A 57,671-nucleotide genomic window follows, 5' to 3' on the forward strand; every position below is an offset into this window, starting at 1 on the left:
TCGGCTGCGATCGACGGCGTTCCTTTCGCGGATATTCGTTTGCTGCCTCGAATACTCTCCGCCAACACGCGAAATGCCTCAGGCTGCAGGCGCCTGGCCGGATCGGTCATCACAACCGATGAATGGTCCTCGATCTGCAGAACGGCCTCGATGTCCTCACTCCAGCCGCACAACACGATTTCCATCTGCGAGAAGCCGCCACTGTCGGCAGCGAAAGCCGTAGCGGCAGCCTCGATCGATCCACGGACATCGGTCGCACTGGCCTGAAGCGTGTCGCGGACAACGACGGTGACGAGGCCGCTGCGTCCGGCAGGGTTCCTGATGATGAGATGGGCTTCGGGGGCTTGCGGTCGGTGGAAGCGCCGACCGGTGTGGAGCGTTGCTGCGTGGAGGGAAAGCTCGTCTTCCCCGTGATCAGATAGCGTGCCGGCGAGGATCACAGCGCGATCGCGCTGTCCGCTCGCGTTCGGCTGGCCATATGACTCCGGCAGCCATGTCGTCGTCACCTGTCGCTGTGCGCAGGTCATTGTCCATGCCTGGTCGAGAAGGATGTGATCCGGCAGATCCGGATAAGCATTGACCAGGCGATGCCAGATGTCGAGCAGATCGCTTGCTTCCTCGGTCTGATGAAAGAACACGCTCTCCGTTGTCATTGCACCGTCGCGTCCGCAACGGACTGCGAAGTCGCAGTCTGTCGCTTGCGGCAACAATGGATGTGCAAGGACGCGTGCATGTGGGTCGATCCAGAACACCGGCCGGCATGATGTTGACCAGTGCTGAAGGATGATATCGACCTTGGATGCGGCGGTGAGGCGCCGCCCTGATCGCGGCGTCGGCACCACGGCGTGATCGAGTCCGAGCCGCTGAAGATCGTGACCTAACAGTGCCGCATGATCGGCGCTCACGTCATCGTCATAGGCCGAGATAAAGAGCGTGTCCTGCTTTCGGTAGAGTCCTGTCGGTACGGTCGGCGGCTTCGGACTTCCCCACCAGATCTGATGCGGTGCGTCGACGCCGTCGGCGCCGAGCGAGCCGTGTGCATGCAGACGCGACTTGAGCGTATCGAAAGCCGCATTGCCGCTGCCAAAGACGATGACAATGGAATTTTCGTGGAGTGCGCCGATCAACATCTCGATGCGTGCAGCGGGCGCAGCATTGACGATCATCACGGCCACGGCAATGTCGGGAACGGTGCTGACGCCATCCCAGCAGATCACAGCGTTGCAGCGATCGACGAGCTTGCGAAGAAAATGGCGCTGCCGTTCGCCCACACGCAGCGACGGACCATTCTGCTGCAGAAACTCATCCAGTGTTGCATCCATCGCCCGCTCCCGCATCAAAACTCGATAGTGATACGAGCGAGATCGTGCATTCAGGCGGTGCGGTGTCGCGGATCGTGCATGCAGTGGCCCAAGCGCGCTGCGCAGTTCGCAGTGGAGTACTCAGAATAAGTCTGAATATTTCTGTGAGATGGATTTGATGTCTGTTTGTTGCTGCATCAACGCGCATGACAAGCCGTTTACGCAGAGAAACAAAAAAGACGCGCTGCAGAGGTGATGTGCGCCGTTGACGCGGCGCTTTCGCTTTTTCAGCGCGGTGAAATTCGTTAGTTTTTCAAGGCATCGATTCGTACAGAAGAACGCGACGTGCACTCACTCCGTTTCCTCGCACGGCGTTGCTTTGACGTCGTGCATTCATCACGCTTTACACGCGTCGTGCCTGCGTAGCGTTGCTCCACGTTTTTCGTCATCGCGTCGCAATTTGCGCGTGCCCAGAGAATTCATCATCTATGTTTTCAATCCGTCATCCATCTCTTGCGAGATATTGCAGAACCAGCGGCACACGGGGCATTTTTTGCCTAGGTCTAGGCAGAAAATTCCGGCTAACTATCTGCAAAAAAAGAAGAAAATCGCCGCCCGAACTTTCGCTGCCGTCCGTTCAAGCTACATCGATCGGCGAGACCCGTGGTCTGCCGGCATAGGATGTGTGGGAGAAGGGCATGGCGTTCGCGATCCAGCTTGCAGACACCGTCGACGTCGCGCCATTGGCGCTCGACGCGCGGACCGAAGCGTTAGAGGTCGCATCGATGTCGATCGCCCCTCTGTCGGATGCGCTCAATTACGAGGATGACAGCGACGAAGCCTTGCTCGATCGCATGGCGGCCGATGATGAGGTCGCATTCCGTCGCCTCGTGGAGCGTCATATCGATCGCGCCTTCGGCGTCGCGCTTCGCCTGCTCGGCAGCCGCGCCGATGCGGAGGATGTCGTGCAAGACACCATGCTCAAGATCTGGACGCATCGCGGCCAGTGGGAGCAGGGCCGCGCGAAGTTTTCCACCTGGCTCTACCGCGTCGTCACCAATCGCTGCATCGATCTGCATCGTCGGCCGCGTACCGACAATGTCGATGCGGTGCCGGAGCCGGCGGATGCCAAGCCGGACGCGTTCAGCGCCATGCAGCGCAACGAGGTGACGTCACTGCTTGAGACCGCGATCCAGCGTCTTCCGGAGCAGCAGCGCGTCGCGGTCATCCTGTCCTATCATGAGGACATGAGTAACGGCGACATCGCCGAAGTGATGAACACCACGGTCTCGGCAGTGGAGTCACTGCTCAAGCGCGGGCGCCAGCAATTGCGTGAGATCCTGCGCCAGCACAAGCCGGACATCATCACTGCGTTAAGCGATTGCTAACCATAAAAATCCGGTCCCCGAAAATTCTGCGCCTGAATTCGACGTCTCATTCCGTTTAGCGGGTGGACGGGGGCTGGCCTGCGTCCGGTCGTCCCCCGGTCGGACCGCTTGAGCGGTCCCTCATGCAAGGAGCAATTCAATGCCCGTTATTTCCACGAACACCGCCGCGAATTCCGCGGTCCGCTACCTGAATATCAACTCGGCGCAGATGTCGAGCTCGCTATCGAAGCTGTCCAGCGGCTCCAAGATCACGCAGGCATCCGACGACGCCGCCGGTCTCGCAATCTCGACGCGCATCTCGTCGGACATCACCACGCTGCAGCAGGCCGCGACCAACGCCTCGCAGGCAACGTCGATCCTGCAGACCGCCGACGGTGGCGCATCGAACATCAGCGATATCCTTTCGCGCATGAAGTCGCTGGCCTCGCAGTCGTCGTCGGGCACGGTCACCGACAGCAGCCGCGCCTATCTGAACTCGGAATTTACGGCGCTGTCGGACCAGATCGACAGCATCGCGACCGGTACGCGCTATAGCGGCCAGAGCCTGCTCGATGGCACCAGCGCCTTTGCTTCCGGTGCAGCGGTTCTGGTCGGCTCCACCTCGGCAGATACGATCACGGTCACGCTCAGCGACCTCCAGTCGTCAACGCTGGGCGTCTCGACCCTCGACATCAGCACGCAGACCGGTGCGACCTCAGCCATCGACGCGCTCGATACCGCGATCGACACGGTGTCGGCGGCGCGCGCCACCATCGGTGCGCAGGAATCGCGCTTCAATTTCAGCGCAAGTTCGATCTCGACCCAGTCGCAGAATCTCCAGGCGGCCAATTCGGCGATCACCGACGTCGATATCGCTGCGGAACAGGCGAAGCTATCGTCGGCACAGGTCAAGGTGCAGGCGGCGGTTGCGGCAGAATCGTCGGCAAACCAGATGCCGCAATATCTGCTGAAGCTGCTCGGCTAATTCGCAGACGCGCGGGTCGGCGTGAGCGCCGGCCCGCATTCTCTGGCTGGATGAGGCAGCATGGCGACGGTGACGAGTTCGACTTCAGCGGCAGCCACGGCAGCGCTGGCGACGACCACATCGGGTACCAAGACCACGACGAGCGTGGATTGGGACGCATTGATCGAAACCATGGTTGCCACCAAGACCCAGGCCGCAACCACGATCGAGACCAGCATCACCGCCAACGAGGCGAAGATCGCTGCCTATCAGCAATTGCAGACCTTGCTGGCGACGGTGGCGACCGACACGACGTCGCTTGCCAAGTCGATCGTCAACTCGCTGTCATCCAGCGCCTATGGCGCACGCGCCGCCACCATCTCGTCAACCGGAGACGTTAGTGCCAGCTCCGCTGTGTCGATGGCGATCAGCAATGGCGCCGCGACAGGCGATCATACGCTGACGGTGACGCAGATCGCGACTGCTCACAAGGTGATCGGCACCTCGGTGGCGAGCAAAGCCGCCGACCTTGGCGTAACCGGCACGTTTACGCTCGGTCTCGAAGGTGGCACCAGCGCGGATATCTCGATCACCAGCGGCATGACGCTGGAGGACCTGGTCGATACGATCAATGCACAGAGCTCGACGACCAATGTGCAGGCCTCGATCATCCAGATCTCGAGCAATCAGTACGAGATGATCCTGACGGCAACCAAGGACAATGCCAGTATCGCGACCAGTGTCGTTTCGGGAGATGACGTGTTGACGTCACTCGGCGTCACCGACAGTACGGGCGCCTTTACCGACGTTCTGCAGGCGCCGCAGCCCGCCATCTTCTCCGTCGATGGCATTTCCCTGACCCGCGACACCAACAATATTACCGACGTGCTGAGCGGGGTCTCATTCAGCCTGCTTCAGAGTACGCCGACCGGATCGACGGTCGATATCAGCATCGAGGTCGACACCAGCTCGATCCAGTCGGTGCTGCAGCAATTCGTGACGTCGTATAACGCTGTGCGGGACTACGTCACCAGCCAGCAGACGCTGACATCGAGTGGAACGGCAGATACCAGCTCGGTCCTGTTCGGCGATGGAACGATGCGCAATGTGATGACGGAGATGGAGCAGGTGCTGAATTCGATCATCGGCGGCATGTCGATGAGCGATCTGGGCCTGTCATTTTCCAGTACCAACGATCTCGTGCTGGACACCAGCACGCTGGCAACAACGCTGGCCGACAATCTCGACGGGGTCATCTCGCTGCTCGCGACCAAGACCTCGACATCGTCGAGCTCGCTTGCCGTGGTCAATACGAGTTCGTCGCCGCCGGCGTCTTTCGTCATGGATATCAGCGTCGATGAGTCCGGCGCGTTGTCGGCTTCGGTGAATGGCGACAGTTCGATGTTCACGGTGTCGGGGCGGACGATCATCGGTGCCGCCGGCACGATCTATTCGGGCATGGCCTTTACCTATAGCGGCTCGTCGTCCAAGTCGGTCACGGTGACATCGACCACCGGAATCGCCGCGCAGATCAATGCGATCGCCACTGCTGCGTCCAACAAAAGTTCTGGATCGCTGCAGGATCTGATCACCAACCTGCAATCGCAGGACGATCGCATGCAGCAGCAGATCGACGACATCAATGAGCGCGCTGCGATCTATCGCGCGATGCTGGTGACGCAATATGCGAAATACCAATCGGCGATCTCAACGGCAAACTCAACTCTGGATTACCTGTCCGCCCTTCTTAACGCGTCGAGTGATTAAACCATGCAGCATCAAATGAACTTTCAGGCAGCTCAGGCTTATCGGCAAACGGCGGTGGCGGTGCCGCCGATGCGCGCCGTGGTGATGCTGATCGACGGCGCAGTCACCTTCCTGCAGAAATCCGTGGCGGCCGCGGAACAGAACAAATTCGAGGAAAGCCATGATCTGATGATCAAGGCCACAGCGATCCTGCGCGGATTGAGCCATCATCTCAATTTCGAGCGGGGTGGCGAGGTCGCTGAAAATCTGCACGCGACCTATCACGCCCTTATCATGGCCTGCCTGCGCTCGTTTGGTCGGCCCGATGCACCGGAATGCTATCGCCGGATTGTGGGCAGCCTGACGGAGCTACGCGATGCCTGGCTGGCGGTGTCGCAAAGCACCGCGCGGCTGGCTTGAGGCAAACCGAGGCGCAAGTAGAAATTTTACCAATATTGGATGTATTTTTAAGTTGATGGCAGCTGGTGGCATTGCCACCTGCCGCGGTGTGTCTTACGAGGCTGCCACGCCGATCCTGAAGGGACGGCATCGAGTGCATTGTTGCGCGCCGGGCGAGTTTCCAGAATGGACATTCCGGAGTTTGAGGACCTGTTGGGGCGACACGGCGAAGACGTGTCGAGCTGGCCGGAACATCGTAGAGTCGAGGCGCTGGCGCTGCTGCGCGAGTCGGATCAGGCGCGCGCGCTCCTGACCGAAGCCGGGCTGCTGCGCAAAGCCCTTCGTCCCGAACCCGTCCGTGCCCCTGACGGGCTTGTCGATCGGATCATGCGCAAGGTCGCATCGAGCGATCCCGCTGGCAAAGGCCAGGCGAAAAAACCGACCGATAAATCCTGACGACGAAGCGATGCACATGCGCGTCGCCAAACGGCAATTTTTGCCGCGCAGCCCGACGGCGGCTCCACTCACGTTCTCCCCCATAAGCAACTGAAATCATGACGTGATCTGCGTTCGACTGCGTCCGCGCGGCGCAGATCCGCATGCGCAAAAATTCTTTGCCTGAATGGCTGTGACGGCCCGTTTCATCTGGGAACGGACTTCAAGAGCACCTCACCACAGCCATTCCGCGATGCTCTGCGCGCGGAAATCGCCGGAGCACGCCATGACTGTCGCTGCCACCACTGCAGCCACCACGACGACCGCGACGACGACGAGCTCGGCATCGTCGTCCTCGGGCCTGACCTCGACCCAGTTTCTCAGCTTGCTCGTGACTGAACTGCAGAATCAGAACCCGCTCGATCCGACGAACTCCACCGATTTCGTCAACCAGCTCACCTCCTATGCGAACTTCGAGCAGCAGCAGACGCTCAACAGCAATATGAGCACGCTGGTGTCGTCGCTCAACAGCCTGCTCACGCTGAACTCGTCGAACTATATCGGCCAGACGGTGACCGCCAAGGCCGACACCGGCACGCTGCAGTCCGGCCAGATCGCATTCGGCTATTCGCTGGATTCCGCGGCGAGTGACGTCACGCTGTCGGTGAAGGACTCGTCCGGCAATACGGTCTGGAGCGGCAGCGGCACGACAACGTCCGGGACCAACAGTTTTACCTGGGACGGCACGACGACCGACGGCACGCAGCTCAGCGACGGCGGTCAGTACACACTCAATGTCAGCGCGACCGATAGCACCGGCCAGTCCGTCTACGGCTACACGACCGTCACCGGCAAGGTGACCTCGATCGATAATTCGAGCGGAACGCCGATGCTCAATATCGGCAACACCTCAATCAGCACGAACAACGTCATCGGCGTTTCAGCCTGACATTAGTTGGAGTTTTCGTCATGAGCCTTTCCGGTGCATTGTCTTCTGCTATTTCCGCGCTGAACGCGCAAAGCTCAGCGCTTGCGATGATTTCCGACAACATCGCCAATTCCTCGACGGTTGGTTACAAGACCACGTCGGCTTCGTTTGAATCTTTGGTGACGAGCTCGTCGGGCGCTTCGTCCTATTCGTCGGGTGGCGTCACCACCCTGTCGAAATCGAACATCACCACGCAAGGCCTGCTGTCGACGACCTCGACATCGACCAACATCGCCATCCAGGGCAATGGCTTCTTTCCAGTCACGTCGTCGCTGACGGGGGGAACGACCTATTACACGCGCAACGGTGCGTTCACGACGGATTCCGATGGCTATCTCGTCAATAATGGCTCCTATCTTCTCGGCTGGCGCACCGATGCCTCGGGCAATGTGATCGGCAGCGCGAGCAGCGGCAATCTCGAGGCGATCAATACCAGCGTCGCGCAGACCAGTGGCAGCGCGACAACCACGACGTCGTTCTCGGCCAACCTGCCTGCGGACGCCGTGACCGGCGACACCTTCACGACCGCGATGTCCGTCTACGACTCGCTGGGCACGTCGAGCTCCCTCCAGGTCACATGGACCAAGACAGCCGACAATACCTGGAGCGGGAGTTTCGGTCAGCCGACACTCTCCTCGGACTCATCGGTCACCACGGCGGCGACGCCGACCAGCACGGTGACCGTGTCGTTCAATAGCGACGGCTCGCTTGCCAGCACCAATCCGAGCCCGGCAACGCTCGCCATCAGCGGCTGGACTACCGGCGCAGCTGATAGCTCGATCACGCTCGATCTCGGCACGGTCGGTGGGACCGATGGATTGACGCAATATGCCTCAGGATTGTCGACGCCCGCGGTCAATATCACGCGGATCGAGTCCGACGGGTTGTCGTTCGGAAAGCTGAGCAACATCTCGGTTGGCGACAATGGCATCGTCAACGCCACCTATTCCAATGGCCAGACGATGGCGATCTACAAGATCCCCGTTGCGACCTTCGCGGCGCCTGACGAGCTCGAGGCGCATAGCAATGGTCTGTATTCGGTGACCGCCGCGTCCGGCACGGCTGCGCTGCAGGAGTCTGGCGTGAATGGCGCCGGCACGGTCTATGGCAGCCAGCTGGAATCCAGCACGACAGATACGAACGAGCAGTTCAGCAGCATGATCTCCGCGCAGCAGGCCTATTCCGCGGCTTCGCAGGTCATCACTGCCGTGAACAAGATGTTCGATACGCTGATTTCGAGCATGCGGTGACGGCGATGTTGCAGCACGGTGAGGACGATGCGTTGCTCGATTATCTTGAGCGCCTGTTGATCACGGCACGCACGAGCAAGCGTCGTGACCGGCGCTGGATCCTGGGCCTCCAAGGCGATCTGCGCGCCACTCTGGCCAAGATGCAGCAGCGTCGCGATGAAATTGCCCGCAATCTCAACATCGCTGGCGCGCGCAGTCGGGCGGTCAATGCTTATTCACGCACAGCACGGAGTGGCGCATGACACCGCGCGCGAACAACGATCATCGATCACGGAGTGACCACATGATGACCCCGAGTCCATCTCTGCAGCCCGAAATGGGCCACGGTGGCGGCCAGATCCAGGATCTGGCCGAGCTGATCGAGCGACTGATCGATGTGGTGACCGAGGAGAACATCGCTTTGGCGATGGGGATCCCGGCCTCGCAGTCGCGCCACACGTCGCAGAAGCTCGAACTGTCCGAAGCATTCGAGATCTGGGTGAGGCAAGCGGATCGCAAGAATGTGCTGCTCGACACGCCAGACCGCAAATTGCAGACACGGATCCTCGGCAGGCTTGAGGCACTACGCGTTGCGATGGATGAAAACATGACCCGGTTGCGCGCTGCGATCGAGGCGAGCCAGCGTCGCATCGATGCCGTGATGGCGGCGATCCGCGAGCAGGTTGCGGACAACTCGCCCTATGGTGCCAATGGCCGGCTCAGCGCGCCATCCACGTCCTATGCGCGCAACCTGCGCATCTGATCGCAGCTGAACGAGGTCGCCGCCGTGTCGCTGGAGATTGCACGCCATATCGCCGTCAGCAGCCTGATGGCGAGTCAGGTTCAGATCACCGTGTCGTCGTCGAATATTTCGAACGCCGATACCACGGGCTATACGGTCAAGACGGCAACCCAGGTGGCGACCACAAGCGGCGGTGCAGGTACCGGCGTTTCCATCACCGGCATCACCAGCAATGTGGACAAGCTGCTGTTCAAGTCGCTGATATCAGCGACGTCGGAGCTCGGCGCGGCCGAGGCCAATACCACCTATCTCGATCGTCTGCAGGCGCTCTATGGCAGCACGACCGGGGCGGAAGAGACCGGCACATCGATCGCCAATACGCTGGCCTCGCTGGAGACAGCCATCTCTTCGCTGGCCGGCACGACCAGCAGTGCATCGCTCCAGGCGAATGTGGTGAGTTCGCTCGACGACCTGGCGTCGCAATTGCGCGAGACCTCGTCGGGCATCCAGCAATTGCGAAGCTCTGCTGATGCCGCGATCGCGTCCGATGTGGACGAGATCAATGCGAGCCTGAAGACAATTGCGAGCCTCAACGTCCAGATCAAGCAGGCCGCGGCAGCTGGGCAGCCGACCGGCGACCTCGAAGACCAGCGCAATGTCGCGCTGCAGACCGTCGCCGACAAGATGAATATCAGCTACTTCATCTCCTCGACGGGCGACATGCAGGTCTATACGCCATCCGGTCAGACGCTGGTGGACAGCGCCGCGCATCTGCTCAGCTTTACGGCCGCGTCGTCGGTGACCGCGTCATCGAGCTACGTTGCTGGTGCGACGTCGGGTCTGAGCGGCGTCAGCGTCAATGGTGTCGATATCACCGCGCAGATTACGTCGGGCGATCTGGGGGCGCTGATCAGCATGCGGGACAGCGTGTTGCCGGCGGCGCAATCGCAGCTCGACCAGCTTGCCAATACGCTGGCGGACGTGCTGAACGCCGCGAGCAATCAGGGCACGTCGGTGCCGCCACCCACGACGCTCACCGGCACCACGACCGTGTCGGCCACTTCGGCGCTGGATGCGACGGGAACGGTGCGGATTGCGACCGCCGATCAGTCCGGCAATCTCGTATCCTATGCGGATCTCGATCTGTCGAGCTTTGCCACGGTCGGCGATCTCGTCGATGCCATCAACGGCATTTCAGGCCTCAGCGCATCGATCAACGCCAGCGGCAAGCTGGTGATCACGAGCACGACCAGCAGCAATGGCGTGGCCATCGCTAGCATGAGCAGCGCGGTCGGCAGCAGCAATCTCGGCCTGTCCGACTATTTCGGACTGAACGATCTCGTCACCGGCAGCGGTGCCTCAAATTTCGCGGTGCGCAGCGATATTCTCGCCAATTCCGGCCTGTTCCCGGTTGCCACTCTCGACAGCTCGGCGAGTCCGGCCACCGGCAGCAAGGTGCTGAGCTCCGGCGGGACGACGGTGGTGAACGCGCTCTACGCGGCGCTGACGGATTCACGGACCTTTTCCGCAACGGGAGGGCTCGGTTCTTCGACGGGATCATTTGCCGACTATGCAGCCGACATCATCGGCAATGTTGCGTCCAAGGCGACGCTCGCGGCCAGTGCCTATACGTCGAAATCGACGGCGCATGCGTCCTATGTCAGCGCCATGGCATCGCAATCCGGCGTCAACCTCGACGAGGAAACCGCGAAGATCAGTTCGCTGCAAAATCAATACACGGCCGCCTCGCAGCTGATCCAGGCGATCAACGAGATGTTCTCGTCGCTGATCAGCGCAGTCCAGAGCGCAAACTGATGAGGTCCGTGTGATGCAAATGCGTGTTGCCACGTTTGCGATGAACGACCAGATGATCGCCTCGGCGCTGCGCACGCAGAGCACCATGGCGAACCAGCAGATCCAGGAGGCGTCGGGCCTGATCTCGTCCGACTTCGGTGGATTGGGCTCGTCGGCGCAGCAGGTCCTGAACCTGCAGGTCTCGGTGACGCGGTCGCAGTCCTATATCGACGCGGCGACGCTGACCAACAGCAAGATCCAGGTGATGTATTCCGCGGTCAATTCGGTCTCCGACCTCGTGACCCAGTTCCGCACGCTGCTCACGAGTGCATCGAGCGCATCCAGCACGGACGCGGCCAGCGTCACCGAGTCTGCCCGCAACATGCTCGACCAGATGGCGTCGCTGCTCAACACCCAGTACAATGGCAGCTACCTGTTTGGCGGCTCCGACACCAAAAATGCGCCGGTCGATATTTCGAGCACGACCTTTGCCGCGGCGACGTCGCCGTCGAGCACCGATACCGGCTATTATCAGGGCGACGATCAGATCGCGTCGGTCCGCGTGTCGGACAACCAGACTGTGTCGTATGGCGTGACCGCCGACAATGCAGCCTTCGAGCAGATCATGCGCGCCATCAATCTGGTGGCCAGCAACTCGCCGCTCTCGACAGAGACGCTCAACGAGGCGCTCGACCTCGCGGTGGATTCCATCGACAAGCTGGGCGTTGTGCAGACCCGGATCTCCAACGCCTCGGCATCGATCGAGAAGGCGAGCGCCTATCAGGCCGAGTATCAATCCTATGCGCAGACGCTCGGCAGCGATCTGACCAGTGTCGATGTCGCCGCCGTCACCGCCAAGCTGTCGACCTACCAGGCGCAGCTCACCGCATCCTATGCAGCGATTGCCAAGGTGCAGAGCCTGACGCTCGCGAGCTATTTGCGGTAAGTCATGGTCGTGACCAACGCTCTCTTCGCTGGTTTGCTTGCAAGTTGCGGAAAATGCTCGGCTTTCCTAAGCCGGACACGGCGCGACCACGGTCCGTCCGCTTGTGCGAGACGACAGGCGGAAGTGGTGCTATCTGCGCAGTCCTGATTGGGGATCGCGTATTCACAAATGGCCCATGTCGTCCTGAGCTTCGATGAGATTGTCGATCATGCGCGGCTTCCGGAGCTCATCCGTCGGCAATCGGGTGCGTTGATCGGCGCATTCGAGTCCGATCCGCGGCCGACATCGGTCTTCGCGACACAGCAGCGCTGGCTGATGGCGCATGCAGCATTCGGGCTTTATTTCCGAAGCCAGCACAACCGCATTGTGCCCAGCGACTTCCTCAATCTGGTGGAGCACCACAAGGTTGCAAGCCGCAATACGGCCGACGCGTTCATCAAGGAAATGGTGCAATACGGGTTGGCGCGGCCGGTGGAGGATGCGCACGACAAACGCACGCGGCCCATCGTCCCGAGCCATGAGAGCCTGCAGCAGATTAGCGGCTGGCTGATGCTGCATCTGGCCACGCTTGACGGTCTCGACGGCGGCACGCGGATGCAGATGCTGCATGCGGGCGCCGATATCCTGCCACGCACTCAGCCGCTGATCGCCGATGCCTTGCTGACGACACCGTCGATCCGTGAGCCCGTGCAGACGTTCGCGCTGTTCACCTGGCTAAACGGGGGCGGCATCGTGATGGATCGCATCATGACCAGCATCCCGCAGATCGACCCGGCCGCCGATTGCATTCCGACCGGGATCTCGTCGGTGGATTCGTTGATCGGCGGGTTGGTACTGTCGCGCTCGCATCTGGTGCGCAAGCTGCGCGAGGCTGAGGCGCTGGGCAGTCTCGGCTGGGAAGGGCGACCGGACCGCTCGACACTCTGGATCTCGCACGGTTTCTGGCGGGAATATGCGACGGCCCAGGCCGTGAAGCTCGCGATCGTCGATCGGGCGTTTGCGGCGGCCGCTGCTCGCTGATCAGCCCGCGAGTGCTTCTTTCTGCCGTTCGACGGCAAAGGCCTGCAGGATAGCGAAGCGGGCAAGTTCAATCGACACCGCGCCTTCGGCTGCTTCAATCAGCAGATGCGTCGCGGTGCGCCACGCGTCCGTCTTGTATTCGGAATTGGGAAGCCGGGCGATATAGGCGCCCGCATCGCGGAGCGTCGCAAGCCTGTCACCATTCGGGATCTCGATAGGGTCGGTAAAACGGTCGGACCAGGCCATCACACTGCAATCTTATACGCGCTCAGCCCACAAGAACGGTGAAGGGCGCGAGATGTTCCCTGAAACGAGGCGTGCAATATTACCGCAGGCATCGAGCTTTCAGCAGGCCGCAGGTCCGGTGTCGGTTCATTTTCGCCTGAAATACGGCGTCGCCGTTGTAATCCGGGCTGTGGAGCCTTATTCCACGGCGCATGAACAACCTCGCTGTCGCCGAAAAACCCCTGATGGCCTGGTCGGGCCAGACGCTGCTGCGCAAGCCGGCGCCGTTCCTGCCCATGAGCCGTGCCGAGATGGACGAGCTTGGCTGGGATGCCTGCGACATCGTGCTCGTCACCGGCGACGCCTATGTAGACCATCCCTCCTTCGGCATGGCGATCATCGGCCGCCTGCTGGAAGCGCAGGGGTTTCGTGTCGGCATCATCTCGCAGCCGGACTGGCATTCGGCCGAGCCGTTCAAGGCGCTGGGCCGGCCGCTGGTGTTCTTCGGTGTCACCGGCGGCAACATGGATTCCATGGTGAACCGCTACACCGCGGATCGCCGCATCCGCAGCGATGACGCCTACACACCGAATGGCGAGGGCGGCAAGCGACCGGACCGCTGCACCGTGGTCTATGCACAGCGCTGCCGTGAGGCATTCAAGGACGTGCCGATCATTCTCGGCGGCATCGAGGCCTCGCTCCGCCGCATCGCGCATTACGATTACTGGTCGGAGAAAGTGCGTCGCTCGATTCTCGCCGACGCGAAGGCTGATCTGCTGCTGTACGGCAATGCCGAGCGCGCCGTGGTTGAAGTCGCCCATAGGCTGGCCGATGGTGAATCGCCGCGCGATCTCGACGATATCCGCGGCGTCGCGCTGTTCCGCCGCGTGCCGGAGAATTACACCGAACTGCCGGCGGACGATATCGACTCCGCCGATGAAGGCGCCACGCGCCGCAGCGGCGATACGGTTGTGCGATTGCCGTCCTGCGAGCAGGTCGAGCAGGACAAGGAAGCCTATGCCCGCGCCTCGCGTGTGCTGCATCGGGAAGCCAATCCGGGCAATGCGCGCGCGCTGGTGCAGCGTCATGGCGATCGCGATCTCTGGCTCAATCCGCCGCCGATCCCGCTGACATCGGACGAGATGGATTCGGTCTACGACCTGCCTTACGCGCGCGCGCCGCATCCGTCCTATGGCGATGCCAAGATTCCTGCCTGGGACATGATCAAGTTCTCGGTGACGATCATGCGCGGCTGCTTCGGCGGCTGCACCTTCTGCTCGATCACCGAGCATGAAGGCCGCATCATCCAGAACCGCTCCGAAGGCTCGATCCTGCAGGAGATCGAGAAGATCCGCGACAAGACGCCGGGCTTTACGGGCGTCATCTCCGATATCGGCGGCCCGACGGCCAATATGTATCGGATGGCGTGCAAGGATCCGAAGGTCGAGAAGGCCTGCCGCTTGCCGTCCTGCGTCTTCCCCGAGATCTGCCCGAACCTGAACACGTCGCATGACGACCTGATCCGGCTGTATCGCAAGGTGCGCGAGACCAAGGGCATCAAGAAGGTGATGGTCGCGTCCGGCGTGCGTTACGATCTGGCGGTGGAGAGCCCGAAATATATCGAGGAGCTCGTCACCCATCACGTCGGCGGTTATCTCAAGATCGCGCCGGAGCACACCGAGCGCGGGCCGCTCGACAAGATGATGAAGCCGGGCATCAGCACCTATAACCGCTTCAAGAAGATGTTCGATGCCGCTGTGCAGAAGGCCGGCAAGAAGTACTTCCTGATCCCGTATTTCATCGCGGCGCATCCCGGCACGACCGACGAGGACATGATGAACCTCGCTCTGTGGCTGAAGAAGAACCGCTACCGCGCCGACCAGGTGCAGACCTTCCTGCCATCTCCGATGGCAACGGCCACCGCGATGTATCACACCGGCCTCAATCCGCTGCGCGGCATCCGCCGCGGCGCCAGCGAGAAGGTCGATGCGATCAAGGGCCTGCGCCAGCGCCGGCTGCACAAGGCGTTCCTGCGCTATCACGATCCCGATAACTGGCCGGTGCTGCGCGATGCGCTGCGAGCGATGGGCCGCGCCGATCTGATCGGCCCGCGTCCGGAGCAGCTTGTGCCGGCACATCAGCCGCCGGGTACGGGCAAGGCGGCAGGTACACAGCGACCGGTGCGTCCGGGCGGTGCCCGGATGGGCAAATTCACCACCAAGGGCATCCCGATCCGCAAGTAATCGGTTCAGCTCGCGGCCATCCTTCGAGACGCCGCTGCGCGGCTCCTCAGGATGAGGGTGGAGTTTGTCGCTACAGACGTCCCTCATGGTGAGGAGCCCGCGAAGCGGGCGTCTCGTACCATGCAGGCCGAGCACTATCCTTATGTGCACACGCCAACCGAATTGCCACATGTGTGGCGCGGCCGAGTTCCCTCAAGTTCCTTGCGGGTTCCCCATGAATAGCTGTTCCGCGCAGCTGTCGAAGTTCCCGTTTGCGGCGTTGTTTCGGCATGACCGAACGCATCGCAGAGGAATTCCGAGATCTTGCCCGTATCGCGTTGCGGAAGGCACGCGCCTTGCCGCCGGGCCCCGAACGCAATGAGCTGCGCCAGGTGGCGCTGGCCCTGAAGACGCTGGCCGAGAACAACGCCTGGCTCGCAGGGCAGCGGCGCAACCGCTAGCGCTTCGCCTGCGCGATCACGTCATGCGGCATCATCACATGGATGCCCTTTTCGAGATTGACGAGCTGGGTGACGCGCACATCTGCCGCAAGGCTGCAGAGCATGTAGGCGTCCTCGGGCGACAGCGTGGTGCGTGCAGCGACCATCGCGATCATCCGGCGCAGCGCAATCCGTGCAGCCTCATCCAGGTCGGGATCGAAGGCCATGGTGATGAGATGGTCCTTCGTCTCGGCATAGGGCGCTTCGAGCTGGGCATTCTTCACGAGATCGATCTTGAACGTGCCGGTGAGGCCTGTTTCGACGGCGGTGACGCAGACTTCGCCGTCGCCCTGCACGGCATGGCCGTCGCCGCAGGAGAACAGGCCGCCTGCGGTCCAGACCGGCAGATACAGCACGCTGCCGGCGCAGAGCTCCTTATTGTCGATATTGCCGCCGAAATGCGACGGCATGGTCGATGAGGCGCGCCCGACTTCGGGTTTGGGCGCGGTGCCCATCACGCCGAAGAATGGCTGTGCCTGCAGCGTGATGCCCCACGGCGTCTTGACGATCTTGTTGGTGCGATCGAGCCCGATATGGATGCGGCGGAAATAGTCGAAATCGTCGGGCAATGTGCCCATGCCGGGGCGGAACAGCATGTAGCCCCAGTCGTCGGCGAGCTGGACGTCCTGGATCTCGACGCGCAGCGCATCGCCCGGCTCGGCGCCGCGGACGGCCACGGGGCCGGTGAGGATATGCGGCCCGAGATCGGGCGTGACGGCGTCGATGATGGCGAGTAGTTCCGGACGCGGCGTCATGCCGGAATCTGTCGGCAGGTGGTCGCGGGTGCCGCTGACACTGGTCATGATGACGGTTTCGCCCGGCTCGATCGTGGCGATCGGCTTCTGCTTGGCGTCGAAATAGCCCCAATGGACGGTGGCGGGCGTCGGCTGGATGGTCTGCGTCATTGGTGGCCCCTGATTTCCGATTCTGCGGCACAGCTTACCGGCTGAACCTGCGTTTGCAGCGCAAAATATCCTTTCGCGGGCCGGTGCGATGCCTTATTGCGAGGCCTTCCTTATTGCCCGCGAGTCCCGCCGCCCATGATCCGCCTCGACAATATCAGCAAGCAGAACGGTCATCAGATCGTCTTCATCGAAGCCGCCGGCGCGCTGCTGAAGGGCGAGAAGATCGGCCTTGTCGGCCCCAACGGGTCCGGCAAGACGACGCTGTTCCGCCTGGTCACCGGCCGCGAGCAGCCGGATGAAGGCCAGGTGGTGGTCGAGCGCGGCGTCACGATCGGCTATTTCAGCCAGGATGTCGGCGAAATGTCGGGCCGCAGCGCGACCGCCGAAGTGATGGAGGGCGCGGGCCCCGTCAGCGTGGTGGGCACCGAGCTGAAGGAGCTGGAAGCGGCGATGGCCGATCCGGACCAGGCCGACAGGATGGACGAGATCATCACCCGCTATGGCGAGGTGCAGGCGCGGTTCGAGGAGCTCGACGGCTATGCACTCGAAGGCCGCGCGCGCGAGGTTCTGGCCGGCCTGTCGTTCTCGCAGGAGATGATGGACGGCGATGTCGGCAAGCTCTCGGGCGGCTGGAAGATGCGCGTGGCGCTGGCCCGCATTCTGCTGATGCGCCCGGACGTGATGCTGCTCGACGAACCATCGAACCATCTCGATCTGGAAAGCCTGATCTGGCTCGAGGGATTCTTGAAGGGCTATGAGGGCGCGCTGCTCATGACCTCGCATGACCGCGAATTCATGAACCGCATCGTGACCAAGATCATGGAGATCGATGGCGGCTCGCTGAATTCCTATTCCGGCGATTACGAGTTCTACGAGGCGCAGCGCGCCATGAACGAGAAGCAGCAGCAGGCGCAGTTCGAGCGCCAGCAGGCGATGCTCGCCAAGGAAATCAAGTTCATCGAGCGCTTCAAGGCGCGCGCCTCCCATGCGGCGCAGGTGCAGAGCCGCGTCAAGAAGCTCGACAAGATCGAGCGCGTCGAGCCACCGAAGCGCCGTGAAGTCGTGTCGTTCGATTTTCTTCCGGCACCGCGTTCGGGTGAAGACGTCGCCAGCCTGAAGGGCATCCACAAGGCCTATGGCAGCAAGGTGATCTATGAAGGGTTCGACTTCATGGTTCGCCGCAAGGAGCGCTGGGCCATCATGGGCATCAACGGCGCCGGCAAGTCGACGCTGCTGAAGCTGGTGGCTGGCGCATCCGAGCCGGACACCGGCAGCGTGACCATCGGTGGCAGCGTGAAGATGGGCTATTTCGCCCAGCATGCGATGGATCTGCTCGATGGCGAGCGCACCATCTTCCAGAATCTCGAAGACACCTTTCCGCAGGCAGGGCAGGGCACGCTGCGCGCGCTGGCCGGCTGCTTCGGCTTCTCCGGCGACGACGTCGAGAAGCGCTGTCGCGTGCTGTCAGGCGGCGAGAAGGCGCGTCTGGTGATGGCCAAGATGCTGTTCGATCCGCCGAATTTTCTGGTGCTGGACGAGCCGACCAACCATCTCGACATGGCCACCAAGGAAATGCTGATCAAGGCGCTGGCGGATTTCGAGGGCACCATGCTGTTCGTGTCGCATGACCGCCACTTCCTGGCGGCGCTGTCGAACCGCGTGCTGGAGCTGACGCCGGACGGCATCCATCAATATGGCGGCGGCTATAACGAATATGTCGAGCGCACCGGCCAGGAAGCGCCGGGGCTGCATAGCTAAACTCAATCCCTCATGGTGAGGAGGCGCGCAGCGCCGTCTCGAACCATGAGCTGGCCTGGCTCCTGAGCTCCGCAGCCATCCTTCGAGACGCGCGCTTTGCGCGCTCCTCAGGATGAGGGTGAGCGTGTGGTGCGCATCACCCCTTCAGCGCCGACAGCGACACACCGCGCTTCACCACCGTCCGCATCGCAAAACTCGAATGCAGACGCGACACACCCGGCATGCGCGACAGATGCTGTTTGTGGATGCGCTCATAGTCCGGCATGTCGCGCGCCTGGACATGGACGAGATAGTCGTCATTGCCGGACATCAGATAGCAGGACACCACGTCCGGGCATTGCGCGATGGCACGCTCGAAGGCGGAGAGGGCATCCTCGCTCTGCTTGTCCAGCGTGATGTGGACATGCACGGTCATCATGTAGCCGAGCTCGGCTGCTTCGATCTCGGCGGCATAACCGCGGACGATCCCCTTCTTCTCTAGAGCGCCCAGCCGCCGCGTGCAGGCAGTGGGTGACAGGCCGACCTTCTCAGCCAGCGCCATCTGGCTGATGCGGGCATCCTGCACGATCTCGCGCAGGATCTTTCGGTCGATGGAATCGAGGTCGGCAGGCATGGTTCCCTCGGATCGCAGAAATTCGCTAATATATCGGCCATATTCGCCGGAATCCGGCGTCTTAGATGTTAGCAGTGGCCTAAATCGCCGTAAAGCGTCGTGAATGGGGTGAGATAGTGACTCGTTGGTCCTCGAATGGAGGTGGCGGTCATGCTGGCGCGGGTGGATGTGAACGACAGTGCGCAGCACGCAGGCGCGGTGCTGACCATCGATCTGGCTGGGATCGGCCGGAATTACCGGCTGCTCGCCAGCAAAGTGGGGCCCAACGTCACGTGTGCAGGTGTGGTCAAGGCGGATGCCTACGGGCTCGGCGCTGATCGCGTGGCTCCGGCGCTCTATCAGGCCGGGTGCCGGTCGTTCTTCGTCGCGCATCTCGATGAAGGGCTCGATCTGCGCCGTCATCTGCCGCGCGATGTGACCATCCATGTGCTCAACGGCCTGCCGCTTGGCGGCGAGGGTGACTGTGCGGCAGCGGGCCTCGTGCCGGTGCTGAATTCGCTCGATCAGGCGCAGGCGTGGTCACAGCAGGCGTTGGAGCGCGGGCGAAAGCTGGTTGCGGTGGTGCAGGTCGATAGCGGCATGTCGCGGCTTGGCATGTCGTCGCGTGAAATCGCGCAATTTGTCGACGCTCCGCTCCCCGGCATCGATGTCACGCTGGTGATGAGCCATCTGGCTTGCGCCGATGAAGCCTTGCATCCGGCCAATGCGTATCAGCACGCGGCATTCGCAGCGCTCGCGGCACGCTTCCCCGGCATCCGCAGATCGCTCGCAAATTCCTCCGGCATTTTCATCGACGGCAGCTATCACCACGATCTGGTGCGGCCCGGTGCTGCCCTTTATGGCATCAATCCATTGCCCGGGCAGGTCAATCCGATGCTGCCGGTGATCCGGCTCACCGCGCAGGTCGTGCAGGTGCGCGATGTCGAGGCCGGTGCGCATGTCGGTTATGGCTGGACCTTGCAGACGGCGCGGCCGACGCGGCTTGCGACTCTCTCGATCGGCTATGCCGACGGCCTGCAGCGCGCATTTGGCGCAAGTGGCGCAGTCTATTTTCGCGGCAAACGACTGCCGTTGGCCGGACGTGTCTCCATGGACTCGCTCATCGTGGATTGTAGTGAGCTGCCCGAGGGGGCGTTGGCACGCGGTTCGCAAGTGGAGATCATCGGCGGGCATCAGACCATCGACGATCTCGCATCTGCTGCCGGGACCATCGGTTACGAGATGCTGACATCGCTCGGTCGCCGCTACGAACGGATCTATGCTGAGGAAATCGACACGCGCTGGCGCGGTCGTGCTGGGAAGATTGCACTATGAAGGTTCTCGTTCTCGGCGCCGGCGTCATCGGCGTCACCACGTCCTACTATCTCGCCAAGGCCGGCCATGAGGTGACGGTGATCGACCGTCAGCCCGGCCCGGCGCTGGAGACGAGCTTTGGCAATGCCGGCGAAGTTTCGCCGGGCTATGCCTCGCCCTGGGCGGGGCCGGGCGTGCCGAAAAAGGCGCTGGGCTGGATCATGGACAAATATGGTCCGCTGGTGGTGCGTCCGCAGGCCGATCCGTATCAGTGGCGCTGGATGCTGCAGATGCTGCGCAACTGCACCAGCGAGCGTTACGCACTCAACAAATCGCGCATGGTCGGCATTGCCGAATATAGCCGCGACCAGCTCCGCGCGTTGCGCGCCGAGACCGGCATCGCCTATGACGAGCGCAGCCAGGGCACGCTGCAGCTGTTCCGCAAGCAGTCGCAGCTCGACGGCGCCGGCAGCGATATCGAGATTCTCAAGCAGTACGGCGTGCCTTACCAGGTGCTCGATAAAGCCGGCTGCGTGCAATATGAGCCGGGTCTGGCCGGCGTGCAGGATCTGTTCATCGGCGGGCTTCGCCTGCCCGATGACGAAACCGGCGACTGCCATCTGTTCACTCAGGCGCTGGAGAAGGTCGCCGCCGGTCTCGGCGTGAAGTTCATCTATGAGACGAGCATCAAGTCGGTGGATGTCACGGGTGGCCGCGTCGCGCAGGTGACAACGAACAAGGGTGTCTTCACCGCCGATCAATATGTGATGGCGCTCGGCAGTTTCTCGCCGCTGCTGCTGCGTCCGCTCGGCATCGATGCGCCGGTCTATCCGGTGAAGGGCTATTCGCTCACAGTGCCGATCACCGATGCGACGGTGGCTCCGGAATCCACGGTGATGGACGAGACCTACAAGGTGGCGATCACCCGCCTCGGCGATCGCATCCGCGTGGGTGGCACGGCGGAGGTCGGCAATTACACGCCGCAGCCGACCGCGCCGCGCCGTCTGCCGCTCGACAAGTCGCTCACGGATCTGTTCCCGAAAGCGGGCGATCTCGCGCAATCGACCTTCTGGAGCGGCTTGCGGCCGATGACGCCGGATGGTCCGCCGATCGTCGGCCCGACCAAGTTCGGCAACCTGCATCTCAATACGGGCCATGGCACGCTGGGCTGGACCATGGCCTGTGGCACCGCGCGGGTGCTGTCCGACCAGATCTCCGGCAAGGCGCCGGAGCTGGATGTGACCGCATTGGCGATGGCGCGATATAGCTGATCGAAGCGCAGACGCGTAGGATGGGTTGAGCGCAGCGATACCCATCACGGCAGGCGCGTGTGGTGATGGGTATCGCTGCGCTCAACCCATCCTACAGCCATGGCGGGCACAGCGCATGCCCGCCATGCGCTCATTTCGTCCCATTTACATCCCTCCCGTTTCCGTTTTCAGTTGCTGAAAACCATGCGGGGAAACATGAGCGGATCATCTGCGTCGACGCGCGCGCCGGCGAATGCCATCGAGGCTGACTACGTCATCGTCGGTGCCGGCTCTGCCGGTTGCGTACTCGCCAATCGGCTGTCGGCGTCCGGAAAATACTCGGTGCTGCTGCTCGAAGCCGGCCCGCAGGATCGCAATATCTGGATCCATGTTCCGCTCGGCTACGGAAAGCTGTTCAAGGAAAAATCCGTCAACTGGATGTATGAGACCGAGCCCGAGCCCGGCCTCAACGACCGCAAGGTGTTTCAGCCGCGTGGCAAGGTGCTCGGCGGCTCCAGCTCCATCAATGGCCTGCTTTATGTGCGCGGCCAGCATGAGGATTACGATCGCTGGCGTCAGCTCGGCAATGCCGGCTGGGGTTATGACGACGTGTTGCCCTATTTCAAGAAAGCCGAGGACCAGACGCGCGGGCCGGACGATTATCACGGCACCGGAGGTCCGCTGCCGGTGTCGGATTCGCGTTGCCCCGATCCGCTGTCGGAAGCCTTCATTGCGGCGGCGGCGCAGACCGGTCTTCCCGTCAACAATGATTTCAACGGCGCGAGCCAGGAAGGCGCCGGCTGGTTTCAGACCACCACGAAAGGCGGCCGCCGTGCCTCGACGGCGCGGGTCTATCTGCGTCCGGCGCTGAAGAACGGTCATGGCAATCTGCGCGTCGAGACCGAAGCGCCGGCGCAGCGCCTCGTGTTCGAAGGCAAGCGTGCGGTGGGCGTGCAGTTCAAGCAGCACGGCAAGATCAAGACGGCCTTCGCGCGCAAGGAAGTGCTGGTGGCGAGCGGCGCCTATAACTCGCCGCAGCTGCTGCAGCTCTCGGGCATCGGCCCGGCGGATCTGCTGAAGGAGCATGGCATCGACGTGCTGCTCGATGCGCCCGGCGTTGGCGCGGATTTGCAGGACCACATGCAGGTGCGCATGGTGATGGAGTGTCCGCAAAAGATCACGCTCAACGATTTCGTCAATCATCCCCTGCGCAAGGTGATGATGGGCCTGCAATATGCAGCCTTCCGCAAGGGGCCGCTGACTTACGCGGCGGGCACCACCGGCGCCTTCTTCAAGACCGATCCGCGGATGGCGTCGCCGGATATCCAGATTCACTTCCTGCCGTTCTCCACCGACAAAATGGGCGAGAAGCTGCACACATTTTCCGGCTATTCGGCCTCGGTGTGCCAGTTGCGGCCCGAGAGCCGCGGCTCGCTGCGGATCAAGAGCGCCGATCCATCCGTGCCGCCGGCGATCCGCATCAATTATCTGGCGACGGAAACCGATCGCACCGCGAATGTGGAAGGATTGAAGATCCTGCGCAACATTCTCAATGCGCCGGCGATGAAGCCATTCGTCACGCGAGAGGTGGAGCCGGGCCCCGGCACCGTGACTGATGAGCAATGGCTCGCTTACTGTCGCCAGCGCGGCAGCACGGTCTATCATCCCACATCCACCTGCCGCATGGGCAATGATGCGCGTGCGGTGGTGGATCAGCGCCTGCGTGTGCGCGGCATCGAAGGCCTGCGGGTGATCGATGCGTCGATCATGCCGGACCTGATGTCGGGGAACACCAATGCGCCGGTGATCATGATCGCGGAAAAGGCGTCGGATATGATTTTGGAGGATGCGCGGTAGGCGCCGGTTATCCCTCGCTTGTCATCACCCGCGAAAGCGGGTGATCCAGTAGACATCGGTGGGTGTGTTTCATCACCGAGGTCGGTGTTCACGCGATCGCCCGGTCAAGCCGGGCGACGACAGTCTGGGAGGCTTTTAGCTTACGCCTTCTTCACCCACACCTTGTTGTCATGAAACGCAGCGCCGCCATAGGGCGCGACGGCCTCGCCGCCTGTCAGCATATTGATGCCGCGGCCGCCGATATGGGATTTGTTCGGAAAGATCGATTCAGCGATCAGCACGCCGCGACGAAGCCCGTCGAAAATACGCGCGGTCAGCGTCGTCTCGCCGCGCATATTGCCGAGCACCACTGCATCGCCATCGGCGATGCCGAGCCCTGCCGCATCCGCCGGATGGATCATCACCGTCGGCGCGCCCTCGCGGGCCTGCGATGATGGCGTCTCGTTGAAGCTCGTATTGAGGAAGCTGCGCGACGGGCTGGTGGCGAGACGGAACGGATGCGCGTCATCGGCCTGTTCGATCACCGCCCAGTGGTCGGGAAAGGACGGCATCTCGTCCCACGCGCCCATCAGGCCGGCATTGGGCACCGGCACTTTCGACCAATCCGCCTTGAAGTGGAATTTGCCGTCGGCATGGGCGAACCCATCGAGATAATGCGAAGCGCGAAAGTCGGGTTGGATGTCGCGCCAGATATCGGCTTCGAGTTCATCGACGCCACCGCGGCCGCTTGCCTTCAGCGTCTCATCGATGATCTCGCGCGGCGTCATGTCGAAGGCACGATGCCTGGCATCGAGCCGTTCGGCGATGCCCTGCAGCACGTCGTGATTGGAGCGGCATTCTTCCGGCGCGTCGATCAGTTTGGTGCCGACCGAGATGTGCTGCTGGCCGCCGCCATAATAGAGATCGTCATGTTCCATGAACATGGTGGCCGGCAGTACGATGTCGGCCATCATGGCGGTTTCGGTCAGGAACTGCTCATGCACGACAACGAACAGGTCGTCGCGCGCAAAGCCCTGACGTACCAGTGCCTGTTCCGGTGCCACCGTCATCGGATTGGTATTCTGGATCAGCATCGCCTTCACCGGCGGGCCGCTCTGCAGTGCTTCGGTGTCTCCGGTGAGGATGCGACCGATCTTCGACTGATCCAGCCGCCGTGTCGTGGGATCGATGGCATCGAGACCCTCGATCAGCGTCTTGTCGAATTTCCAGATCGCCATGTTGTTGTAGAAGGCGCCTCCGCCTTCATGCTGCCAGGCGCCTGTGACCGTCGGCACGCACAGGGCCGCATGCATCTGCACGGCGCCGTTGCGCTGGCGGGTGAAGCCGTAGCCGAGACGGAAGAAGCTGCGCTTGGTCTCGCCGACGAGATGCGCAAAGGCCTCGATCTCTTCCGCAGGAACGCCGCAGATCTGCGATGCCCATTCCGGCGTACGGGTCGCCAGATGTGCTTCAAGCTCCGGAGAGGCGTCGGTATATTTCGCCAGATAGTCGCGATCGGCGAGGCCGTCGCGGAACAGCACATGCATCACGCCGGCGGCAAAGGCGCCATCGGTGCCCGGCTTGAGCAGGATCTTGATGTCGGCCTGCTTCATGGTGTCGTTGTCGTAGATATCGACGACAGCGAGCTTGGCGCCGCGCTCCTTGCGCGCGCGGGAAACGTGGGTCATCACATTGACCTGGGTCGAGACCGGATTGGTGCCCCAGATCACGATCAGGTCGGACTTCACCATCTCGCGCGGATCCACGCCCGCCACCTTGCCGGTGCCGGCGGCGAATCCGGCCCAGGCAATGCTGGCGCAGATGGTGCTGTAGAAGCGCGAATAGCGCTTCACATTGGCGAGGCGGTTGATGCCGTCGCGCATCACCAGGCCCATGGTGCCCGCATAATAATAGGGCCAGACAGATTCCGCGCCAAAATCGCGTTCGGCCGCGTCGAACTTCGCCGCGATCTCGTCGAGTGCTTCATCCCAGGTGATGCGCGAAAAGTGGCCGGAGCCTTTCGGTCCGGTGCGGCGCATCGGATACATCAGCCGGTCGGGATGATGAACGCGCTCGGCATAGCGCGCGACCTTGGCGCAGACGACACCGGCGGTATAGGTCTGCTGCTTGGAGCCACGGACCCGGCCGATCGACTTGCCGTCGATCACCTCGATATCGAGCGCGCAGGCCGATGGGCAGTCATGCGGGCAGGTGGAGTTCTTGATTGCGATCTTGGCTTGCACGTTCATGGCGCCACGCTAGCCAAAAGTTTACTGGAGGAAAAGCCGTGGTTTTATGCAGGGCGGCCTGTCCGTCAGGCAGGCCGCCTTGAATGCCACGTTTTCGCAGCTATTTGTGCAGCGCGTCGCGCTGGGCGACCAGCCGGTCCAATTCCTCGTTCTGGCTGGCCAGACGGTCGGCGGCGCGTTCCTCGTTGCCGTCGCCTGCAGCCCCAGCAGCTTGTTCGATCAACTGGCGGATATTGTCGCGGACAATGGCGATGCGATCGTCAAGTTCGGCGGCGGATAGGGGAACGCTCATGGTGATCTCCGTGGCCCGCAACGGGCTGTCCATAATACTTAGTGGGTCCGGAGCCGGTTTCCATTGAACGATCGTCAGCTCGCAGCCGAATGGACCGGATAATCGGTATATCCCTTCTCCTCGCCGCCATAGAAGGTGGCGCGGTTATAGGGGGTGAAAGGCACGTTCAGCCTGATGCGCTCCGGGAGATCGGGATTGGCGATGAAGGGCCGCCCAAAGGCGATGACGTCCACATTGCCTGAGGCAACGGCTTCCTCCGCCGAGGCACCGTCGAAACCGCCGGCAGTGACCAATACGCCCTTCCAGAGTGGGCGGAACAGCTCATAGACCTTCGGCACATTGTCGTGAAACACTTCCGCGCGGCCGACGCCGCTGGTGCGAGGTTCGACGAGGTGGAGATAAGCGAGGCCGAGCTTGTCGAGCTCATTGGCCACATAGGTGTAGAGCGGCATCGGATCGGCTTCGCCGGAATCATTGGAGACGCCATAGGGCGAGATGCGCACAGCGACGCGATCCGCAGTCCATGCATTGACGACGGCCTTGGTCACCTCAAGCAGCAGGCGAGCCCGGTTCTCGATGGAGCCGCCATATTGGTCGGTGCGTTGATTGCTGCGTGTCTGCAAAAACTGTTCGAGCAGATAGCCATTGGCGCCGTGCACCTCGACGCCATCGAAGCCGGCTTCGCGGGCATTGCGTGTCGCTTGCGCATAGGCGGCGATGATGCCGGGGATCTCATCGGTCTCCAGCGCGCGTGGCGTCTCATACGGCACGGTTTCGCCGGAAGGCGTGCGCGTGGTGGCGTTGATGGCGATGGCCGAGGCGGAGACTGGCAGCTTGCCATCGGGCTGCAACGAGGAATGCGAGGCGCGGCCGACATGCCAGAGCTGCAGGAAGATGATGCCGCCTTTGGCATGTACGGCATCTACCACCTCTTTCCAGCCAGCGATCTGCTGCTTCGAATAGATGCCGGGTGTGTTCGGGCTGCCCTGTCCTTCCGGCATCACCTGCGAAGCTTCGGCGATGATGAGGCCGCCTTGGCTGGCGCGCTGCGCATAATATTCGACATTGAGCGGACGGGGGGCGAGCGCCGACTTCTCAGCGCGCATGCGCGTCAGCGGAGCCATGGCGACGCGGTGGCTGAGCTGGAACGGGCCAACCTTTAGCGGCTTGAACAACGAAGACGACGTCATCTGTACTCCATTCAAAAATCAAATCGGGTGATAGCAGCGAAAACGATGCGGCGCATGCGTATCGTTCAATACGCAGGCACCACTGGTCAATCAAAGTTGTAAAACACTATTCGCTGCAGTGCAGCGATGATGCTACGAGACGGAATGTTTTGGCCATATGGGCCCGGAATTGACGAGGACGGTTGCGATGACGGAGCTGGTGAAGAAGAAGGTCGAGGGCGTCGGCGAATATCATAGCGCAGCTGGCGGCTGGGGCGCGTTGAAGGCCGTGGCGGATGTGGTGCGCAGCCAGCTCGCGGTGGTCGATGAAACCCGCGGCCTGCTCACCATGAACCAGCCGGCGGGCTTCGATTGCCCCGGCTGCGCCTGGCCCGATCCCAAGCACACGTCGTCTTTTGAATTCTGCGAGAACGGCGCCAAGGCGGTGTCGTGGGAAGCGACGGCCAAGCGGACGACGCCGGAGTTCTTCGCCGAGCATACGGTGAGCGAGCTTTGGAAATGGCACGATCACGATCTGGAAAATCACGGCCGTCTGACCCATCCGGTCGCCTATGACGCCGCGAGCGACAAGTTCGTTGAGGTCTCGTGGGACGATGCGATGGCGCGCATCGGCGCAGGCCTGCGTGCTTTGCCAGATCCGAACATGGCGGAGTTCTACACGTCGGGCCGCTGCTCGAATGAGGCGGCGTTCCTGTATCAGCTTTTCGTGCGCGAATACGGCACCAACAATTTCCCTGATTGTTCGAACATGTGTCACGAGGCCACCAGTGTCGGCCTGCCGAAGTCGATCGGCATCGGCAAGGGCACGGTGACGCTGGAAGATTTCGATCACGCCGACGCCGTGTTCTGCATCGGGCATAATCCCGGCACCAATCATCCGCGCATGCTCAACACCCTGCGTGCCTGCTCCAAGCGCGGTGCGGCCATCGTCTCGATCAATCCGCTGCGCGAGCGTGGGCTCGAGCGTTTCATCTCGCCACAGCATCCGTCGGAAATACTGACGGGCAATGCGACGCAGCTGTCATCGGTCTATTACCAGATCAAGGTCGGCGGTGATCTCGCGGTGCTGAAGGGCATGATGAAGGCCGTGGTGGCGCTCGATGCCGAGAGTCGCGCTGCCGGCGGACCGGATGTGCTCGACCGCGCCTTCATCGCCGAACATACCCAGGGTATCGACGGTCTTCTGGCCGATCTCGACGCGACGTCATGGGAGTCGATCGAGGCTTCATCGGGTCTGAAGCGCGCGGACATCGAGCATCTCGGCCGCATCTACGCCAATGCCAAGAGTGTCATCATCAATTACGGCATGGGCATCACCCAGCACCGCCACGGCGTCGCCAATGTGCAATACATCGCCAATCTGCTGCTGCTGCGCGGCAATTTTGGTCGCCCCGGTGCGGGCATCTCGCCACTGCGCGGGCACTCGAATGTGCAGGGTGATCGCACGGTCGGGATCACCGAGCTGCCGAATGATGCGCTGCTCGACGGGATCAAACGCGTGTTCGGCTTCGATCCGCCGCGCGCCCATGGACATGATGCGGTGGCGGCGGTGAAGGCCATTCGCGATGGCCGCTCCAAGGCGCTGGTCGCGCTTGGCGGCAACCTGGCGGTGGCGATGCCGGATCCGGAGGTCACCTATCCGGCGATGCGCAGTCTCGATCTCGTCGTGCATATCGCCACCAAGCTCAATCGCTCGCATCTTCTGATCGCGAAGGAATCGATCATCCTGCCGTGCCTCGGTCGCACGGAGATCGACATACAGGCAGGTGGCAAGCAGCTCGTCACCGTCGAGGACTCCATGTCGATGGTGCATGGGTCGCGCGGGGGATTGAAGCCGGCGTCGGAGCATCTGCGCTCGGAAGCTCGTATCGTCGCCGATATGGCGATCGCCACGTTGCCTGATACCAAGGTGGATTGGCTCGATTATGTGGCCGACTACAACAAGATCCGCGATGCCATCGAGGGTGTGTTTCCTGCATTCAAGGATTATAACGAGCGCATCAAGAAGCCCGGTGGCTTCCGCCTGCGCAATGCAGCGTCGGAGCGCGAGTGGTTGACCGAAAGCGGCAAAGCGCAGTTTCTCGTGCTCCCCGGCGTTTATGAAGACGGTTCGGATCAACATGCGCTGACGCTGACGACATTGCGCAGCCATGACCAATACAACACCACGATCTATGGCATGAACGACCGCTATCGGGGCATCACCGGCCGGCGCGATATCGTGTTCGTCAATGCGGAAGATCTTGCCAGCCGCGGTCTCGCCCATGGCGATGTGATCGATGTCGTGCTGGATGGCAAGAGCGGAGTCGAACGCGCCATGCGCGGCTTTACGGCCGTGGAATATGACATCCCGAAAGGCTCGATCGCGGCCTATTATCCCGAGGCCAATGTTCTGGTCGCGCTCGAGGAGCACGATGCGCGCTCGGGAACGCCGGCTTACAAGTCGGTGCCGGTGAAAATCAGCGCCGCCGCCTAGCTGCAGCGCAGCATGAGCAATGCATGACCGCCACTGCTTTAGTGGCGGTTGCCGCCTGCGACATTTTTGCGTAGGCGAGCAGCATCATGTCTGCTGCTGAAGCTCTGTCTCCTGCCAAGCCCGAAGCCATCGAAGCGCCTGTGAGCACAGCGCTGCTGGCGGCACTTCTCATTCTCACCTGCGGCCATGTGCTGTCCAACATGCTGCGGACAACGCCGGCCCTGGCGATCGACGTCATGGCGCCGGATCTTGGCGTCACGCCGCAGAGTCTGGCTGCATTGACTTCGGCCTATCACTTCTTCTTCGCCATGCTGCAAATCCCGATCGGCGTTGCGCTGGATCGCTACAGCATTCGCTCAGTGTCTCTGGTGTTGTTTGTCGGCACCATTATCGGTGCGGCGATCGCTGCCTTTTCTACTGGACCTGTGTCCTTCTTCGTCTCGCAAGCCACGATCGGCATGGCGACGTCGGGCATGTTGATGTGCCCCATTACCCTCGCGGCTAAGCGGCTGACGCCGGCGCAGTTCGGTTTGTGGTCCGGTGTCATTCTGTCGTTCGGCAATTCCGGCCTGCTGCTGTCGGCAAGCCCGCTGGCCTATGTCGTCGAGCATTGGGGGTGGCGTGCCGGTTACTGGACCGCAGTTGCAGCTGCTGTCGTGGTGGCCTGCCTGATCGCAGTGATCGTGCCGGCCGCCCGACCGGAAGGACAGCAGCGCGCGCTCGGCGCGGAAATGGTGTCGGTGCTGCGCCTCGGCCTGTCGCGCGCAGTACGCGGCATCATCATCCTCGCTTTCGTCTCACTGGCAATGCAGCTGGTGCTACGCGGGATCTGGGCGGGGCCCTGGCTGATGACGATCAAGGGCCTGTCGCGTATCGAGGCTGGCAATGTGTTGCTGCTGTTCACGCTCGCGCTGGTGATCGCGCCGGCGGTGTCCGGCATCATCGATCGCAAATTCGGCCATCGGCGTGTGTTGTTGCTCAGCGTGCATCTGATCGCAGCCGTCTTGCTGCTCACCATGGCGCTCGGTGCGCCCGGCTATCCACTGGCGCGTCTGTTCGGTATTCCGCTGATGCCAGTAGCCGTCGATACCGTGTTGCTGGTGACGTTCGGCTTCCTCGTCTCCATGCAGCCGCTGATCTATGGGATGGTCCGTGAGGCTGTCGCGCCCGAAAATATCGGCAAGGCGCTGTCAGCAGCCAATCTGGCTTTCTTCCTGGGCACGGCGGTGGTGCAGTCGGTTACCAGCCCGGTTGCGGCCTATTGGGGGCTGCCCGCTGTGTTGATCGTCATGGCGGTATGTTTGACCACAGGCGCCTTGATCTTCTTTGCTTTGACGCGCCCGTCGATGCAGCGCGCGAAACCGTGATGACGCGGCGATTTCGCCGCTTTCAAGGTGCTGGCGCGACGCATTCGCTTGTGATCAGATGTGGTGTGACGCGGCAATGACGTCGCGAACAGTAGATTTGCAGGAGGAGGATAACTTGCCTTTCTTCGTCAAAGGGACTGATACGTCCGGTACCGTTTCACTGCGCCGCGACAATGCCGCGGGTGCGGTCAAGAAGGCCAAGGAGCTGCTGGACGACGGGAGCTGGGATATCGAGATCGTCAGCCCCGACGGCCTCGTCTATCCGCTCGCCGAGTTCGAGGCGATTCAGGATGCGCCATCGGCGACCAAGCACTGACTGACGGATCGTCGGGCAGGTGGCAGCATCGGAACTCATCTTTCACCACTATCCGCGTTCGCCATTCGCCGAGAAAATCCGGGTCGCATTCGGGTTGAAGGGTCTGCGCTGGCGCTCGGTCGAGCAGCCGCGCATGGCGCCGAAGCCGCAGCTCGTTCCGCTCACTGGCGGCTATCGCCGTATCCCCGTTTTGCAAATCGGCGCTGATATCTATTGCGACACCCGGCTCATTCTCGCCGAGCTGGAGCGACGCTATCCCGAGCGAACTTTTTATCCGCCGCGCACGCGTGGCATCGCCGACATGGTCGCGGGCTGGGCTGATCAGGCTTTGTTTGCCACATCGCTGGGTCTCGTCTTCGGCCTCAATGGCGATCGCTTTCCGCCGGAGCTGCATGCCGATCGTGCAACATTCACCGCCGGCAGATTCGATGGATGGGACAGCGAGAAGATGCGACCGCGCGTGCCATCGTTGCGCGATCAGTTTCGGCAGCATCTGACATGGATCGATCAAGGCCTGACTGAGAGCGGTCCCTTCATCTTGGGTGATGCGCCTTCGCTCGCTGATCTCGCCGTCTATCATCCACTATGGTACGCGCGCGGGAATCTTGGAGAAGGCGAGGGCGTGTCCGATCATCCGCGCGTGCTGGCATGGATGGATCGCATGGGCGCGCTCGGCCATGGCCATAGCGACGCGATGACGCCGGACGCGGCGCTCGATGTGGCTCGCGCTGCCGAACCAGACATCGTCAGCACTACCGCATCGGAATGGCCGCTCGGCACGCCGCTTGCGGTGACGCCGACGGATTGGGGCTTCGACACGGTGACGGGCACCTGCCTTGCCGCAGGCCCGGACCGCGTCACATTGCAGAGGAATGATCCCGCAGTCGGGACAGTCGCCGTTCACTTTCCGCGCATTGGCTTCGCAGTGACAACGCTCTGATCGAGACTATTGCGATACCTTTCGACTCGCAATTTAAAACTGTACGGCTAGTATCGGAACTCGACGGGGGCGCTCCGTGCCCGCTGGGGGATTGCGATGATCTATCTGCTTGGATTGTTGTTGGGCGTGGTCACCGGCTTGCGGGCGATGACAGGAGCGGCGGCGGCCAGCTGGGCTGCCTATCTCGGGGTCGCAAAGGTCACCGGCACCTGGCTCGCATTTCTCGGCTCGAGCTGGGCCGTCGCCATCTTCAGCATCCTTGCCGCTGTCGAACTGATTACCGATCAACTGCCATCGACACCAAGTCGTAAAGTGCCGGTGCAGTTCGCCACCCGCATTGTTGTCGGCGCGATTGCCGGGATTGCGATTGCGGGGACGGCCAACTGGCTGTTCGGCGGTGCGGTCGGTGCCATCGGTGCAGTTATCGGCACACTCGGCGGCGCACATACCCGCGGCATACTCGCATCAAGCTTCGGCAAGGATGCGCCCGCCGCCTTCATCGAGGATGCTGTCGCTATTATCGGTGCAATATTGATCGTATTGGCGCTGAAATGACCCAGGCTTTCGATGCCATCATCATCGGTGCCGGTCAGGCCGGCCCGTCGCTGGCGGGCCGTCTCACCGCGGCCGGGCAGAATGTCGCGATCATCGAGCGCCATCTGTTCGGCGGCACTTGCGTCAATACCGGCTGCAAGCCCACCAAGACCATGGTGGCGAGCGCCTATGCTGCGCATCTGGCAAGGCGTGGTGGCGATTATGGCGTGATCATCGACGCGCCGGTGCGGATCGACATGGCGAAGGTTCGCGCGCGTGCGGACAAGGTCATCATGGATTCGCGGAACGGCGTCGAAGGCTGGTTGCGCCATATGAAGAATTGTACGGTGTTTGATGGCCATGCGCGCTTCGAATCCGCGAACAGCTTGCGTGTGGGTGACGATGTTCTGGCTGCGCCAAAGATCTTCATCAATGTCGGCGGTCGCCCGGTGATCCCGGATTTTCCGGGCGTGAATGATGTGCCCTATCTCACCAATAGCGGCATGTTGAAACTCGACCGCGTGCCGAAACATCTGGTCGTGGTCGGCGGCAGCTATATCGGTCTCGAATTCGCGCAGATGTTTCGCCGCTTCGGTGCGGAGGTGACGGTGGTGGAGAAGGGGCCGCGGCTGGTATCGCGCGAGGATGCGGATATCTCCGCACTGATCCGAGAGATACTGGAAGCCGAAGGAATTCACATCCGCACCGGCGCAGAATGCATTACCTTCAAGCCGCACGCGGATGGCGTTGCTGTCGGGGTCGATTGCACTGAAGGTGCGCCCGAGGTGATCGGCAGCGATGTGCTGCTCGCAGTGGGGCGCCGGCCGAATACTGATGATCTCGGTCTCGACAAGGCCGGCGTGGCCACGGATGAGCGCGGCTATATCAAGGTCGATGACAGCCTCGCCACCAATGTCCCGGGCATCTATGCGATGGGCGATTGCAACGGCCGCGGCGCTTTCACGCATACGGCCTATAATGATTTCGAGATCATCGCTGCCAATCAGCTCGATGGCGCGAGCCGCAAGGTCAGCGATCGCATTCCCGGCTATGCGCTGTTCATCGACCCGCCGCTCGGTCGTGTCGGGATGACGGTGACACAGGCAAAGGCGACGGGCAAAAAGCTCCTCATCGGCGAGCGACCGATGACACATGTCGGGCGCGCGGTGGAAAAGGGGGAGACGTTCGGCAAGATGCAGGTGGTCGTCGATGCCGAGACGAAGAAGATTCTGGGTGCAGCGATCCTTGGTACGTCAGGCGACGAGGCCATCCACGGCATTCTGGACATCATGAATGCCGGCGCGGATTACACCGAGCTGCAATGGGCGGTGCCGGTGCATCCCACGGTATCGGAATTGATCCCGACGCTTCTCAATGAGATGAAGAGCAATTAAGCGAGCTGGAATTTCAGCGCCGTCATCAAGGTCAGCAGCGTGATGCCGCAGGCGGCGCAGACGATGGCCATATTGATGAGGCTTCGGGTGGCCGTGCGCAGAACGGCGAAAGTCGGATGAGCGGCCTCATGGGTATCCGCTTTCTTGCGCGGAGCCGTTTTCTTCTTCGCTGCCATGGTGATGATCCCCAAAGAGACGGGTCAGGCCGTTGACCGACCTGACCCTGACGCCTTCCCTGCCGAGGTTTGTCCCTCGATCATGCAGGGATCATCGCATGAACCTGGGCTGAACTGCTTAAGGGAATTGGTGAATCGAATGTGACTGGATTCGATGGTTTACGAAATTCCCTAGATGGTTCGCCCGCCATCCACCGGCAGAATCACGCCAGTCAGGAATTCGGACTCCTCACCGGCCATATAAACGCAGGCATTGGCGATATCCGATGGGCGCGACATGCGGCCGAGCGGAATGGTGCCGATGAATTTGGCGCGGTTTTCCGGCGTATCGGGCACGCCCATGAAGGCTTCCAGCAGCCCGGTTTCGCCCATCACCGGCGCGATGCAATTGACGCGGATGCCGTCGGGGGCGAGCTCCACGGCCATGGATTTCGACATCAGGTTCACCGCGCCCTTGGAGGCGTTGTACCAGGTAAGGCCGGGACGGGGACGCACACCGGCGGTGGAGCCGATATTGATGATACGGCCGCTCTTCTGCTTCCTCATCACGGGCACGCAGGCATTGGTCATCAGGAAGATCGCCTTCACATTGACGTCGAAGACACGGTCGAATTCTTCCTCGGTCACTTCCAGCATCGGCTTGTTGCGGAAGGTCCAGCCGGCATTGTTGACGACCACGTCGAGCTTGCCGAATTTGTCCACGGCGAGCTTCACGGCGGCATCCACATCGGCCTTGTTGGCGACGCTGCCGCCATGGGCGATGGCGCTCGCACCGATTTCATCAGCCACTTTCTTCGCGCCGTCGGCGTTGAGATCGAAGATCACGACCTTGGCGCCTTCACGCGCATAGGATCGCGCAATTTCGGCGCCGAATCCGGATGCGCCGCCGGTGACGATGGTGGACAGGCCCTGAAGTCTCATGTGGTTTCTCTCCCGTTGCCGCGCCACGATCGGGCGCTTGTCGTTTTGAATATGAATGCCGAGGCGCGGCCGAGTGCCGCAGGCATGTTGTCGCAAAAGCCGGACAGGCTGTACAGCTTCGGTATCCGCGATAAAACTTTGGCGCAGAAAAAAGGGCGACCTTGCGGCCGCCCTCGATCCAATCATCAATGTCGCAGCTTTAGCTTTATTCGGCGCTGCTGACGAGCCGGAGCTGCGTCTTCTGATCCATCTGGCTGCGATAGGCCTCGACATAGTCTTCCGCCATGCGACGGGCCGAGAAGCGTTTTTCGAAATGCTTGCGGATCGCGACGCGGTCCATGCCGGCGAGGCGGCCCACGGCATTCACGGCGCTGAGTTCATCCTCGACAATAAAGCCGGTGAGGCCCTGGTCGATGATCTCCGGCACCGAACCGCGATTATAGGCAATCACCGGCGTACCGCAGGCCATGGATTCGATCATGACCAGGCCGAACGGCTCGGGCCAGTCGATCGGCAGCAGCAGGCCATAGGCGCCCGACAGGAAGTCCGGCTTTTCGCGATCGCTGATCTCGCCGATGAATTCGACCAGCGGGTGATCCATCAGCGGCTTCACCACGGCTTCGTAATATTCCTCGTCGGCGCGATCGACCTTGGCAGCGATCTTCAGCGGAATGCCGGCGCGGATGGCGATCTTGATGGCGCGATCGACACCCTTTTCCGGAGCGATGCGGCCGAGCACCGCAAGATAGCTCGGCTTGACGTCCTGCGGCGTCAGCAGTTTCTCCGGCAGGCCGTGATAGATCGTCTTGATGAAATTCGCCTGCGGCACCGGACGACGCTGGGCGTCCGAGATCGAGATCACCGGCGCTTTCGAGAATGTCGTGAAGGTCGGCTGATGCTCCGGCAGATCGAGGCGGCCGTGCAACGTGGTCACGAACGGTGTCGGCTGGCGGGAGAATAGGGAGAACGGGTAGTAATCGAGATGGAAGTGCAGAATGTCGAATTCGTCATCATCACATTTCTGACGCACCCGCTCCAGCATTTCCATGTGAAGTGCATTGGGATCGCGTACCGAGCCGTCGAGGCGGAGCGCCTTCGGCCAGCCGGCGTCGAGCTTGGCTGTGGTCTGTGAATCGCCACTGGCGAAAAGCGTCACGTCGTGCCCTTGCGCGACAAGCTCTTCAGTCAACCAGTGGACGACACGTTCAGTGCCGCCATAGAGCTTGGGTGGAACAGCTTCAGTCAGTGGAGCCACTTGCGCGATGCGCATTTACATATCTCCCATGTTGGAAGTGAGGAGCTCACGACATGTGAGCATTGAGGCACCGGCATTGCCAGGCAGGGGAACGTTCTCGCATCTGCGAAGTTCCTTACCCATCTGCGACTTTCCTCCACACTGTCGTCTTGCTGCCGCCATCACGCTCTTTCAGGTTCAGGGAACTACTGATGCTGATCGAATGTTGCGCAGAAAAGGCGAGAGCGTGAGTAATTCGCGGCCACATGAGTTTCGTCCACGGGCGGGGACGCTGTCCGTAAAGCTTCCAGTTCCTCCTCAAGGGGTTTAGTTCTCAATGGACAGTCTTTCCGGATACGCACAGCACCCGTTTGCGTTTGTGATGCGATACATCAAGCGGCGCTCTGTCTCGCATTCCGTCATTCTGCTTGCCGTGCTTGGCGCAGTTGCCTGCTCTGTCGGCACGCAATACGGCATCAAGCATCTGGTCGACGGGCTGTCTGCAGGTCCGAGTAATGCGACCAACGTGATCTGGTGGGCCTTCGGTGGATTGATCGCGCTGATTACGGCGGACATGTTCCTGTGGCGTGTCGCCAGCTGGATTGCGAGCTACACCTTCGTCAGCGTGACCGGTGATCTGCGTCGCGACATTTTTCGCCATCTGACCGGTCACGCACCAAGTTATTTTACGGATCGCCTGCCCGGCATGCTCACCAGCCGGATCACGGCGACGTCGAATGCCGTTTTCACCGTCGAAAACATGTTCATCTGGAATGTGTTGCCGCCGATCGTCGCGACTTTCGCGGCCATCCTCCTGATCGGCACCGTCAGCCTGCCGATGGCCGCAGGCCTCACCGTCGTCGCTGGCGCTGTCGTGGCGCTGATGTTCAAGATGGCAGCGGCGGGCAAGGGCCTGCACAATGATTTCGCCGACAAGGCCGCTGCTGTCGATGGCGAGATGGTCGATGTCATCAATAACTTGCCGCTGGTCCGCGCATTTTGCGGCCTGAGCTTCGAGCATGATCGCTTCGACGATACTGTCGATCGCGAACTGCATGCACGCGGACGCAGCCTGCGCTATCTCGAACGTCTTCGACTAACTCACGCAGCGATTACGGTGGTGCTCACCATCGGGTTGCTCGGCTGGGCCATCATGCTGTGGCAACGTGGCGGTGCGTCCACAGGCGACGTGGTGCTGATCTGTACGCTGGGTCTCTCGATCCTTCATGCGACACGCGATCTCGCGGTGGCGCTGGTGGATGTTACGCAGCATATCGCGCGTCTGTCGGAGGCGCTGGCGACACTGCTGGTGCCGCATGAGCTGCGCGATCACCCCGAAGCCGAGCCGCTGGTGAAATCTGGCGCGGCCATCGCCTTCGATAATATCTCGTTCCAATATCCGGGCGGGCAGAAGGTGTTCGATAAGTTCACGCTGCGCCTCAATGCCGGTCAGCGCGTCGGTCTGGTCGGGCAATCCGGCGGCGGCAAGTCGAGCCTGTTCGTGTTGCTGCAGCGTTTCTACGACACGCAGGAAGGCAGCATCAGTATCGACGGCCAGGACATTTCGCGCGTCACGCAGCAAAGCCTGCGTCACGCCATCTCGGTGGTGCCGCAGGATATCTCGCTGTTCCATCGCTCCATCATGGAGAACATCCGTTACGGGCGCCCGAATGCCAGCGATGAGGATGTGCTGCGAGCCGCAGTCGATGCGCGCTGCGATTTCATCGAGCAGTTGCCGGAAGGTCTGGATACCATGGTCGGCGATCGCGGCGTCAAACTGTCGGGCGGGCAGCGTCAGCGCATTGCGATTGCCCGCGCGTTCCTGAAGGATGCACCGATCCTGCTGCTCGACGAAGCCACCGCTGCGCTGGACAGCGAGTCCGAAGAAGCCATCCGCGAGGCGCTGGCGCGCCTGATGCGGGGGCGTACGGTCATTGCCATCGCCCATCGTCTTGCGACACTGCGGAATTTCGATCGCGTCGTCGTGCTGCGAAGCGGCAAGATCATCGAGGATGGCAAGCCCGATCTCCTGATGCAGGGGCAGGGCCCCTATCGCGAACTCGTGACGCAGGAGATGAGTCGGTTGGCGGCTCACGCGGCCTGACGACTCAGCTAATCTGCACGATGCGTTCCCGCATGCGTATTGCCATCTCCATTCAACTGGCAGAGGTCACCCATGCCCGTCGAAGCTATTGCTGCAAAACGAGACGCCCTCGCCGATCAGAAAGTCAGCGAGTCGCCGTTCTACATTCCGATGACAGGTCCGGCTTCGCGGCCGCGCCGCGCGCTCAAGCATGATGATACATTCGCGGTGCTCGACAGCCATGGCGACATCGGTGCATCCGCCGGCGGGCCGGATGGATTGTTCAACAAGGATACGCGCTATCTCGCGCGCCTCGAACTGGCGCTGGATGACGTGCAGCCGCTTCTTCTCGGCTCCAATCTGCGCGACGATAACTCGTCACTGACCATCGATCTGACCAACCCCGACATCTATCGCAACGGGCGGATCGTCCTGCAGAAGGACATGCTGCATGTCGTGCGCACTGTCTTTTTGTGGCGTGGGGCCGCCTATCAGCGCATCGGCTTGCAAAATCACGGCAATGGGCGGGCGAGCTTCGATCTGACTTTGTCGTTCGATAACGATTTTGCCGATCTGTTCGAGGTACGCGGCGAGAAGCGCAAGCATCGCGGCGTCGCTACCAGCCGTCTCGTTGATCCCAGCCATGTGGCGCTGGAATATACCGGACTCGATGGCAAGCCGCTGCGCACCATGATGTATTTCGACCCGCGCCCGACGCAGTTGTCCGCCAACAAGGCGACCTATCATTTCGATTTGGGGCCTCAGGAGGTGACGTCGCTTTTCGTTGCAGCGAGCTGCAATGTCGGCGTCGATCACAAGCCTGTGCCGTTTCTGCGCGGATTGCTGGCGCACCGCCGCGAGATGCGCAATTTCAGCAAGGGCGCGACCACCATCGAGACCTCGAACGACATCTTCAATGAAGTGTTGTGTCAGGCCATGGGTGATCTCAACATCCTCATGACCAACACGCCGCAGGGGCGTTATCCTTATGCAGGCATTCCCTGGTATTCGACCACATTCGGACGCGATGGTCTGATCACGGCTTTGCAGATGCTGTGGATCGATCCGCGCGTGGCGAAGGGCGTATTGTCCCGACTGGCGGCCTTCCAGGCCAAGGAAGTCGATCCGCTCAACGATGCCGAGCCCGGCAAGATCCTGCATGAAATGCGCGGTGGCGAAATGGCGGCACTGCGCGAGGTGCCGTTTGCGCAATATTATGGAAGCGTGGATTCGACCCCGCTCTTCGTCTTGCTGGCGGGCCTTTATGTCGAGCGCACCGGCGATGATGAAACGCTGCGTGAGCTATGGCCGGCCATCGAAGCAGCGTTGAAATGGATCGACGGCCCCGGCGATCCTGATGGTGATGGTTTCGTCGAATATCAGCGCGCCACCGAGCAAGGCCTGCAGAACCAGGGTTGGAAAGATTCGTATGATGCGATCTTCCATGCCGATGGCAAATTGGCGGAAGGCAATATCGCGCTCGCGGAAGTGCAGGGCTATGTCTATGCCGCCAAGCACCTCGCCGCCCGGATGGCGCTGCGGCTGGAGATGGCCGGGCGCGCCGAACAGCTCGAGGCAGAGGCCCAGCAGCTCGCTGATCGGTTCGAGGAATCATTCTGGTGCGAGGAGATCGGCACTTATGCGCTGGCTTTGGATGGCGCCAAGCTGCCTTGTGTCGTCCGCTCGTCCAATGCTGGCCAGTTGCTGTTTACCGGCATTGTGCGCGAGGAACGTGCGCGCATGGTCGCGGCCGATATGATGCGGCCGCATTTCTTCACCGGATGGGGAATCCGCACCATCGCGCGCGGCGAAGCCCGCTACAATCCCATGTCCTATCACGACGGCTCGATCTGGCCGCATGACAATGCGCTCATCGCGCTCGGCCTGTCGCGCTATGGCCTCAAACATTCGGTCGAAGCCGTGTTCAAGGGATTGTTCGACACGGCGACCTATATGGACCTGCGTCGCCTGCCGGAGCTGTTTTGTGGCTTCCAGCGGGAGAAGCGACGGGGCCCCACGCTTTATCCGGTGGCCTGCGCGCCACAAGCCTGGGCCAGCGCCACGCCGTTCACATTGCTTGAGGCGGCGCTCGGCATCGAATTCGATATTGCCCGCAACGAGATCCGTTTCCGCGATCCGCGGCTGCCGTCGTTCCTGCAGCATGTCATCCTGCGTGATGTCAGGCTCGGCGACTCCAGCGTCGATCTATGCCTGCGCAAGCACAATGACGATGTGTCTCTGGAGGTGCTTCGCAGCCGCGGCCAGATCAGGGTTTCGATCGTGCTGACGCATTGATGCGTTTCGCGTCAGCAACAAGTTTGAGTGAGGAACAATCCATGTCCGCAATCCGCTTTATGGTCGGACTGCTTGCCGTATCAATTGCAAGCGCGTCCGCATTCGCGGCTGATGCGCCTGTGCCTCCGCCCGTGCCCGCACAAGCCACGCAGCCTGAACCAACGCCAACCAGCAAATCAGAGGCCGCGCCATCACCGCCAGCTTCACCCGCGCCTGATAGTCAGCCACCGCCCGCGCAAGCTGCTGTACCCCCGGCAACCATCGAGCCGGTGAAACCCGCTACTCCGCCAAAACCCGATGTCGCGCCTGCAGCCATGCCGCCTGCCGCCAAGCCGCCATCGGTGACGGTCATCGATACATTTGATGCCAAAGGTATTCTTGGCCGCGATGTGCGCAGCCCCGCCAGCGAGAATATGGGCCGCATTGCGGATGTGATCGTCGATCGCGCCGGGCAGGTGCGTGGCGCCATCATCGATTTCGGCGGTTTTCTCGGCGTCGGCTCGCGCAAGATCGTGGTCGATTGGGCCGCGCTGCATTTCTGGAACGTGGCCGACAAGACCGCCAGCATCACGCTCGATCTGACGCGCGAGCAGGTCCGCGCAGCGCCGGAATACAAGGACGATGCGCCAATGGTCGTGCTCGGCGCGTCCGGCACGCTGACGCCGCTGAAATTTCCACCCATCACCATGCAGGAGCGATAATTGGCCGTTCAGGCGCCCACGCGTATTCCAGATCGCACTGGTTCCGACGACCAGACGGCGGTGCCTGAGGTCGCGTGCGCGCCCGGAATCGCGCCTGAGCCTGAAGACAAAAAGCCCGACCACGGAGCGCCAGAACCGTCGAAGCAGAGCCTGCGCGGTCTCGACTGGTTCATCTTCTTCCTCGCCGATGTGCAAACAGGCTTTGGTCCTTTCATTGCCGTCTATCTGACTACGCAAAAATGGACACAGGTCGAGATCGGATTCGTGCTCTCGATCGGCGGGGTAGTCGCTTTGCTCGGGCAGATGCCCGGCGGGGCCATTGTCGATGCGGTTCGTTCGACACGCCTGGTCGTCGGGGCAGCGGTTGCGGCGATTGCCTGCTGTGCGCTGGCTTACGCGGCAGCGCCCATTTTCCCGGTGGTGGTGACCGCGGCCACGGTGCATGCGATGGCCAGCTGCGTGCTTGGCCCCGCCATCGCGGCCATGAGTCTTGGCCTGGTCGGGCCGATGAACATCGGCGAGCGGCTTGGCCGCAATGCGCGCTTCGCGTCGCTCGGCAATGGCGTAGCGGCGGCCGTCATGGGCACGTGCGGCTATCTGCTATCGAGTCGCTCGGTGTTCATCGTCACCTTCCTGCTGGCGATCCCGGTGCTTTATGCGTTGTCGCGGATTCGGCATCAGGAGATCGATCCCGCGCGGGCCCATGGTCATGCTGCGGAGCAGGCCGAGAGTAGTCCGCCATTCCGCTTCCGCGATCTCGTACGTCAGAAGCCGCTGCTGATCTTCGCCTGCGCTGTGCTGTTGCTGCAGCTCGCCAATGCGGCGATGCTGCCCTTGATGGCCGGCGTCGTCACCACGCGTTCAGCCGACTGGGCACCGGCACTTATTGCCTTCTGCATCGTGGTGCCGCAGGCTTTTGTCGCTGCGACGTCGCCGACGGTCGGCCGCAAGGCTCAGCAATGGGGGCGTCGGCCGCTGTTGCTGGCCGCGTTCACAGCGCTCACGATCCGCGGCTTGCTTTTCTCGGTGGTGACCGATCCATTTGCGCTCGTGGCCGTGCAAATCTTCGACGGCGTCACCGCGGCGGTATTCGCCGTGATGATCCCGTTGATCGTCTCGGATATCACCTTCGGGCGCGGCCGGTTCAGTCTCGCGCAGGGCATCGTCGGTACAGCGACGGGCATTGGTGCATCACTTAGCACCGTCACCGCTGGCTTCGTCGCGGACAAGTTCGGTGCCCCCATCGCCTTTGTCGGCTTGTCCTGCGTTGCCGCGCTCGGCTTCCTGCTCATCCTGCTGGTGATGCCGGAGACCAAGCGCGATCACGGCGAGGCGGAGAAGGCCTAAGGCTTCACGCTCTCACCGAGATAGTTGATCGCAGCGGTCACGCCGCCCTTGCCATGCGGAATGCCGAGCGCCTGCAGGCCCATTTCAACGACGCTGAGCGTGCCCAGGATCATGGGGGCGTTCACATGGCCCATATGGGCAATGCGGAACGCCTTGCCGTGCAGATCGCCGATGCCGACACCCAGAATGACACCGCATTTCTCGCGGCAATAAGCGAGCAACGGCGCCGGGTTTGCCATCTTGATCGTCGTGACCGTGTCGGCTCGCTCCCTCGCCTCGGTGATATTGAAGCTGAGCACACCGCCTTCAGACCATACAGCCACAGCGCGTCGCACGGCCTCCGCGAGCAGGCGGTGACGCAGAAACACATTCTCCAGCTTCTCGTCGAAGATCATGTCCAGCGCCTGGCGCTGTGCGAACATCAGATGCACCGGCGCCGTACCGGAATGCTTTTGATAGTGCTCGTTGCCGTCGCGCTCGGTCCAGTCGAAATAGGGCGTGCGCAGATTGGCCGACTTGTGCACCTCGCGCGCACGATCGCTCGCGGCGACAAAGCCGAGGCCGGGTGGCGTCATCAGCCCCTTCTGCGACGCGGACATCGCCACATCGATGCCCCAGGCGTCCATCTCGAACGGCATGCAGCCCAATGAGGCGACGGCATCGACCATGAACAGCGCAGGATGGCCGGCGGCCTTGATCGCCTTGCTGATCGCTTCGATGTCGTTATAGGCGCCGGATGCAGTATCGATCTGCACGGCAAGCACGGCCTTGATCTTGTGCTCGGTATCCTGCCGCAGCGCGGCTTCCACTTCGGCGGGGCGAATGGCGCGATTCCAGTCGCCCTTTAGGCTCTGCACCTCGACGCCCATCAGGCGCGCGGCATTGCCCCAGCCCACGGCAAAGCGGCCGCTCTCCAGCACCAGAATCTTGTCGCCGCGCGACAGGATGTTGGTGAGCGTCGCTTCCCAGGTGCCGTGGCCATTGGCGATGTAGATATAGGTCTTGCCCTTGGTCGCGAACACGGTGCGAAGGTCGTCCAGCAGACCGTAAGTCAGCTTCACCATCGCGTCGGAATAGATATCCAGCGGCGCGCGATGCATCGCGCGGAGCACGTCATCCGGCATCGTTGTGGGGCCGGGGATGGCGAGAAATTCACGACCTGCGCGAACGACCATTTTCTGTCCTTGTTGGATTTATTTGCCATCGTCGCATGATGGCGCGGGAAATCAAAGCCGGTCGCGAGCTGCTTGTGATGTCTTTGCCCGGCTTGACCGGGCGATCCAGTACACATCAAAGCCGCTGTGTTTACTGGGTCACCCGGTCGAGCCGGGTGACGACAGCGGAGCATCGTCAGTGCGTCGAGGTCGGGCTGATCACATTCGCCACGGCGCGGAAAATCTGGTCTTTGATCTCCGTGGCGGCCGGGCTCGGGATCGTCTCCGGCGGCTCCATGCGTTTGGCGCAGTCGACAACGAGGCGTTGAATCCAGATCTCGCCGTCGGTGTAGTAGAGATCGCCGCCGCCATTGCGACCGGCAATGGTGGGGCCCACACCAGTGACTTGATACTTGGCTTCGACCATGCCAGCTTTTTCCAGATCGTCGGCGAGTAGCGCGCGCTCGGCATCGATATCGGCGGCGATATGATGCGTGATGGCGCCGGTGTATCGGCTGACGCCGACACTGCGATCGAAAGTGGCGTCGCCAAGCCAGACCGGGCGATCTTCCTGCCCCTTTTCGAGCACCATCCACAGTCGAACGTGATGGCGCTGATCGGGGCTGGTGCCTGATGGCTTCTCGAAAGCGAGATCTTCACGACGGCCGAGATAAACGAGCGGCGACACCGGTGCGTTGTGGTAGGGGCGATCGAGCAGCACGCTGCCGACGATCTCGATCGACGATTTCAACGTGACGGGGTCGGCTGGATACCAACCCGCCGCGTGCATGGCGCAGATGATGTCCCTCTTGTTGCCAATCAGCCCGACATTGATGGGATCGCCGGGAATGCCCTGCGGGGTCATGGTCGTCATCGGCATGCCGGCCAGCGACTTCTGGTGCTCATAGTGGGTCCAGAGCTCTGGCAACAGCAGGTAGGCAATGCCACCATAGATAATGGTGGCAAGCAGGGTCAGTCGCAGCGCACGATAGGTTCGGCTGCGGCGCTGTTGCTCTGCTATCGGATGGCTGTCCGGCTGGTCCAAGATCTCGCCCATGGGGAATCGCGGGCGGACCCTGCCACGTCAGCGCCGCGATGTCATCGCCAAGCCGCCCAGATCAGCGGCGGGTCTCGCGGCAACCGGCGGCTTCGGCCTCTTCTTTAGAACAAAACCAGCGCGTGCCCTTGCTGACGCGCATCTTGATCTTGGCATACCAGCGGCTTTCCGGTGTGTGATAGATGCAAACGCCGGCGCGATTGACATTTCCCTTGATCCGGCAGGCCGGCGAGGGCGCCGTGGCGCCGGAGGCCGAGGCAAACAGGATCGGGAGCATCTCAGGCTTCGGCTTGATGGCACCCAGGGTGCCGGCCTTCTTGTTGCGCACGCGCCATTCCCACGGGGCAACGAAGGCACCGGTCCACAACCCCACTTGCGCCTCGCGCGCTGCTTTCTCCTCGGGGTCGTAGATGTGCGAGAAGCGCACATAGGAGAGCGCCCAGCCGCTCTTCACCAGCCATTGCGCGATATCCTCGCCGTCGGCCTGGCATTTGGCGACGATGCGGCCGAAGCGGTCGGTGCGTTGGCTTTGGCAGGTCCAGCTCTTGTCTCCCGCGCGCGCGACCAGGGCATCGTTGGCGGCCACGCCGCAGTTCCAGCGCTCGCCGCTGGCGTTGAGGCACATCTGATCGAGGCCGGGCGCATCGGAGCCGGCAAGACGGATGCGCGTATTGCCGATGGTCACCTGATTGGCATCGCGGATTTTCGGCACGCCGGTGTGGTCGGCCGCATCAGCCAGTGTCGGCAGGCAGAGAACGAGCAGGGCGAGACAAAGCAGGCGGGTCATGCGCATGAGGCCTTGGATTACAACATCGTGACGACAATCGGAGAACAGTGCCGGCATTTCGTCGCAGATGCCAGTGCGCGATGGATAGATTGTCTCAACTCCGCGCGAGCGGCGCGATCAACGCGCCTGCATCGCATGCCGCGCCAGCGCCAGGCCCATAAGAGCGAAGGCCGACGTGACCTCAGGCCCGCCGACCAGAATGCGAGTCGGCGTTTTCATCTTGTTCCATTCATAAGCCTTGAACGGTCCCTTGCGACCGCCTTCGCCGTGGCTGCGCATGATGCATTGCAGCGCTGGCGTGAACAACGCGATGTCGCCGCCGAGATGTCCGAGCGTGATCAGCGCAAGCGCAGCATCGAAGGCATTCATCTCGCGCGCGATCAGCTCATCGGCCACATAAGCGAGAATGTGCGGCTTGATGAAGTCGAACGTGTTGTCGGGATCGAGCTTACGCTGTGCGTCGGTGGGCAAGGCGCGAAATGCTGCGTAGCAGCGGCCGAAATAGGCGCAATAGAGTTCTGGCAGATAATAGATATGCGACTTCGGGTCGGCGAAGGCGCCGGATTCGACGAGGCGCCGTTGAAAGCCGATGATCCGATGCACCGTCTCGAGGCGCTTCGGCGTTTCCAGCACTTGCCAGCGCATGCAGTTGCGGAACGAGACTTCCAGCACGTCGAGGTTCAATGTGGGGTCGAGATCGTTGCCGTAAGGACGCTGGCCGGCGAGGTTGTCGATCCAGGTGGCGATGGCGCCGTCATAACTGATGTTGTCATTGATCGGCACCGTGACCAGAGGTTCGTTGGCGCCTTCATTGACCTGGTAGCCGGCATAGAAATCGAGCAGCGGTTGATCGAGGATGGGATCGCTCGATCCGGCCTGCGTCGCTGCTGAGAAGGAATAGGCAGTGGTGTCGCAGTCCGGCACATAGATGCCGAAGCCGAGATCCTGCTTGATCTGCGCGAAGAAGCGGCTGAAACGCGGATGCGGCGGCGGCGCCAGCGCCGTGATCACATGGACGCTGCTGCCGTCATGCGCCTTCACTTCCTCGCGCGAGGTGACGAGGCAGAATTCGATCATCGCATCGATGGCGCGGCGCGATGTTGCGGTTTGCTCCGTGGTCGGCAATCCGGTTTCGCCGAACGCGAGCAGTGCCTCGATGAAAAAGGCATCGTAATAGGCCGAGCGATGCCGGATCTGCACCGGCTCCCACATCGGTTCGGCAATGCCGGTCCAGGGCGGGTTGATCAGCCGGCCCGCCGGCGAGCGGGCGATGAAAATGCGGGCCAGCGTGAAGAGCAGCGTCGAATTCTTGTAGCCGCGGGCATTCAGCCCGGTCAGCGCCATCAGGAACTCGCGGCCATGCATGTCGGGATCGCCGATCAGATTGAAGGCCGCATAGGTCGGGATGAAGCCATTTCTGTCGAACGAACCGAGCAGATGCTTGCCGCAGCTCTGGATCACTTCGTCGATCTCGCGGATCGACGGGACGGAATTGGCCACAGGCACCTTTGGCGGGGCCGGGTGCTGAAGGTCCACAGTGTCCAGCAGCTCCGCTACCGGTCGACCAATCGCCTCCCAGTCCGGCTCTGCGTCGTCCCGCGCGGCAATCAGGGCGTCCTGCAGGGCCTTGAAGCGGACGGGATCGCGCAATTCGGACAATCCGGCCCGCCGCAGCAAAGGCCGCAGGGCTGGGTTCCCGAGTGCGGTATTGTAGAATTTGGTAATATGCCCGTCGCCGGTACCCGGACGCCGAAGGATGGGATCGCAGAGGTCGTAGAGCGTCGGCCCGTCCTTGCGGGCGATGAGCGCGTCAAAGGCGGCGCGGGCCTGAGAGGTCACAGTCATGGAGCATCTTTCGGTGAGACGTCTGCGCACGTCTTAGGAAATCGGCCGCCGCGCATGCGCGAAAAACTCTCCCGACACCTGCAAGCCATTGAAATCCAGCATGAATCGATCCGGAATTCAATTGTCAGGGGCGCATGGACGGTTCCGTTGCGTCAGTAACCCTGTCTTAAACGGAGCCCTTTACCCGTTGCCCGGTTGATCTCCACGGGTTAACACCGGGTTCGCTGCGGTGCCGCAAATTGAGCGTATTTGATGCTCATTGGTTCGGCATCCTTTCAAACCTAGTCAGACGTCCACGCGACCAATGGTTGCGCGTGAATGATGAGCAGGAAACGACGTAATGAACGTAGGGCAGTTTCGCGTATCCCGACGCTCGATCACCATGACCGTTGCTTTTGCCGGTCTGGTGTCGCTGGCGCTCGGTGCCCATGCCGCGCTCAACAAGCATGTCCTGGACTCGGCCCGCGCAGCCGTCGGTCTCGAAACGACACAGTCTATCCCAAGCAATTCGCGCTTTGCTCTGGTGATTGGCAACGGCCACTATCCCGACGCCGGTTCGCCGTTGCTGCAGCCGATCAATGATGCACGCGCGGTGACCCATGCGCTGCGCCAGGATGGGTTCGACGTCGATGTGATCGAAGACGCCACCCGCGATGACATGACCCGCGCTGTGGCGCGCCTGAAAGGCAAGATCAAGCCCGACAGCACAGTGATGCTTTATTTCGGCGGCTACGGCGTGCAGGTTGGCCGCCAGAGCTACATGATCCCCGTCGATGCCGCGATCTGGCGTGAGCGCGATGTGCGCAGCCAGGGCATGAGCGTCGAAGCCGTGCTCGATGTCATGAAAGAACAGGGTGCTCAGGCCAAGCTGGTGGTGCTCGATGCATCCCGCCGTAATCCTTATGAGCGCCGCTTCCGCGCCTATTCGCGTGGCCTCGCGCCCATCGATGTGCCGGAGAAGGCGTTGATCCTCACATCGGCAACGCCTGGCAAGGTCGCCGACGATGCCGATGGCCAGAATAGCCTGCTCGCCACCGAATTCCTGAAGAGCCTGAAGACGAAGCCGGTCAGCGCCGAAGCCGTGTTCACTAACACCCGCACCGCGGTGACCCGTGCCTCCGACGGCGCGCAGGTACCTGCCGTGTCATCGTCGCTTGTCGATGAAGTGAAGTTCGGCACAGCTGTGACGGTGCGCGCCGGCAGCTGAGAGCAGTGAGGGCAAGCGCCCTCGCTCCGCGACCGCGAACCGCTTTATTTTCCCGCGCCAACCGTCACCGGTCGCACTGGATCGCCTTCGCGAAGCAGGGCGCCCGCGCGGGCGACAACGATGTCGCCTTCATTCAGACCTTCACGAATTTCGACGCGGCCGCCGGACAGAAGCCCGACCTCAACGCGGCGCGTTTCAATCCGGTGGCGACGGACGACCTGCACGACCGTGCCGCCTGAGCTGTAGAGAATGGCCGTGAGCGGCAGAGCGACACCGCAGCTCTCTCCAGTCTTGATACTGGCGCGCGCATAGGAGTTGGTCATCAGCCGGCGCGGCGAATTGAGTGCGACTACGACCTGACCGAGCTGGCTGTTCGGCTCCACCGATGACGCGACGCGGCGCACCTTGGCGTCGAGTTCGCCGATGCCGATCACCTTGATCTTGGTCGGCTGATCGACTTTCAATTTCGGTAAATCGCGGGTCGGCACCTGGCCGATGAAATCGAATTCGCTGCGCGAGATGATGCTGAACAAAGCCTCGCCGCGGGCAGAGGCGATCGTGCCCACCACCGCGGTCGAAGCGCTGACGAGGCCTGCGACGGTGGCCTGAAGCTGGATCGAACTACCATCCGGCGACGTCAGCTTCGCGAGGATCTGGCCTGCAGTGACGTTCTCGCCGGCATCGACCATCACTTCAGCGACCTTCAGGCCGGGACGATCGGGTCGAATCGAAACCTCTTCGCGCGGCAGGAGCAAGCCTGCGACATCCACGGTATCGGCGAAACACAGCTTGGATGCAGCTAGTACCGTGACGGCAGCGCCTTTGACCGCGTCGGCCTCGTCGGCAGCAAGGCTTGGTGTCGCGAGAGAACAGAGCGCGGTTGCGAGCAGAAGGTGCTTCAGCATGGTGGTCGCCCGTTGCGTGGAGAAAGGATGCGACGCGATCATCGGTCGGCCTGCTTGTGCTCGTTTTGCGGATGGCTGCGATCTTCTTCACCGCTGGACACCAGCAGTTTGCGGCCGAAACGCCATGACAGATTGCCGACATCGTCCATCATCATGAACATCGCTGGCACGAAAATGAGAGACAAACCGGTCGAGAAGATGAGGCCGCCAATAATGGCCAGCGCCATCGGCGAACGGAATTCGCCGCCGGCGCCCCATGCGAGTGCAGAGGGCATCATGCCGGCCGCCATGGCAATGGTGGTCATGATGATCGGCCGTGCGCGTTTCATGCCGGCCTCGATAATGGCGACCTCGCGCGGCTTGCCCTCGCGAATCGCCTCCACCGCGAATTCCACCAGCATGATGGCGTTCTTGGTGACGATGCCCATCAGCATCAGGATGCCGATCCACACCGGCGTGGTCAGTTGCTTGCCGGTGATGAGCAGCGCCAGGATCGCGCCGCCGATGGAGAGCGGCAGCGAGAACAGGATGGTGATCGGCTGCAGGAAAGTGCCGAACAGCAGCACCAGCACCGCATAGACCATCATCAGGCCGGCCGAGATGGCAGTCGCAAAGCCGTCAGCGAGTTCGTTCAAGCTTTCGGCATCGCCGGATTGTTTGACGCTGACGTTCTTCGGCAGCGTCTTCATGACCGGCAATTCGTAAATCTTCTTCAAGGCATCGCCGAGGGCAGCGGTGCCGACAAGATCCGCCGCGACAGTGGCCTGCCGTTCGCGATCGTATCGATTGATGCTGGTTGGTCCCTGATCGAGTTTGATATCGGCAACAACCGAAAGGGGGACGCCGCCACGTCCGCCGCCGATGGGCACGCGGAGCTGCTCGAGTACCTGGATGTCGGACCGCGCGCTGTCTTCGAGCTGGACGCGGATCGGCACCAGCCGATCGCCGGCATCGAACTTCGCCAGTGCGGGGCCGACATCGCCGATGGTCGCGACACGGATCGTTTCCGACAGGCCTTCGGTCGAGACACCGAGGCGTGCGGCGAGATCGGCACGCGGCTGCACGCGCAGTTCCGGGCGATCGAGCGAGGTTTCCGAGATCACATTGGCAATCAGCGGAATGCGCTTCATCTGTGTCGCGAGTTCATTGGCGACATTGCTGACAATGTTGATGTCAGGCCCGGTCACGACCAGCGAGATGGCGCGCAGGCCGTTCTCGTCCAGGAACCAGTACCGAATATCGGGGACGCCTTGAAGCTCTTCGCCAATGGCAAGTTCGAGCTCGCGCTGCGAAATCTTACGATCGCCCTTTGGCGTATAGTTGATGATCAGCGACGCGCGGCGGACCTCGGAAATGCCGGGCGGCACGCGACCACCATCGACGAAGACGCTCTTGATCTCCGGCCGCTTGCGCAGCCGCTGCACGATCTCCTCGGTCGTCTTTTCCGTGAAAGCAAGCTGCGATCCCGGCGGCAATTCCATCGCCATCAGCGAGCGCGCGGTGTCCTGCGCGGGCAGGAACCCCTGCGGCAGCAACTGGATGCTGAGGATCGAGAGAGCGAAGACGCCGATGCCGATCAGAACCGTGAAATAATAGCGCTTCACCGAGAGGGTCACGAGCTTGTGGTAGAGCTGAAGAATGCGACCGGGCGGTGGATCGTCGTGCTTGTGGTCCTTCATGAAATAGGCCGCAAGCACAGGCGTGACGAAGCGCGCAGCTAATAGCGAGAAGAACACCTGCACCGAGACGGTGATACCGAATTGCTTGAAGAACTGACCGGCGATGCCCGACATAAAGCTGGCAGGCGCGAAGATCGCGATGATGGTGAGGCTGATCGCGATCACCGCGAGGCCGATCTCGTCGGCGGCCTCGAGCGCTGCGCGATAGGGGGATTTACCCATGCGCATGTGCCGCACGATGTTCTCGATCTCGACGATGGCGTCATCGACGAGAATGCCCGTCGATAGCGTGATGGCGAGGAAGCTGACGAGGTTGAGCGAGAAGCCGAGCATGTCCATCACCCAGAAGGCCGGGAAGATGGAGAGCGGCAACGAGACGGCGGCGATGACAGTGGCGCGGAGATCACGCAGGAACAGGAAGACGACAATGACCGCCAGTGCAGCCCCCTCGAACAGGGTACTCATGGCCGCGTCGTAATTGCCCTTGGTGAATTCGACCGATGTGTCGATCAGCTTCAGGTCGACATCGGGATAGGAATCCTTCAGCGAGCTGATGCGCTTCTGCACTGCCTCTGCGACCACCACGTCGCTGGCGCCCTTGGAGCGTTTGATGCCGAGGGCCACGACAGGCTCGCCGTTGAGACGCGCGAAGGTGCGGCGATCGGCGATGGTATCGGTGACGGTGCCGAGATCTTCCAGCCGCACTTCGCCGCCGGAGGGCAGGCTGATCATGGTGCCGGCGAGTTCGTTCAGCGTCTTGGCGCCGGCCAATGTCCGGATCGCCTGATCGTTCTTGCCGATTTCGGCGCGGCCACCTGCGAGATCGACATTGGTGCCGCGCAGACGACGAGACACATCTACGGCAGTGAGACCTGCGGCCTGCAGCCGATCAGGATCCAGTGAGACGAGGATTTCGCGCTCGACGCCGCCGATACGCTCGACCTGCGCCACACCGCGGACGCCTTGCAGTGCGCGCTTCACGACGTCATCGACGAACCATGACAATTGCTCCGGCGTCTTGCCCGGAGAGATCGCAGCATAGGTGACGATCGGCAGGCCGATCACATCCACGCGCTGGATCAGGGGCTCGTTGACGTTTTGTGGGAGATTGGCGCGGACGCGAGTGACAGCGTCCTTGATGTCATTGAGGGCGCGGTCGGTATTGGTTTCCAGCGCGAACTGGACTGTGGTGACCGACAGGCCGTCGGTGATCGATGATGAAATATGTCGGACGCCTTCGACGCCGGAGACGCCGTCTTCGATGGTCTTGGTGACCTGCGCTTCGAGTTCTGCCGGTGCGGCGCCGAACTGCGCCACTGCCACCGAGATCACGGGAATGTCTGCGCTCGGCAGCCGCGTGATTGCGAGCTTGGTAAAACTCACCCAGCCGAGCAGCAACAGGATGATGGAGAAGACGACGGAGGGGAGCGGATGGCGGATCGACCATGCAGAGATATTCATTGCCATTTAGCGCACCCGCGAGCGATCGAGATCGTCGATGAAGATGGTCTGAACCTTGTCGCCGTCATGCAGCGACGTGCCGGCATCGGCGACGACGATGTCGCCGACCTCGACGCCTTCGAGGATTTCGGTGGAGTTGTCGGAGACGAGGCCAACCTTGACGCGCCGTGTTTCGATCACATTGCCCTTCACCAGTTGCACGGTGAAGTGCTCGATGGCCGAACGCGGAATGGCGACGCCACAGCTCCGCCGCGCATCGATATTGGCCCGTGCGAAGATGCCGACCTTGATCGATGGATTGGGCGCCAGTGACAGCCGGACGTGACCGAGCTGCGTGGTGCGATCGATCTGCGGCGACACCACACGCACCTTGCCGAACACATCGGCAAGGCCGTCGCGGCTGATGCGGGCGGTGGCGCCAGGATTGAGCTTGAGGATGTGAATGCTCGGCACTTCGGCGTCGAGCTCGAGTTCGTTGTTGATGGCGATCTTGAACATCGGCCCGGCCTGCGGCGAAGCAGGTGCGCCTGCCTGGGTCATCACTGACGTGACCAACCCAGCAGCGGGCGCGCGGAGTGGCACCGCATTGGGCCGCGCGTTGCTTGCAGATGGCGGCGGGATCAGGCGGGCGAGTTCCTGGTTTTCAGTGACCATGTCACCTTCCTTCACCAGAACTTCGGAAACCCGCGAGCCTTCCGTGTCGACGCCCACCTGTGCTTCGCGTTTGGGCACGACAAATCCGGTTACACGTACCTGATCGGAGAAGCAGGCATTGGTCGCCTTGGCGACCGTGACGACCGCGCCATTCGGCGATCCGCTCGGCGCGGGATCAGCGGCGACGGCGACCGTCGCCAGCGACAGGAGGGCAAGAGCCGGGGCGAAGCGGGCGTAGGCCTTCATTAGCGAATGAGTCCACTTGGCATGGGGCACCGGTCAATGCGCGGCGCGGCGGCAGGGTGGTTCGATCCTATACGGGATGCGTGTGATCGCCAAAGCAAACAGCGCTCCGTGGGGCTCGGAACGCTGTCATGCGGCAATCCGCAGCGGTGAGTGAACCTCACCGCATTACTGTGACGAGGCCGTTGCCTTATTGGCCATATTCACCACCTGCACGCGACGATTGCTCGGATCGGTGGGAGCGAGGCCACTCTTGGGCTTGGTCTTGCCATATCCGACGGTGACGAGGTCGGCGCCTGCGATGCCATATTTGTCGGCGAGGTAACGCTTGATGGCGTCCGCGCGGCGCTCCGACAGATCCTGATTGTACTCGTCGCCGCCGACGGCGTCCGTATGGCCGGCGACCACGAAGGTTGAGCCCTTCAGGTCCGGGCTGCTCAGCGCCTTGCCGAGAGCCTGCACCGACTGCACGGAGCGCTTGCTGATATTAGCGGAATTGTAGTCGAAGGTGATTTCGAGATCGATCGCCGGCTTGGTCTGCGCGATGGTGGCGATCTGCTCGCGCTCGCCCATGGACAACGACCGGGTGCTGCGGTTGCGAAGCGAATCCACAAACTTGCCTTCGGCGGCATTTACGGCGGGTTCTGCCGGAGGAGCCATCGAGAGGCCCCGGGTCAATGGCTTATTCGGTGCCAGTGCACGCAGGATCTGGTCGGACGTGACCTGTTCGGCCGCGATCACCGCGCTTGCGGTAAAGGTGATGGCTGCGCCTGCGATAAAGGCTGCGCGGATGGCGTTGACGCTGAAGCGTGAGGACGATCGCAACATGGAAGCACCCCTTTATTTCTGATCGCGCAACAGGCGCGTGCTCAATCCAAATTTGTTTCCTGGCCGGCTGGAAGGATCGGCATCCGGCTTGTGTTCAATAGTGTCCGTCTGCGCGGGACGGGTTCAAATCCATTTTGGCAAAATTGTGTGTCACCGCCCCAAGGGGCAGCGACGATGTCTCAGCGCACGCCGTAGGTCGCAAATTCCTTCACGATATCCGGGTCCATCGCCTTGGCATTGTTGATGTCGAGGTCACCCTCGGCCGCCTGACCGAGGCGCTGCTTGGCGATTCCGCGGCCATAGAGCGAGGAGGTTAGCTGCGGATTGATCTTCAAGGCGGCATCGAAATCGATGATCGCGTTCCGGCTTTGCCCGTTCTTGAGATTGACCAGTCCGCGGCTATCCAGCGCATCGACGAAATTCGGGCGTAGCCGCAGGGCTTCGTTGCAGTCCTTGAGGGCGCCGGAGAGATCGCTGGTCACAGCGCGGACCCAGCAGCGGTTATTATAGGCTTCGACATCCTTGGGGCTGAGCTTGATCGTGGTGTCGAAATCCTTCAGCGCGGCGGAATACGCGCCCTTGCTGGCATAGACCTGGCCGCGCCGGTAGAGCGCGCCGACGTCTTCGGCATTCTCGGTAATCTTGACGTTGAGTGATTTCACCGTGGGATCGTCAGCCAGCGCCAGCAGGATCTTGGTTTCATCGCGCGGTGCGTCGGCGGCCGGCGGTGGGGCAGGTGCGACCGCGGGGGCAGGTGCTGGCGTGGGAGCAGGCGCTGGCGCGGCTGGCTGCGGGGCTGGAGCAGGCGTGACCGCAGCCTGCTTGGCTGGCGCTGGTGCAACTGGCTCGGGCCGCGGTGTTGCCGCCGGCGCCGGGGCGGGGGCGGCAGCAGGCGCTGCGGCGACGGCCGGAGATGACGGGCGGGCGCCTGCAATGAAGGCAAAATCCTCTGCCAGCGACGACGAAATCCACGGCACCTGCTCGCTGCGCGAGGCGCGGGTAACGCTCACGCGGGTGCGGTTCAGGGTCTGCTCGGCAGTGAGATCGGGAACCTTGATGTCCTTGAGTAGTTCGGTGGCAAACAGGCTGCGGTCGGTGCCGGCGTCGCTGACCACGGAGCTGAGGGCTGCAGAATACATCACTAGGGTGTTGCTGGGCGCAATCACCGGGGCGAGGCCGGCGGAGAAGCTGCGGAACCGGCGCTCGAACGGGTTGCGGCGCGAGGCATCCAGCAACGCGATCTTCACCCCGGCGCCGCGGCCATTGAGCTCGTTGAGCACGGTCTCGAGGCTGAAACCATCACGGCGGACGTCCGCCTCGGTCCAGATCTGGGCATCGACGGGGATCATGTAGCTCTGCCGCGACGACTGGATGCCGTAACCGCTGAAAAACACCAGCGCCACCGTGCCCGGCGTCACTTTGCCGTAAAGCTTTTCCAGCGCGCGGCGCATGCCGTCGCCGCCAAGATTTTCGCCGGTTTCGACCTCGAAACCATCGCGCTTCAGCTCGGCCGCAATGTCGCGCGCGTCGTTGATCGGTTCCTTGAGCGGCGCTTCGGCGTCGGGATATTTGGCATTGCCGATTACCAGGGCGATCCGGGGGGCGCGCTCCTGGGCGGATGCCTGCCAGACAGGGGCGGCGGAAAGCGTCAGCAAGGCAAGCAGGGCAATTCGAATCTTCATAATGAGCCGGTCCAACCCCATAAGACGCGGCAACGAACCCCGCGCCGCGGCGACCTTAGTCCACGCAATATCGATTATCAAACCATCCCCCTTATGGCTGTCAACGCACTGATTTCCTTTGCGGTGCATCACCATTCATCGCGCCATGGCGGCGTCATGAAGGTGGTCGTTCCGAAGGTTGGAACGGTTTGATTTTTGCGCATGGAACTGGCTTGGTGGCGGCAACAACAGAAACGCGGGACGACGCCCTATGAAGCCAGCCTATGAAATCTATGCCATCCGCTATGCCACGATGACGCCGCGGACGCCGGCCATGAACTATCTGTCGCCCGATCCTCATGAGACCACGGCTGCCGATCTCGACTACTTCGTCTGGCTCATTCGTGACGGCTCTCGCGATATCCTCGTCGATACCGGCTTCAACGAGGCTGCGTCGAAACAGCGCAATCGTGTACTTGAGATCAATCCGGTCGATGCGCTGGCGCAGTTCGGCGTGGCCGCGGACACGATCCGCGACGTCGTGATCACGCATCTGCACTATGACCATGCCGGCAATCTCGATCGATTTCCGAATGCGCGCTTCCATCTGCAGGATCGCGAGATGGCCTATGCCACCGGTCGCTGCATGTGCAACGGCCTGCTCCGGCATCCCTTCTCGGCTGAAGACGTCACGCTGATGGTCCGCCACGTCTATAGCGAGCGCGTCACCTTTCATAATGGCGATGGTGAAGTCGCGCCGGGCATTACGCTACATCGCGTGGGCGGCCACTCCGATGGCTTGCAGGTCGTGCGTGTGGAGACCGAGCGCGGCCCGGTCGTGTTGGCTTCCGATGCCTCGCATTATTACGGCAACCTGCAGCGCCGTAGTCCATTTCCGATCGTCTACAATATAGGAGACATGGTCGATGGCTGGCAGACCTGCGAACGTCTCGCCGGCCATCCCGATCGCATTATTCCTGGCCACGATCCGCTGGTACGAGAGCTTTATCCGCGCGTAAACGGCACGGCCGATGCTTACGCCCTGCATCAGCCTCCATCGCGCTCCTTCGCCGAGAGCTAGATCTCAGTAAGCATCGGCCTTTTGCGTATGTCTCGTTTGCACGAGGTCGAGGCTTTGCTCG

At 61.9% G+C, this 57,671-nt stretch carries 50 protein-coding genes (1 of these 50 running past the window's edge); 30 read left to right on the plus strand and 20 right to left on the minus strand.

The features are described 5' to 3' along the window. Positions 1-1,322, minus strand: a 1,322-nt coding sequence (locus ACIQ2A_RS06880; RefSeq protein ID WP_398477188.1) for a hypothetical protein, incomplete at its 3' end; no start/stop codon positions are given. A gap of 677 nt (positions 1,323-1,999) precedes the next feature. On the opposite strand from ACIQ2A_RS06880, the gene ACIQ2A_RS06885 reads away from it, so the two are divergent. The 12 genes from ACIQ2A_RS06885 to ACIQ2A_RS06940 all read left to right on the plus strand — a co-directional run bounded on the left by ACIQ2A_RS06885 (position 2,000) and on the right by ACIQ2A_RS06940 (position 12,931). Continuing rightward, the gene (locus ACIQ2A_RS06885; RefSeq protein WP_398477190.1) at positions 2,000-2,689 is read left to right on the plus strand and encodes an RNA polymerase sigma factor; all 690 of its coding nucleotides are present in this window, start codon (positions 2,000-2,002) and stop codon (positions 2,687-2,689) included. Positions 2,690-2,828: 139 nt separating this feature from the next. Continuing rightward, positions 2,829-3,653, plus strand: coding sequence for a flagellin (locus ACIQ2A_RS06890; RefSeq protein WP_398477192.1), 825 nt, complete (start codon positions 2,829-2,831; stop codon positions 3,651-3,653). Between the two features lie 60 nt (positions 3,654-3,713). Next, a complete protein-coding gene (gene fliD / locus ACIQ2A_RS06895; RefSeq protein ID WP_398477194.1) occupies positions 3,714-5,399 on the plus strand; it encodes a flagellar filament capping protein FliD in 1,686 nt (561 codons plus the stop codon). A 15-nt stretch (positions 5,400-5,414) separates the two neighbouring features. Beyond that, positions 5,415-5,798, plus strand: a complete 384-nt coding sequence (gene fliS, locus ACIQ2A_RS06900) for a flagellar export chaperone FliS (RefSeq protein WP_398477317.1) — start codon at positions 5,415-5,417, stop codon at positions 5,796-5,798. Positions 5,799-5,963: 165 nt separating this feature from the next. Further along, positions 5,964-6,233 carry a hypothetical protein gene (locus ACIQ2A_RS06905; RefSeq protein WP_398477196.1) on the plus strand — a complete coding sequence of 90 codons (270 nt, stop codon included), beginning with the start codon at positions 5,964-5,966 and terminating at the stop codon, positions 6,231-6,233. Positions 6,234-6,498: 265 nt separating this feature from the next. Beyond that, positions 6,499-7,161: a flagellar hook assembly protein FlgD gene (locus ACIQ2A_RS06910; protein WP_398477198.1), complete on the plus strand. Its 663-nt coding sequence runs from the start codon at positions 6,499-6,501 to the stop codon at positions 7,159-7,161. Positions 7,162-7,181: 20 nt separating this feature from the next. Beyond that, on the plus strand, positions 7,182-8,450 hold the full coding sequence (flgE, locus tag ACIQ2A_RS06915; RefSeq protein ID WP_398477200.1) for a flagellar hook protein FlgE: 1,269 nt from the start codon (positions 7,182-7,184) through the stop codon (positions 8,448-8,450). A gap of 5 nt (positions 8,451-8,455) precedes the next feature. Next, the gene (locus ACIQ2A_RS06920; protein WP_398477202.1) at positions 8,456-8,692 is read left to right on the plus strand and encodes a hypothetical protein; all 237 of its coding nucleotides are present in this window, start codon (positions 8,456-8,458) and stop codon (positions 8,690-8,692) included. 41 nt (positions 8,693-8,733) lie between these two features. Then, on the plus strand, positions 8,734-9,192 hold the full coding sequence (locus ACIQ2A_RS06925) for a flagellar protein FlgN (protein ID WP_398477204.1): 459 nt from the start codon (positions 8,734-8,736) through the stop codon (positions 9,190-9,192). Positions 9,193-9,216: 24 nt separating this feature from the next. Then, a complete protein-coding gene (gene flgK / locus ACIQ2A_RS06930; RefSeq protein ID WP_398477206.1) occupies positions 9,217-10,986 on the plus strand; it encodes a flagellar hook-associated protein FlgK in 1,770 nt (589 codons plus the stop codon). Between the two features lie 13 nt (positions 10,987-10,999). Beyond that, positions 11,000-11,911: a flagellin gene (locus ACIQ2A_RS06935; RefSeq protein WP_398477208.1), complete on the plus strand. Its 912-nt coding sequence runs from the start codon at positions 11,000-11,002 to the stop codon at positions 11,909-11,911. 168 nt (positions 11,912-12,079) lie between these two features. Beyond that, complete coding sequence (locus tag ACIQ2A_RS06940; RefSeq protein WP_398477210.1) at positions 12,080-12,931, plus strand: hypothetical protein; 852 nt, start codon at positions 12,080-12,082, stop codon at positions 12,929-12,931. Here ACIQ2A_RS06940 and ACIQ2A_RS06945 read toward each other — a convergent pair whose 3' ends face one another. Beyond that, positions 12,932-13,177 (minus strand): hypothetical protein, encoded by a 246-nt coding sequence (locus tag ACIQ2A_RS06945; RefSeq protein WP_398477212.1) that lies wholly within the window; start codon positions 13,175-13,177, stop codon positions 12,932-12,934. Between the two features lie 191 nt (positions 13,178-13,368). On the opposite strand from ACIQ2A_RS06945, the gene ACIQ2A_RS06950 reads away from it, so the two are divergent. After that, positions 13,369-15,399, plus strand: coding sequence for a YgiQ family radical SAM protein (locus tag ACIQ2A_RS06950; RefSeq protein WP_398477214.1), 2,031 nt, complete (start codon positions 13,369-13,371; stop codon positions 15,397-15,399). A gap of 269 nt (positions 15,400-15,668) precedes the next feature. Next, entirely contained in the window at positions 15,669-15,839 is a 171-nt protein-coding gene (locus tag ACIQ2A_RS06955; protein ID WP_398477217.1) for a hypothetical protein, read from the plus strand. Here the strand turns inward: ACIQ2A_RS06955 and ACIQ2A_RS06960 are convergent. After that, positions 15,836-16,783 (minus strand): acetamidase/formamidase family protein, encoded by a 948-nt coding sequence (locus tag ACIQ2A_RS06960; RefSeq protein WP_398477219.1) that lies wholly within the window; start codon positions 16,781-16,783, stop codon positions 15,836-15,838. The genes ACIQ2A_RS06955 and ACIQ2A_RS06960 overlap by 4 nt on opposite strands. A gap of 135 nt (positions 16,784-16,918) precedes the next feature. Here ACIQ2A_RS06960 and ACIQ2A_RS06965 point away from each other — a divergent pair, with 135 nt between their 5' ends. After that, a complete protein-coding gene (locus ACIQ2A_RS06965) occupies positions 16,919-18,541 on the plus strand; it encodes an ABC-F family ATP-binding cassette domain-containing protein (protein ID WP_398477221.1) in 1,623 nt (540 codons plus the stop codon). 136 nt (positions 18,542-18,677) lie between these two features. Here ACIQ2A_RS06965 and ACIQ2A_RS06970 read toward each other — a convergent pair whose 3' ends face one another. Further along, positions 18,678-19,154: an Lrp/AsnC family transcriptional regulator gene (locus tag ACIQ2A_RS06970; RefSeq protein ID WP_398477223.1), complete on the minus strand. Its 477-nt coding sequence runs from the start codon at positions 19,152-19,154 to the stop codon at positions 18,678-18,680. Positions 19,155-19,304: 150 nt separating this feature from the next. Between ACIQ2A_RS06970 and alr the strand changes: the two genes are divergently transcribed. The 3 genes from alr (at position 19,305) to ACIQ2A_RS06985 (ending at position 23,554) form a co-directional block, all read left to right on the plus strand. Next, the gene (gene alr, locus ACIQ2A_RS06975) at positions 19,305-20,468 is read left to right on the plus strand and encodes an alanine racemase (protein WP_398477225.1); all 1,164 of its coding nucleotides are present in this window, start codon (positions 19,305-19,307) and stop codon (positions 20,466-20,468) included. Continuing rightward, the gene (locus tag ACIQ2A_RS06980; protein ID WP_398477227.1) at positions 20,465-21,718 is read left to right on the plus strand and encodes a D-amino acid dehydrogenase; all 1,254 of its coding nucleotides are present in this window, start codon (positions 20,465-20,467) and stop codon (positions 21,716-21,718) included. The genes alr and ACIQ2A_RS06980 overlap by 4 nt, the downstream gene beginning before the upstream one ends. 195 nt (positions 21,719-21,913) lie before the next feature. Further along, complete coding sequence (locus ACIQ2A_RS06985; RefSeq protein WP_398477229.1) at positions 21,914-23,554, plus strand: GMC family oxidoreductase; 1,641 nt, start codon at positions 21,914-21,916, stop codon at positions 23,552-23,554. Positions 23,555-23,694: 140 nt separating this feature from the next. Here the strand turns inward: ACIQ2A_RS06985 and ACIQ2A_RS06990 are convergent, their stop codons facing one another. The 3 genes from ACIQ2A_RS06990 to ACIQ2A_RS07000 form a co-directional block, all read right to left on the minus strand. Next, the gene (locus tag ACIQ2A_RS06990) at positions 23,695-25,782 is read right to left on the minus strand and encodes a molybdopterin-dependent oxidoreductase (protein WP_398477231.1); all 2,088 of its coding nucleotides are present in this window, start codon (positions 25,780-25,782) and stop codon (positions 23,695-23,697) included. A 100-nt stretch (positions 25,783-25,882) separates the two neighbouring features. Continuing rightward, positions 25,883-26,074 (minus strand): hypothetical protein, encoded by a 192-nt coding sequence (locus tag ACIQ2A_RS06995; RefSeq protein ID WP_398477233.1) that lies wholly within the window; start codon positions 26,072-26,074, stop codon positions 25,883-25,885. Between the two features lie 74 nt (positions 26,075-26,148). Further along, entirely contained in the window at positions 26,149-27,264 is a 1,116-nt protein-coding gene (locus ACIQ2A_RS07000; protein WP_398477235.1) for an alkene reductase, read from the minus strand. A 196-nt stretch (positions 27,265-27,460) separates the two neighbouring features. Here ACIQ2A_RS07000 and ACIQ2A_RS07005 point away from each other — a divergent pair, with 196 nt between their 5' ends. From ACIQ2A_RS07005 to ACIQ2A_RS07030, 6 genes are all read left to right on the plus strand, one after another. Further along, positions 27,461-29,740, plus strand: coding sequence for an FdhF/YdeP family oxidoreductase (locus ACIQ2A_RS07005; protein ID WP_398477319.1), 2,280 nt, complete (start codon positions 27,461-27,463; stop codon positions 29,738-29,740). An 86-nt stretch (positions 29,741-29,826) separates the two neighbouring features. Continuing rightward, positions 29,827-31,107 carry an MFS transporter gene (locus tag ACIQ2A_RS07010; protein WP_398477237.1) on the plus strand — a complete coding sequence of 427 codons (1,281 nt, stop codon included), beginning with the start codon at positions 29,827-29,829 and terminating at the stop codon, positions 31,105-31,107. A 115-nt stretch (positions 31,108-31,222) separates the two neighbouring features. Continuing rightward, on the plus strand, positions 31,223-31,423 hold the full coding sequence (locus tag ACIQ2A_RS07015) for a hypothetical protein (protein ID WP_398477239.1): 201 nt from the start codon (positions 31,223-31,225) through the stop codon (positions 31,421-31,423). 19 nt (positions 31,424-31,442) lie between these two features. Further along, positions 31,443-32,363: a glutathione S-transferase family protein gene (locus ACIQ2A_RS07020; protein WP_398477241.1), complete on the plus strand. Its 921-nt coding sequence runs from the start codon at positions 31,443-31,445 to the stop codon at positions 32,361-32,363. 96 nt (positions 32,364-32,459) lie between these two features. Further along, positions 32,460-32,918 carry a DUF4126 family protein gene (locus ACIQ2A_RS07025; protein ID WP_398477243.1) on the plus strand — a complete coding sequence of 153 codons (459 nt, stop codon included), beginning with the start codon at positions 32,460-32,462 and terminating at the stop codon, positions 32,916-32,918. Then, positions 32,915-34,291, plus strand: a complete 1,377-nt coding sequence (locus tag ACIQ2A_RS07030) for an FAD-containing oxidoreductase (protein WP_398477245.1) — start codon at positions 32,915-32,917, stop codon at positions 34,289-34,291. The genes ACIQ2A_RS07025 and ACIQ2A_RS07030 overlap by 4 nt, the downstream gene beginning before the upstream one ends. Here the strand turns inward: ACIQ2A_RS07030 and ACIQ2A_RS07035 are convergent. From ACIQ2A_RS07035 to ACIQ2A_RS07045, 3 genes are all read right to left on the minus strand, one after another. Further along, positions 34,288-34,467: a hypothetical protein gene (locus ACIQ2A_RS07035; RefSeq protein WP_398477247.1), complete on the minus strand. Its 180-nt coding sequence runs from the start codon at positions 34,465-34,467 to the stop codon at positions 34,288-34,290. The genes ACIQ2A_RS07030 and ACIQ2A_RS07035 overlap by 4 nt on opposite strands. A 171-nt stretch (positions 34,468-34,638) precedes the next feature. Beyond that, positions 34,639-35,388, minus strand: coding sequence for a glucose 1-dehydrogenase (locus ACIQ2A_RS07040; RefSeq protein WP_398477249.1), 750 nt, complete (start codon positions 35,386-35,388; stop codon positions 34,639-34,641). A 205-nt stretch (positions 35,389-35,593) separates the two neighbouring features. After that, entirely contained in the window at positions 35,594-36,658 is a 1,065-nt protein-coding gene (locus ACIQ2A_RS07045; protein ID WP_398477251.1) for a glycosyltransferase family 4 protein, read from the minus strand. Between the two features lie 301 nt (positions 36,659-36,959). On the opposite strand from ACIQ2A_RS07045, the gene ACIQ2A_RS07050 reads away from it, so the two are divergent. The 4 genes from ACIQ2A_RS07050 to ACIQ2A_RS07065 all read left to right on the plus strand — a co-directional run bounded on the left by ACIQ2A_RS07050 (position 36,960) and on the right by ACIQ2A_RS07065 (position 43,048). Then, positions 36,960-38,726 carry an ABC transporter ATP-binding protein gene (locus ACIQ2A_RS07050; protein ID WP_398477253.1) on the plus strand — a complete coding sequence of 589 codons (1,767 nt, stop codon included), beginning with the start codon at positions 36,960-36,962 and terminating at the stop codon, positions 38,724-38,726. A gap of 72 nt (positions 38,727-38,798) precedes the next feature. Further along, the gene (locus ACIQ2A_RS07055; RefSeq protein WP_398477255.1) at positions 38,799-41,000 is read left to right on the plus strand and encodes a glycogen debranching N-terminal domain-containing protein; all 2,202 of its coding nucleotides are present in this window, start codon (positions 38,799-38,801) and stop codon (positions 40,998-41,000) included. 59 nt (positions 41,001-41,059) lie between these two features. Beyond that, positions 41,060-41,701 (plus strand): PRC-barrel domain-containing protein, encoded by a 642-nt coding sequence (locus tag ACIQ2A_RS07060; protein ID WP_398477321.1) that lies wholly within the window; start codon positions 41,060-41,062, stop codon positions 41,699-41,701. A gap of 87 nt (positions 41,702-41,788) precedes the next feature. Continuing rightward, complete coding sequence (locus tag ACIQ2A_RS07065; protein WP_398477324.1) at positions 41,789-43,048, plus strand: MFS transporter; 1,260 nt, start codon at positions 41,789-41,791, stop codon at positions 43,046-43,048. Here ACIQ2A_RS07065 and ACIQ2A_RS07070 read toward each other — a convergent pair. The 4 genes from ACIQ2A_RS07070 to ACIQ2A_RS07085 all read right to left on the minus strand — a co-directional run bounded on the left by ACIQ2A_RS07070 (position 43,045) and on the right by ACIQ2A_RS07085 (position 47,891). After that, positions 43,045-44,223 (minus strand): pyridoxal-phosphate-dependent aminotransferase family protein, encoded by a 1,179-nt coding sequence (locus ACIQ2A_RS07070; protein ID WP_398477257.1) that lies wholly within the window; start codon positions 44,221-44,223, stop codon positions 43,045-43,047. The two genes, ACIQ2A_RS07065 and ACIQ2A_RS07070, sit on opposite strands and share 4 nt — an antisense overlap. 175 nt (positions 44,224-44,398) lie before the next feature. Continuing rightward, positions 44,399-45,259 carry an LssY C-terminal domain-containing protein gene (locus ACIQ2A_RS07075; protein ID WP_398477259.1) on the minus strand — a complete coding sequence of 287 codons (861 nt, stop codon included), beginning with the start codon at positions 45,257-45,259 and terminating at the stop codon, positions 44,399-44,401. 61 nt (positions 45,260-45,320) lie between these two features. Further along, positions 45,321-46,046, minus strand: coding sequence for a thermonuclease family protein (locus tag ACIQ2A_RS07080; RefSeq protein ID WP_398477261.1), 726 nt, complete (start codon positions 46,044-46,046; stop codon positions 45,321-45,323). Positions 46,047-46,163: 117 nt separating this feature from the next. Next, positions 46,164-47,891, minus strand: coding sequence for a hypothetical protein (locus ACIQ2A_RS07085; protein WP_398477263.1), 1,728 nt, complete (start codon positions 47,889-47,891; stop codon positions 46,164-46,166). 340 nt (positions 47,892-48,231) lie between these two features. Here ACIQ2A_RS07085 and ACIQ2A_RS07090 point away from each other — a divergent pair, with 340 nt between their 5' ends. Next, a complete protein-coding gene (locus tag ACIQ2A_RS07090) occupies positions 48,232-49,098 on the plus strand; it encodes a caspase domain-containing protein (RefSeq protein WP_398477265.1) in 867 nt (288 codons plus the stop codon). A gap of 44 nt (positions 49,099-49,142) precedes the next feature. Here the strand turns inward: ACIQ2A_RS07090 and ACIQ2A_RS07095 are convergent, their stop codons facing one another. From ACIQ2A_RS07095 to ACIQ2A_RS07115, 5 genes are all read right to left on the minus strand, one after another. Continuing rightward, positions 49,143-50,003 (minus strand): efflux RND transporter periplasmic adaptor subunit, encoded by an 861-nt coding sequence (locus ACIQ2A_RS07095; protein WP_398477267.1) that lies wholly within the window; start codon positions 50,001-50,003, stop codon positions 49,143-49,145. A gap of 38 nt (positions 50,004-50,041) precedes the next feature. Then, positions 50,042-53,149 (minus strand): efflux RND transporter permease subunit, encoded by a 3,108-nt coding sequence (locus ACIQ2A_RS07100; RefSeq protein WP_398477269.1) that lies wholly within the window; start codon positions 53,147-53,149, stop codon positions 50,042-50,044. Continuing rightward, positions 53,150-54,043: an efflux RND transporter periplasmic adaptor subunit gene (locus tag ACIQ2A_RS07105; RefSeq protein ID WP_398477271.1), complete on the minus strand. Its 894-nt coding sequence runs from the start codon at positions 54,041-54,043 to the stop codon at positions 53,150-53,152. A gap of 165 nt (positions 54,044-54,208) precedes the next feature. Further along, positions 54,209-54,868: an OmpA family protein gene (locus ACIQ2A_RS07110; protein WP_398477273.1), complete on the minus strand. Its 660-nt coding sequence runs from the start codon at positions 54,866-54,868 to the stop codon at positions 54,209-54,211. Positions 54,869-55,047: 179 nt separating this feature from the next. Next, positions 55,048-56,550: a caspase family protein gene (locus tag ACIQ2A_RS07115; RefSeq protein WP_398477275.1), complete on the minus strand. Its 1,503-nt coding sequence runs from the start codon at positions 56,548-56,550 to the stop codon at positions 55,048-55,050. Between the two features lie 250 nt (positions 56,551-56,800). On the opposite strand from ACIQ2A_RS07115, the gene ACIQ2A_RS07120 reads away from it, so the two are divergent. After that, on the plus strand, positions 56,801-57,610 hold the full coding sequence (locus ACIQ2A_RS07120; protein WP_398477277.1) for an N-acyl homoserine lactonase family protein: 810 nt from the start codon (positions 56,801-56,803) through the stop codon (positions 57,608-57,610). A 3-nt stretch (positions 57,611-57,613) separates the two neighbouring features. Here the strand turns inward: ACIQ2A_RS07120 and ACIQ2A_RS07125 are convergent, their stop codons facing one another. Further along, on the minus strand, positions 57,614-57,671 hold the 3' end of the coding sequence (locus ACIQ2A_RS07125) for a MarR family winged helix-turn-helix transcriptional regulator (RefSeq protein ID WP_398477279.1). It continues 416 nt past the right edge of the window; the window shows 58 of its 474 coding nt (coding positions 417-474); its start codon lies beyond the right edge, outside the window; it ends in the stop codon at positions 57,614-57,616.

This window comes from Tardiphaga sp., from assembly GCF_044336785.1.
Taxonomy (GTDB): Bacteria; Pseudomonadota; Alphaproteobacteria; order Rhizobiales; family Xanthobacteraceae; genus Tardiphaga.

What these genes read in the sequence shown, in the direction of transcription:
- ACIQ2A_RS07095 (WP_398477267.1), bottom strand. Translation starts at nt 50,003, where the DNA reads ATGCTGAAGCACCTTCTGCTCGCAACCGCGCTCTGTTCTCTCGCGACA.
- ACIQ2A_RS07080 (WP_398477261.1), bottom strand. Translation starts at nt 46,046, where the DNA reads ATGACCCGCCTGCTTTGTCTCGCCCTGCTCGTTCTCTGCCTGCCGACA.
- ACIQ2A_RS06920 (WP_398477202.1), top strand. Translation starts at nt 8,456, where the DNA reads ATGTTGCAGCACGGTGAGGACGATGCGTTGCTCGATTATCTTGAGCGC.
- ACIQ2A_RS07075 (WP_398477259.1), bottom strand. Translation starts at nt 45,259, where the DNA reads ATGGGCGAGATCTTGGACCAGCCGGACAGCCATCCGATAGCAGAGCAA.
- ACIQ2A_RS06945 (WP_398477212.1), bottom strand. Translation starts at nt 13,177, where the DNA reads ATGGCCTGGTCCGACCGTTTTACCGACCCTATCGAGATCCCGAATGGT.
- ACIQ2A_RS07050 (WP_398477253.1), top strand. Translation starts at nt 36,960, where the DNA reads ATGGACAGTCTTTCCGGATACGCACAGCACCCGTTTGCGTTTGTGATG.
- ACIQ2A_RS06885 (WP_398477190.1), top strand. Translation starts at nt 2,000, where the DNA reads ATGGCGTTCGCGATCCAGCTTGCAGACACCGTCGACGTCGCGCCATTG.
- ACIQ2A_RS06965 (WP_398477221.1), top strand. Translation starts at nt 16,919, where the DNA reads ATGATCCGCCTCGACAATATCAGCAAGCAGAACGGTCATCAGATCGTC.
- ACIQ2A_RS06910 (WP_398477198.1), top strand. Translation starts at nt 6,499, where the DNA reads ATGACTGTCGCTGCCACCACTGCAGCCACCACGACGACCGCGACGACG.
- ACIQ2A_RS06980 (WP_398477227.1), top strand. Translation starts at nt 20,465, where the DNA reads ATGAAGGTTCTCGTTCTCGGCGCCGGCGTCATCGGCGTCACCACGTCC.
- ACIQ2A_RS07070 (WP_398477257.1), bottom strand. Translation starts at nt 44,223, where the DNA reads ATGGTCGTTCGCGCAGGTCGTGAATTTCTCGCCATCCCCGGCCCCACA.
- ACIQ2A_RS06950 (WP_398477214.1), top strand. Translation starts at nt 13,369, where the DNA reads ATGAACAACCTCGCTGTCGCCGAAAAACCCCTGATGGCCTGGTCGGGC.
- ACIQ2A_RS07055 (WP_398477255.1), top strand. Translation starts at nt 38,799, where the DNA reads ATGCCCGTCGAAGCTATTGCTGCAAAACGAGACGCCCTCGCCGATCAG.
- ACIQ2A_RS07100 (WP_398477269.1), bottom strand. Translation starts at nt 53,149, where the DNA reads ATGGCAATGAATATCTCTGCATGGTCGATCCGCCATCCGCTCCCCTCC.
- ACIQ2A_RS06990 (WP_398477231.1), bottom strand. Translation starts at nt 25,782, where the DNA reads ATGAACGTGCAAGCCAAGATCGCAATCAAGAACTCCACCTGCCCGCAT.
- fliS (WP_398477317.1), top strand. Translation starts at nt 5,415, where the DNA reads ATGAACTTTCAGGCAGCTCAGGCTTATCGGCAAACGGCGGTGGCGGTG.
- ACIQ2A_RS07045 (WP_398477251.1), bottom strand. Translation starts at nt 36,658, where the DNA reads ATGCGCATCGCGCAAGTGGCTCCACTGACTGAAGCTGTTCCACCCAAG.
- ACIQ2A_RS06985 (WP_398477229.1), top strand. Translation starts at nt 21,914, where the DNA reads ATGAGCGGATCATCTGCGTCGACGCGCGCGCCGGCGAATGCCATCGAG.
- ACIQ2A_RS06925 (WP_398477204.1), top strand. Translation starts at nt 8,734, where the DNA reads ATGATGACCCCGAGTCCATCTCTGCAGCCCGAAATGGGCCACGGTGGC.
- ACIQ2A_RS06905 (WP_398477196.1), top strand. Translation starts at nt 5,964, where the DNA reads ATGGACATTCCGGAGTTTGAGGACCTGTTGGGGCGACACGGCGAAGAC.
- ACIQ2A_RS07010 (WP_398477237.1), top strand. Translation starts at nt 29,827, where the DNA reads ATGTCTGCTGCTGAAGCTCTGTCTCCTGCCAAGCCCGAAGCCATCGAA.
- ACIQ2A_RS07090 (WP_398477265.1), top strand. Translation starts at nt 48,232, where the DNA reads ATGAACGTAGGGCAGTTTCGCGTATCCCGACGCTCGATCACCATGACC.
- ACIQ2A_RS07110 (WP_398477273.1), bottom strand. Translation starts at nt 54,868, where the DNA reads ATGTTGCGATCGTCCTCACGCTTCAGCGTCAACGCCATCCGCGCAGCC.
- alr (WP_398477225.1), top strand. Translation starts at nt 19,305, where the DNA reads ATGCTGGCGCGGGTGGATGTGAACGACAGTGCGCAGCACGCAGGCGCG.
- ACIQ2A_RS07060 (WP_398477321.1), top strand. Translation starts at nt 41,060, where the DNA reads ATGGTCGGACTGCTTGCCGTATCAATTGCAAGCGCGTCCGCATTCGCG.
- ACIQ2A_RS06970 (WP_398477223.1), bottom strand. Translation starts at nt 19,154, where the DNA reads ATGCCTGCCGACCTCGATTCCATCGACCGAAAGATCCTGCGCGAGATC.
- ACIQ2A_RS07030 (WP_398477245.1), top strand. Translation starts at nt 32,915, where the DNA reads ATGACCCAGGCTTTCGATGCCATCATCATCGGTGCCGGTCAGGCCGGC.
- ACIQ2A_RS07040 (WP_398477249.1), bottom strand. Translation starts at nt 35,388, where the DNA reads ATGAGACTTCAGGGCCTGTCCACCATCGTCACCGGCGGCGCATCCGGA.
- ACIQ2A_RS07105 (WP_398477271.1), bottom strand. Translation starts at nt 54,043, where the DNA reads ATGAAGGCCTACGCCCGCTTCGCCCCGGCTCTTGCCCTCCTGTCGCTG.
- ACIQ2A_RS07085 (WP_398477263.1), bottom strand. Translation starts at nt 47,891, where the DNA reads ATGACTGTGACCTCTCAGGCCCGCGCCGCCTTTGACGCGCTCATCGCC.
- ACIQ2A_RS07025 (WP_398477243.1), top strand. Translation starts at nt 32,460, where the DNA reads ATGATCTATCTGCTTGGATTGTTGTTGGGCGTGGTCACCGGCTTGCGG.
- ACIQ2A_RS06955 (WP_398477217.1), top strand. Translation starts at nt 15,669, where the DNA reads ATGACCGAACGCATCGCAGAGGAATTCCGAGATCTTGCCCGTATCGCG.
- ACIQ2A_RS06890 (WP_398477192.1), top strand. Translation starts at nt 2,829, where the DNA reads ATGCCCGTTATTTCCACGAACACCGCCGCGAATTCCGCGGTCCGCTAC.
- ACIQ2A_RS07120 (WP_398477277.1), top strand. Translation starts at nt 56,801, where the DNA reads ATGAAGCCAGCCTATGAAATCTATGCCATCCGCTATGCCACGATGACG.
- flgE (WP_398477200.1), top strand. Translation starts at nt 7,182, where the DNA reads ATGAGCCTTTCCGGTGCATTGTCTTCTGCTATTTCCGCGCTGAACGCG.
- ACIQ2A_RS06935 (WP_398477208.1), top strand. Translation starts at nt 11,000, where the DNA reads ATGCAAATGCGTGTTGCCACGTTTGCGATGAACGACCAGATGATCGCC.
- fliD (WP_398477194.1), top strand. Translation starts at nt 3,714, where the DNA reads ATGGCGACGGTGACGAGTTCGACTTCAGCGGCAGCCACGGCAGCGCTG.
- ACIQ2A_RS07115 (WP_398477275.1), bottom strand. Translation starts at nt 56,550, where the DNA reads ATGAAGATTCGAATTGCCCTGCTTGCCTTGCTGACGCTTTCCGCCGCC.
- ACIQ2A_RS07035 (WP_398477247.1), bottom strand. Translation starts at nt 34,467, where the DNA reads ATGGCAGCGAAGAAGAAAACGGCTCCGCGCAAGAAAGCGGATACCCAT.
- ACIQ2A_RS06995 (WP_398477233.1), bottom strand. Translation starts at nt 26,074, where the DNA reads ATGAGCGTTCCCCTATCCGCCGCCGAACTTGACGATCGCATCGCCATT.
- ACIQ2A_RS06960 (WP_398477219.1), bottom strand. Translation starts at nt 16,783, where the DNA reads ATGACGCAGACCATCCAGCCGACGCCCGCCACCGTCCATTGGGGCTAT.
- ACIQ2A_RS06940 (WP_398477210.1), top strand. Translation starts at nt 12,080, where the DNA reads ATGGCCCATGTCGTCCTGAGCTTCGATGAGATTGTCGATCATGCGCGG.
- ACIQ2A_RS07000 (WP_398477235.1), bottom strand. Translation starts at nt 27,264, where the DNA reads ATGACGTCGTCTTCGTTGTTCAAGCCGCTAAAGGTTGGCCCGTTCCAG.